We start from the raw sequence: 53,931 nt of genomic DNA, 5'->3' as shown, positions 1-53,931 counted from the left end.
AAGCTGACCAAGGCCGACAGTGGCGAGGGGGCTCACAAGGGCCATCACCACTATATTTCCCTGGCCCTGGTTGCCGAGGTCGATGGCAAGAAGGTGTGGCTGTCCGCGAATTCCGATGTCGCGGTGACGTTCGAGGAAGAAAAATCCGATCCGGTTTGATCGACGGCTTTAGCCAGCCTAGTGACGTGACGACCAGACGGGAAACAGGTCGTTGTCGGCTGGCGTCGCGGCAAACACGCCACGGCTGATGGCGCGCGCCATAGTGGCGCCGGCGGCGGCGTAGAGGTCGATTGCCGCGTCGGCGGTCAGTTCGACCCCGCTCTTGCCGGTGGCCAGCGCGAACACCAGGTCGCCGTCGGCCGGTGTATGGGTCGGCCAGATGGCGCGCACGAAGCCGTCATGCGCCGAAATTGCCAGGCGTTTGGCGGCGGCCTTGGTGAGAACCGCGTCCGTGGCAATGACCGCGATGGTCGTGTTGCCGCCGCTGTCCATCTGCCGTCCGTGATCCTTGTCCCGGTATTTCAGCAAAATCCGCTTCGCGTCCTCGGGCATGGGCGAGGGATAACCAAGCCCGCCGAATTCATCGCCGATTTCGAAGGGTGCCGCCCAGAAATGGCGGGTGCGGCCGACGGTCACCGAGCCGGTCGGGTTGACGGCGGCCAGCGCGCCGATGGTGATCCCATTGTCCAGCAGTGTCGAGGCGGAACCCAGGCCACCCTTCAGCCCCGACGTCAGTGCACCGGTTCCGGCGCCCGCCGTGCCAAATTGGAAATCGACAGCGGCAGTCTGCACCGACTCGTAGCCGAGGTCGCGATAGGGGGGATAGCGGCCCCAGTCCTTGTCGCCGCCATTGCGCAGGTCGAAGAGGATCGCCGCCGGCACGATCGGTACGCGGAAGCCGCCAACCTCGAAGCCGATGCCGCGTTCGCGCAGTGCGGCCTGCACGCCGGAGGCAGCATCGAGCCCGAAAGCAGAACCGCCCGACAGCACCACGGCATGGATCGTCTCCACCAAATTGTGCGGTTCCAGCAGATCCGTCTCGCGGGTGCCAGGCGCGCCGCCAAGAATCTGGACTCCCGCGACCGCCGGCTCGTCGCAAAGGACGGTCGTCACGCCGGACTTCAGCCTGGCGTCGGAAGCATTGCCAACGCGCAGGCCCATGACATCGGTGATGAGATTGCGTGGACCGGTGCGGAACATCAGTTGTTTTCCAAGGGCACGAAGCGGGTGCCGTCGAAGCGGAAGACACGGTAGAGGCTCTGGCTGAGGTCGCCCTTGTCGTCGAAGCGGACCGGTCCGATCGCCGTGGTGAAATCATGCCCGGTGAGTGCCTCGGCCAGCGGCCCGCCGGAGCCTGCTGCGTCCGACGATGCGGCCTTGGCGATCTCGACCGCAGCATAAGCCGGCAGGGCGTAGCCGTCCGGCACGATCTTGTGCGCGGAGAAGCTTTCCAGCACTTTGGGATCCGCGACATCGGCCCATTCGGGTGGCGCGATCATCAGCGTGCCGGTCGCGTAAGGCACGTCGCCGGGCGGCGTGCGCAGGTTTTCGCCGCCGGCAAGGACGATGCCCGTCTGGAGCTGGGCGGCATCGCGCCCCATAATGGCGATGTCGTCGCCGTCGCCGCCGGCAAAGACATGCGTGGCGCCGGCCTTTTTCAGCCGTCCCACCAGGCCGATCTGGTTGTCGAGCTGCGGCCGGAACGTGTCGACGAAGACCGGTTTCAGTGCCGCCTGCTCGGCAGCAGCACGAAATGTCTCCGCCATCTCACGGCCATAGATGGTGCCGTCGTCGATGATCGCGAACAGCTCGTTCTGCCATAGGCGGGTAAGGGTGGAGGCGACGGCATTGCGCTCGTCGTCGCCTCGCGGGCCGAGGCGATAAACCGGCCAGCCGGTCTTGGCGCGGCGGTCGGTCAGGCTTTCGGTTCGCACACCAACGGTGATGACAGGAATATTGGCGTCCTTAAGGACAGGCATCGCCGCCTCGATCGCCTCCGTGCAGAGGAAGCCGATCACGACATTGACCTTGGCTGCCACGAATTCCCTGGCCGCCGCGGCGCCGCCATCGCCGGTGCAGGCGTCATCAACAGTCTTGAGTTGGATGCCGTCCACCTCTGCCGCGAGCCCGGCGCCAGCCTCGATCTGCCTGCCGAGGATGGCCGATGGTCCCGACAGGGGTGCTGCGACACCAATCGTGAGCGTCTGTGCGCTGGCGGCGCCGGCCATGAACAGCCAGGCCAGCGCTGCGGTTATGGTTGCCCCGGATCGCATGCTGCCGAAGAATTCCTCCAAGCCCGCGACGTCGCGCAGGCGTCAAATTCCCGCCAAGACCTAAAGGCTGCCCGGCCTTGGTGCAACACGCGAATTCGGGATATGGGCCAAGCACTTCGCTTGTGGCATGTGATGTCTGGCCATATATGTCAGGTGAACAATGGCCATGGAATCTTCCAGTGCTGAAGAAGAACGATATTGGACCGCAGGCCTATCGCGACGCGATGAGTCATTTTGCCGGTCATGTCCATGTGGTGACCACCGACGGACCCGCCGGAAAGCGGGGGACGACGGTGATCGCGGCATGCTCTGTGTCGGATACGCCGCCGACCATCCTGGTCTGCCTCAATCGTGAAAATGCCAAGAATGAGCTGTTCGTGAAGAACGGCAAATTTGCCCTGAACACGCTGGCTTCGCACCAGGAGCCGCTGTCGATTGGATTTTCCGGCATGACTGGCCTGCCGGTCGAAGAGCGCTTCGCGCTCGGCGAATGGGATGTGATTTCCACCGGCGCGCCGACGCTGAAGGGCGCGCTCGCCGTGTTCGACTGTGAACTGATCGACACCAAGGACCTGGCCACCCATCGTGTGCTTTTTGGCAAGGTGACAGGCCTGCGTATGGGCGATAATTTGCGGCCGCTGATCTATCACGCCCGCGGCTACCACGTCCTGGAAAGTGGGGCCGCCGCACCCACGGAGAAGGAATGAGCGACTTGAACCCGCGCCCCGTGCCGCGGACGATCGACGAAACGCTCGATCTCCTGACCGGCGCGGACTACGTCGCGGACCGGTCGCTGGCAACGGTGCTTTTCCTGTCTCTGCGCATGAGACGGCCGCTTTTCCTCGAAGGCGAGGCCGGCGTCGGCAAGACCGAGATCGCCAAGGTTTTGGCCGAGGCGCTTGGCCGCCGGCTGATCCGTCTGCAGTGTTATGAGGGGCTCGACGTCTCCTCGGCCGTTTATGAGTGGAATTACGCCGCGCAGATGATCGAAATCCGCATGGAGGAGGCCGCCGGCAAGGTCGACCGCTCCGCCATGGAGCGTAACGTTTTCTCCGAAAAGTACCTGATCCGCCGGCCGGTGCTCGATGCGCTGACCGGCAAGACGGGCGCAGCCCCGGTTTTCCTGATCGACGAACTCGACCGCACCGATGAAGCCTTCGAAGCCTTCCTGCTCGAAATCCTCTCCGACTTCCAGGTGACTGTGCCTGAACTCGGCACGATCAAGGCGGAAGAGCCGCCGATCGTCATCATCACCACCAACCGCACCCGCGAAATCCACGATGCGCTGAAGCGGCGCTGCCTTTATCACTGGGTCGACTACCCCAGTGCCGAGCGCGAACTGGAGATCGTGCGCCGCAAGGTGCCTCGGGCCAACCAGCGGCTTTCGGCCGAAGTGGTGTCCTTCATCCAGAAGCTGCGCCAGATCGAGCTGTTCAAGGTGCCGGGCGTCGCCGAAACCATCGACTGGGCCGGCGCGCTGACCGAACTCGACAAGGTGGCGCTCGATCCGGAGACCGTGTCCGACACGATCGGGGTGCTGCTGAAATACCAGGACGACATCGCCCGCATCGGCGCGGGCGAGGGCCGGCGCATCCTCGACGAGGTCAAGGCCGAGCTCGCGGCGGCGGAGTAGGGTGGTGAAGGCGTCCCGACCCGACCCTGGAGAGGCGACGGCGGACGGCCGGATCGCAGACAACATCGTCTATTTCGCCCGCGCCTTGCGCAAGGCCGGCATGCGGGTCGGGCCCGCTTCGGTCAAGGACGCGATCGAGGCGGTGCTCGTCGCCGGCATCGGCTCGCGTGATGACTTTTACTGGACCCTGCACGCCGTTCTGGTCTCGCGGCATGAGGATCATGCCACCTTCGACGAAGCTTTCCGGCTGTTCTGGAAATCGCGCGAATTGATCGAGAAGCTGTTGGCGATGTTTTCACCGGTGGCGCCTGACGTCAGGCAGAAGCAGAAACCGCGCGCGGCTGAAAATCGCGTCAGCCAGGCGATGTTCGAGGGTCATCAGAAGAACCAGACGCCTCAGGAAATCCCTGAGATCGAGGTCGACGCCCGCTTCACCTTTTCCGGCAACGAGCTGTTGCGGGGCAAGGACTTCGCGCAGATGAACGCAGTCGAGATGGCTGACGCCAGGAAGGCGATCGCGGCGTTGCGGCTGCCTGTCGACATGGTGCGGACCAGACGCTTCAAGGCCGATGCGCATGGCCGCCGCATCGATCCACGCGCCATGATGCGCTCGGCGGCGCGTACCGGCGGTGAATTGATCCTGCCGAAATTCCGCTCGGTCCGCGAAGTTCATCCGCCCCTGGTGGTGCTGGCCGATATTTCCGGTTCGATGAGCCAATACACGCGCATCTTCCTGCATTTCCTGCATGCGCTGACGGAAAAGCGCCGGCGCGTGCACACTTTCGTCTTCGGCACGCGGCTGACCAACCTGACCCGGCAGATGCGCCACCGCGATCCCGATGCCGCCCTTGCCGATTGCTCGGCGGCGGTCAAGGACTGGTCGGGTGGCACGCGCATCGGCGATACGTTAGCCGAGTTCAACCTTGTATGGTCGCGACGTGTGCTGGGACAGGGCGCGGTGGTGCTTCTGATCACCGACGGGCTGGAGCGCGACGATATAGGGGGCTTGGCGGAAGAAATGGAGCGGCTGCACAAATCCTGCCGGCGGCTGATCTGGCTCAATCCGTTGTTGCGCTTCGATGGTTTTCAGGCGCGCGCCCGCGGCGTCAAGGCGATGCTGCCGCATGTCGACGAATTCCGCTCGGTGCACAATCTCGACGCGCTCGCCGATCTCTGCGCCTCGCTGGACAAGAAATCGGTTCTTTCCGTCGATCCACGGCGGTGGATGGATGCTGGCGCAAGGCGCGCCGCATAGCCATATATTTCCCGGCTTTTGGAAAAACAGACCCTGAGAGAAGCAACGATGAGTGACAGTCTTTATCTCGATGAGGCCCGCGACCCGCTGATCATCGCGGAAGCCTGGATGAAGGACGGCAAGGATGTCGCAGTCGCGACCGTGGTCGAGACCTGGGGTTCAGCGCCGCGCCCGGTCGGCAGCCACCTTGTCATCGATGCCCATGGCAATTTCCACGGCTCTGTTTCGGGCGGTTGCGTCGAGGGCGCTGTCGTGACCGAGGCGGTCGACGTCATCGGCTCCGGCAAAGCCAGGATGCTGGAGTTCGGTGTTGCCGATGAGACCGCCTGGCAAGTCGGCCTGTCCTGCGGCGGCCGCATCAAGGTTTATGTTGAGCGATTGGGCTGACCTCCGATGGATCCTTATGCGCTGAAGACGCTCAATGCCGAGCGGCGCGCCCGCCGCGCGGCGATCCTCGTCACCGATCTCGGTGATGGTCGCGATCGTATCGTGCGGGAGGGCGATCAGGTCGCCGGCGATCTCGGTGCGGCGATCGCCAAGGCGTTTCGATCCGGCAATTCGGGGTCCGTCGAGGCGGAAGGGCGGACCTTCTTCCTCAATGCGCATCTGCCGCGGCCGCGTCTGGTGGTGATCGGCGCCGTGCATATCAGTCAGGCGCTCGCGCCGATGGCACGGATCGCAGGCTATCCCTTGGAGATCATCGATCCGCGCACCGCCTTTGCCACATCGGACCGCTTTCCCGATGTCGCCTTGCATGCCGACTGGCCGCAGGACGTGCTGGAACGCCAGCCGCTCGACGCTTACACCGCGCTCGCCGCCGTTACCCATGACCCGAAGATCGACGATTTCGCGCTGAAGGCGGCACTCGACGCCAACTGTTTCTATGTCGGAGCGCTCGGCAGCCGAAAGACGCATGCCAGGCGCGTCGAGCGCCTGCTGGCGCTGGGCGCGAGTGCGGACCAGATCGCGCGTATCCACGCGCCGATCGGGCTGGACATCGGGGCGGCAAGCCCCGCCGAGATCGCCGTCGCCATTCTCGCGCAGACCATTCTTGCCTTCCGCTCACGCGGCCTCGATGCGAAGGGCGCGGCGGCGTGAAATTCGGTCCGATCCCGATCGACGCGGCCGAAGGGGCGGTGCTGGCGCATGCGACCGCGGCCGGCGAAAAGCGATTTCGCAAGGCGCACAGGCTGAGCGCCGAAGATGTCTCAACGCTCAAGAGGGCAGGTGTTTCGCAGGTCGTTGCGGCCGTGCTGGCGCCGGACGATCTCGGCGAGGACGCCGCGGCGCAAAAAATTGCCGAAAGCATGACCCTCGGCGGCATCGAGGCGAAGCCCGCCGCTACCGGCCGGGTCAATCTCCACGCCAAGGCGGCTGGCATCTTCACCGTCAATGCCGCTGTCATCGATGCGATCAATGCGGTCGATCCCGCTATCACCATCGCCACGCTTGGCCAGCACGCGCCGGTCGAAAAGGGCCAGATGGTCGCGACGGTGAAGATCATCCCCTTCGCGGTCTCTTCCTCGTTGGTGGCCGCCGTGACGGAAATCTGTGCCAGCGGCGAAATTTTTGCCGTCAACGCCTATCGGCCGATGCGTGTCGGCGTCGTCCAGACGGTGCTGCCGGGCACCAAACCAACCGTGCTCGACAAGACGCTACGCGTCACCGAAGCCCGGCTGGCGCGCTCCGGCGGCAGGCTGACGGCGGAGCGCCGTACGCCGCATGAGATCGCCCCTGTCGCCGAGGCTGCCATCGCGCTTGCGCGCGACAACGACATGGTGGTGATCTTCGGGGCTTCCGCCATGAGCGATTTCGCCGACGTCGTTCCGGCGGCGATCGAGAGGGCGGGCGGTACCGTCATCCGCGCGGGCATGCCGGTCGATCCCGGCAATCTGCTGGTGCTCGGCACACTCGGCGGCAAGCGCATCATCGGCGCGCCTGGCTGCGCCCGCAGCCCCAAGGAGAACGGCTTCGACTGGGTGCTCGACCGATTGATTGCCGGCCTGGACGTCACCGCGCGCGACATCGCCGGCATGGGCGTCGGCGGCCTGCTGATGGAGATACCGACGCGGCCGCAGCCGCGCGAGCCGCTGCCGGCCAAAAGTCGGCTCAAGGTCGGGATCGTGCTTCTGGCGGCGGGCCGGTCGAGCCGCATGGGCGGGCCGAACAAGCTGATGGCGCTGTTCGACGGCCAGCCGCTGGTGCGCCGCACCGCCGAACGCGCGCTCGCCTCGAAGGCTTCGGGCACGATCGTCGTCACCGGTCATCAGCGCGAGCGGGTGCGCGCGGCATTGTCGGGCCTCGACGTCACCTTCGCCGACAATCCCGATTTTGCCGATGGTCTGTCGACCTCGCTTAAGGCCGGCACTGCCTATCTGCCCGAAGACGCCGCTGGTGCGATGATCGTTCTGGGAGACATGCCGGGTGTCGCATCCGACGACCTCGACAGGCTTATCGATGCCTTCCGCAGGGCCGGCGGCAACTCGGTGGTCCGTGCCACGCACCAAGGCAAACGCGGCAACCCGGTGCTTTTGCCGCGCTCGTTATTCGCGGCAATCGCCCATCTCGAAGGCGACACCGGCGCTCGCCATCTGGTCGAGGCCGAAGGGCTCGATGTCATCGATGTCGAGATCGGGGAGGGCGCGTCCGTCGATGTCGACACCCGAGAGGCACTGGAAGGCGCGGGCGGCGTGCTGCAGGATTGACAAACGGAGGCGGCATTAGCATGCCTGCGGTATGGCTATTCGTACCGTCGCGTGCCGCGCTTTCGTCACGGCAATGCTTTTCTTGTTTTCCTCGGCCGCCAGTGCCGACACATTGTCCCTGAAACCCTTCAAGGACGATCTCTTCGCCTATCCGGCGACGCTGTCATCCGACAGCAACGGCGCCTACACGGTCCTCGACTACCGCGAGATGCGCGACATCAACCAGCGCGACGAGGTGCCGGAAAAACGCGTGCATGCCCAGTACACCGACACCGGCGTGCGCAAGGTGCAGCAGGATCTGATGCTGAAGACCGATGCGGGCGATGTCAGGCATGTCGCCGTCGGCAAGACGAAAGGAGCCGCCATCATCGTGCTTTACCTGCACGGGCAGGGCGGCAGCCGCAAGCAAGGCGTCGACGACTTCACCTTCGGCGGCAATTTCAACCGGCTCAAGAACCTGATGGCCGGCAATGGCGGGCTCTATATTTCTCCGGATTTTCCTGATTTCGGCGACAAGGGCGCAGCACTGGTCGCCGCCCTGATCGACCATTATGCCGAACAGTCTCCGGGCGCGAAAATCTTCGTCGCCTGCGGCTCGATGGGCGGCGCGCTGTGCTGGAAACTTGCCGCACGCAAGGATACTGGTGGCCGCGTGAATGGACTGCTGCTGCTCGGATCGCTGTGGGACGAGGGCTTTCTTGCAAGTCCCGCCTTCAAGCGTCGCGTGCCAGTGTTCTTCGGCCAGGGCAGCCACGATGTGGTCTTTCCCGTGGCCAACCAGGAAGCGTTCTTCCGCTCCATCCTTGCCAAATCAAAAAACTATCCGACCCGCTTCGTGCGCTTCGAGACCGGCACGCACGGCACGCCGATCCGCATGGTAGACTGGCGCGGCACGCTCGACTGGATGCTGTCGAAGGCACCATAAGCCTGATGCGCTAGAGGATCTAAGGCGCGGTGTTGTAGTCGACGATCGTCTGCGGGTTCTCCTCGCCGTCATAGGACGCGTCGACGTCATACTGGACCAGCGAGAAATCGCCGTTGCGGAACAGATATGTCCCGGCATCCGAAGCATCGCCGACGCCGCGCCATTTGTTGAAGGTGGTGATGGTGTGAGCGTTCTGGTCATAGTCGGAATTGACCGCCCACCCTGTGGTCCGGAAGCCGATCACCGTTACACTCAACAGCTTGCCGTCGCTGTCGTTGTTCTCGTAGCGTATATCGGTCTCCGGCTCGGCGAACTGCAATTGCCTGACACCGTCCACCTCGTCGGTCATGTAATAGACCGAGCTTTCATTGTAGGCGGCGGCCGAGCAGGAGAAGTGGAACAGCCGGGTCTCCTTGTCAGGATCGTTCGGCTGAGCATTCCTGTCCTTGTATTTGATCGAAAAGACCTCCGGCTCATTGGCCAGGCGGTCCTTGTCGCATTGGTCGCCATAGGTCGCCAGGAAGGCCTTCTTGGCCTGTTCCAGTGCGGTGTCCTTTTTCGGCGGCGGCGGGCCGTCGCCGCAGCTTGGCGGCAACGCCTCGTCGAAGTCGGCTGTGGAGGGCTTCAGCGCTCCCTTGTCGATGAAGATAGGCTGGAACGGCGGCGCCTGGATCTGGGCGTTGACCTGGCGCAGCGTATAGCAGCCGGCGAAAACCTTCGCCTCGCCCTTCTTGTCGGTTGCCTGGATGGCGACCGGGACGTTGTAATAGATGCTGCCCGCCGCGCCCTCGTCCGAAATCGGACCGGTCTTGACCTCCACCTTGTCGGTGCCGTCATAGCCTTTGACGAACGTGTCGAAATCCTTTGCCGGCTTTGTATCACCGAAGTAGCCCCAGGCGCGGGCGAATTCATGCCGGTTGATGGCGCTGTAGAGTGAGCGCACGACCGCATCCGCGCTCGACCGATCATCGACGTAAGGCGCTTCGGGCGTATCGGCTGCGGCCAATGCCGCGTGGCCTGTCGTGGCAAGGGAGAGAAGGGCAGTCGCTGCGAAAAGGGCGCGTGTCATCGGGGATCTCCGCTCGATAACGAAGATTCTACCACGGCGATTGCGGCGACGTGGTGACGCCATGCGCCCGCCGCTTGAAGAATCGCGCCTGAGAGCGCTACGTCCTCCCGCCGGCGTTCCTGCCGGACAGGAGATCCGACGTGACGATATCGATGTATGAGGCATCCGTGCCCGTGTTTTCAGCCAGGCTGAAAGCACTTTCCAGTGTGCTGGCTGCAGCCGAACAGAATGCGCTTGACCGCAAGATCGACCCGCAGGTGTTTTTGACGGCGCGGCTGGCGCCCGACATGTTCGCACTTGCCAGGCAGGTGCAGATCGCAACCGACCATGCCAAGGGCGCGCCTTCACGGCTGGCCGGCCGCGAAGTGCCTAAATATGAGGACAATGAAGCAAGCTTCGCCGATCTCGAAGCGAGGCTCGCCAAGACGGTCGCCTACCTGGCGACTTTTTCCGCAGCCGATATCGACGGGTCGGATGACCGGATGATCGAACTGAAGCTGGGGGGCCGGGAAACGACGCTAAGCGGCATGCAATATCTGCTGCATGTGGCCATGCCCAATTTCTATTTCCACCTGACCACCGCCTACGACATCCTGCGCCACAATGGCGTGCCGTTGGGCAAGGCGACATTCCTCGGATCGCGTTGAGAAATCGGACTTTGAGATGTCCCGGGTCGATCCGGGACATCTCGCACCTGCTTAGCGGATGGACATTTCGCGGGCGATGCGCGGGAAATCGGCGGGCTTGATGCCGATGTCGGCGCGCTCGGCATTGCTCATCGAATAAAGGAGCGCGAGCGCCGCGCGATATCTCAGATGTTCCTGCGGGCGCGGCCGGGCGAACATTTCCGTGAAGAAACCCATGATTCAGGCTCCTGGTTGGTCCTCCACATCAGGCAATATAGGTGAATCGTGAAGATTGTGCAGTGCAGCATACGCATGCCTGCCATGTCCGGATGGTTTTTGTAAAATTTTTTTGCAGCAAGGTGAAACTCTTGCGCCGCGCCCAACGTAGGCTTCGAAGCTGGTACATGGCCAGTTTTCCTCCCCACTCCTGGCGAATTTCCGGACTGCATGAACATGCAGTCCGGCTTTTGCCGGCGCCTCCGGCAACGATCCCCTGAAGGGAAATTAGTTAAGACCGGCGGCATTTATTTTTAACGAGCTGGTTCTATGGTCTGAAACTCGAACTGTCGGGCATGGGGGAGGCTGATATCGCTACTGGCGCCAAGCGGGATTTTGCGTCACTGCTCGACGACCTCTTCGTTGCCACCGACAAGGGCAACGGCGGTGAGGGCGTAGAGACCGGCGCGCGCCCATCCATCCCGTTCGACTATCTCTCGGTCGCCGATGAACTCCATTCCGGCCGCATCAAGGTATCCGCCGCGGAATATCGCGAGGCCGGCGCTGATCTGGCCAGCGAATTTGCCGCCGTGCTTGAACAGGCAAGGCTGGCGCTGGCTGGCGAAGAGCCGAAGCCGGAAGAAACATTGCCGCCAATCGATCCTGAATCGATTGCGGTCGAACTGGGTCTGGAGCAGTCCAAGAGCGCCGCCGACTTCGGCCGCATGCGCCGCAGCTTTGCTTTCGCCAACCATCCCGATCGCGTCGCCCCGCATTTGCGCCAGCGCGCCATGATCCGCATGCAGGTGGCCAACATGCTGATCGACGAGGCCAAGCGCCGCGCCGTGGCCGCCGCACGACGCTAACCCCGCTTTGCTCACGCAAAAGTCGGCCTGGCAAGGCTTGGAGAGCGCTTCCGCTTTTCCTATAAGATGCGAACTCCTCCCCGCGCAGCCGCGCATACATGCCCTCCGGAGCAGAATTCCATGCACAAACGCCGTCTCGGTCGGACCGATCTTCTTGTTACCCAGATCTGCCTTGGTTCGATGACCTGGGGCCAGCAGAACACCGAGGCCGAGGGCCATGCCCAGATGGACCTGGCCTTCTCGCGCGGCGTCAATTTCATCGACACCGCTGAACTCTATCCGATCCCGCCCAAGGCGGAGACGCAAGGACGGACCGAGAAGATCATCGGCAGTTGGATGAAGGCCAAGGGCAACCGCGACAAGGTGATCCTGGCCTCCAAGGTCGTCGGCCGCACGGCCAACAGCTGGTTTCGCGGAGACCGGCCCTCGCAATTGGTGCGGGCCGATATCTTAGATGCCATCGACAAGTCGTTGGCCAAGCTTGGCACTGATTATCTCGACCTTTATCAGATCCATTGGCCGGAACGGGACATCCCCTGGGGCGCCAACCCGACGCGCGTCGGCGCCGTGGCGCGGCGTGCCGATTCTGTCGGCGCACCGGTCGGTGAAACGCCGATCGCCGAGACGCTCGCGGTGTTCGATGACCTGGTGAAGGCAGGAAAAATCCGCCATTTCGGCCTGTCCAACGAGAGTTCCTGGGGCGTGATGCGCTTCCTTGCAGAGGCCGACAAAGGGATCGGTCCGCGCGTCGCCTCGATCCAGAACGCCTACAATCTCGTCAACCGTACTTTTGAGGTGAACCTCGCCGAGGTCTGCGAGCGCGAAGGGGTGTCGCTGCTTGCCTATTCGCCGCTGGCCCAGGGTTATCTGACCGGCAAATACGATCATGGCGCCCGCCCGCAGGGCTCGCGCTCGCAGCTGTTCAACCGCGGCCAGCGTTACGAGACGCCCAATGCCGCCGAAGCGCAGCTCGAATACAATGAGCTGGCACGCTCTTTCGGCCTGGAGCCGGCGCTGTTTGCCAATGCCTATGTCTCGAGCCGGCCCTTCGTGACCTCCAGCATCATCGGCGCGACAACCATTTCCCAACTGGAGATGGCGCTGTCTTCGGTGGATGTCGTCTGGACTGAAGAAATGCAGAAGGCGGTGGATGCCGTTCACCAGAGGGTCGGCAATCCCTGCCCGTGACCGAGCCCGGAATTGTCGTGTAGCAGCAAAGGGATGGAGACGATGGTGGATTTTTCGATCGAGGCCGTGCGTGGAAAGTTCCCCGCTCTCTCGCTGACCGACAAGGGCCGCCGGCGCATCTATCTCGACAATCCTGCCGGCACGCAGGTGCCGCAGGCCGTGGCCGACGCGGTGTCGCGCTGCCTGCTTACGACCAACGCCAATCTCGGCGGTTATTTTGAAACGACGATCGCGGCACAGCAGGTCGTTGACGAGGCGCATCTGGCGATGGCCGACTTCCTCGGCGCGGCGAGCCGGCACGAGATTGTCATCGGCGCCAACATGACGACGTTGACCTATCATATGTCACGCACGCTCGGCCGCACGATGAAATCAGGCGACGAGATCATCCTCACCCACATGGATCATGAGGGCAATGTGTCGCCCTGGCTGCAACTGGCCGAGGACCTCGGCCTCGTCGTGCGCTGGCTGCCGTTCGACGAAAAGACCTGGCAGATCGAGGAGGCGACACTCGCCGGCCTGCTGTCCGGGAAGACAAGGCTGGTGGCGTTGAACTACGCCAGCAATCTCACCGGCTCGATCAACCGGGTCAGGTCCTTGACCCAACTTGCAAAACGGGCCGGCGCGCTGGTTTATGTCGATGCGGTGCAATTCGCACCGCATGGGCTGATCGATGTGCAGGAGCTCGGCTGCGATTTCCTGATCTGCTCGGCCTATAAATTCTTCGGTCCGCATATGGGTATCTTGTGGGGCCGGCGCGACGTCATCGACGGTCTGCAAGCCTATAAGTGCCGTTGCTCCTCGAACGGCTTGCCCGAGCGGTTCGAACTCGGCACGCCGCAGATCGAACTGATGGCCGGCTTGACCGCCGCGGTCGACTATTTCGCCGAGCTCGGCGCGGCGGCAGGTGAGGGTGGTTCAAGAAGGCAGAAGATCGCCAAGGCGTTCCAGGTCTCCATTGCCCATGAAAACCCGCTGGCGCAAAGGCTGATCGATGGCTTGTCCGACATTTCCGGGCTGACGGTCCGAGGCATCACCGATCCGAAACGGCTCGGCGATCGTGTGCCGACTGTCTCCTTCACCGTCGATGGCATTGTCCCCGAAACGATCGTGCGGCAGATGAACGCCGAGAACATCTTCGTGTGGTCGGGCCACAACTATGCCTGGGAGATCGTCCATCAGCTCGGCATTCCGGCCGAGCAAGGCGTCGTGCGCATCGGCATCGCCCATTACAACACCGCGTCCGAAATCGACGAGACGCTGGAGAGCGTGCACCGGGTGATTGCCATGCTCAGGCAGCAACGCTCCTGACTTGGGTTTGAACTCTCACCGCGCCTTGCCGCCAAAGCCGGTGAGGAATGCGGTGAGATTGTCGCCGAGTTCGTCGCAGAGATAGCCGCCTTCCTGGACGATGACCGCCGGTAGGCCGAGCCCGGCGATGGCCTCGCCGATGCGCGAGAAGCCCGGCGTCGTCACCGAAAGCCCGCCGAACGGATCGCCCTCGAACGCGTCGAGGCCGAGCGCCACGACCAGCACATCGGGGGAGAAGGCGCGGATACGCTGGAACGCCACGCCGAGCGCTTCCAGAAACGCCGCATCCGCGGATTTGCGCGGCAGCGGCAGGTTGAAATTATAGCCAAGCCCGGGACCTTCGCCGCGCTCGTCGGCATGGCCCCAGAAGAACGGGTAGAACCGCACCGGATCGGCGTGCAGCGACACCGTCAGCACGTCAGGTCGCGCATAGAAAATGCCTTGCGTCCCGTTGCCGTGATGCAGGTCGACATCGAGGATCGCCACGCGGGCCGCCTGCCTGCGCAGCACTTGCGCCGCCACGGCTGAGTTGTTGATGAAGCAGAAGCCGCCGGCGACATCGGCGAAGGCGTGGTGGCCGGGCGGGCGGCACAGCGCATAGGCGGCCGACGCTCCGGCCATGACGGTTTCGGCGGCCTCGACCGCGCTCCAGGCGCTCCACAGCGCGCTCTGCCATGTCTCGCCCGAGATCGGGCAGGCGGTGTCGGCCATGTGGTAGCCGGCTTGGCCCACTGCTGAGGCCGGATAGGAGCCGTTGCGGGCGATCGGGTGGATGTTGGGAATGACCTCGGCCGACGCCCCTTCGATCCGCTGCCAGCGTTCGAAAATATGTTCGAGGAAGTCGAGATACTCGGGTGTGTGCACCGCCGAGATCGGACCGAGGCCGTGATCGCGCGGTCGCTCGATCGTGCAACCGGAGGATTTTGCGCCGGCTAACAATCTTTCGACGCGCTCCGGCTGTTCAGGGTTGGGCTGCGCCACGCCACTGGAAAGAAAGGCCTTGGGATCGTGGCGCTTCTGCTCCTGCGCATAGAAGGCCTTCATTGCTGCTCCCCATTTTCCGGCGCATCGGCGAAGGCGAAAAAGGCCTCACCGATGATTTTCTGCGTCTGCTCGTAGCTCGACCAGGCAATGCCCAGCCGTTCGTAAAAGGCCTTGGCACCCTCATTGTCGGTGTCGACCGACAGCCTCAGATACACGCCGCCCTCTTTGCGGCACTCGGCAGCCACGCGTCGCAGCAGGCGTTCGCCGATCTTGCGGCCGCGAAACCGGTCCTCGACATAGAGGTCCTGCACATAGACGCCAGGCCGTCCCATCCAAGTCGAGAAGATCGGGAAATGCAGGCACAGCCCGGCGAATTCGCCGTCGACTTCTGCGATGAGGGTCGAGAAGGCGGGTTTTTCGCCAAAGCCCCAGCTTCTGAGATCGTCCGCTGTCGAGATGATTTCCTCGGGCGCCCCGATATGAGTGCCAAGCTTCAGGATCGCCGCGTGAATGGTTTCGACGTCATCGATGGTGCCGGGGCGAAGGATGATCGCACGCGTGACAGGTACAGTGGCAGGATCGGGCGCTGTCATCTCGTCAAAAAGCCACCCTGTCGCCGCCCTTGAGCGCCAGCATGTCGCGCGCTTCGGCCGGCGTGGCGACCTCCAGCGACAGTCCATCGAGAATGCCACGGATGCGCCGCACCTGGTCGGCGTTGGACTTCGCCAGCTGGCGGCCATCATAGAGGCTGTCCTCCAGTCCGACCCGGACATTGCCGCCCATGGCTGCGGCGATCGAGATCAGCGGCATCTGGTTGCGGCCGGCGGCCAGCACCGAAAACTGGTAGCTGTCGCCGAACAATTTGTCGGCGATGCGCTTCATATGGATGAGATTGTCCGGGTCGGCGCCGATGCCGCCCAGGATGCCCAGCACGAACTGGATGAACAGCGGCCCCGAAACCAGCCCCCGGTCGCGGAAATGCGCCAGCGAATAGAGGTGGCCGACATCGTAGCACTCGAACTCGAAGCGGGTGCCGCAGCCCTTGCCCAGCCGCTCGATCACGCCTTCCATATCGGCGAAGGTGTTCTTGAAGATAGTGTCGCGGGTGGCCTCGAGCAGCTTCGGTTCCCACTCGTGCAGCCATTCCCTTGGCTTGTCGAGCATAGGGAACAGCGCGAAATTCATCGAGCCCATATTGAGTGAGCACATCTCGGGCTGAGCCCGAAGCGGCGCCGCCAGCCGCTGGTCCAGCGTCATCAGCGAGGAGCCGCCTGTCGTGATGTTGATCACCGCATCGGTCGCCTGCTTGATGCGCGGCAGGAACTCCATGAACACTTCGGGGTCGGCGGTCGGGCGGCCATCTTTGGGATCGCGGGCGTGCAGATGCAGGATCGAGGCGCCGGCCTCGGCCGCGGCGATAGCGTCCGCGGCGATCTGGTCCGGCGTCACCGGCAGATAGGGCGACATCGACGGCGTGTGTACCGAGCCTGTAACGGCGCAGGTGATGATGACTTTTCGCGGCGCCATTTTCCGCTACCCCCGGCCTTCGACCGGCAGGTCGAATTCGGCGGCCAGAACCTCAAGCGAGTCGCCGATAATGGAGATGATCTCGCCGACCTGCTCGCTGGTGACGATCATCGGCGGCGCGACCATGAAATTGTCGCCGTCGACGCCACCCTTGACCCTGCGGCCATAAATGATCAGCCCGCGCTCATAGGCGAGATCGAGCAGGCGCTGCGTGGCTTTTTTGCTCTGCTCGATCGGTTTCAGCGTATCGGGATCGGCGACCATTTCGGCGCCCGTAAGCAGCCCCTTGCCACGCACATCGGCAATGAACGGGAACCGCTTCGCAAGCGCCTTCAATCCGTCCATCAGCACGTCGCCCATGGCAGCCGCATTGGCAATCAGGTCGAGCCGGTCCATTTCGCCCAGCACTGCAAGCCCGGCGGCGCAGGCGAGCGGATTGCCGGCATAGGTGTGGCCATGCTGGAAGCCGCCGGAAGCGAGCAGCGGCTCGACCAGTCGCATCGGTGCGGCCAGCGCGCCGAGCGGCGCATAGCCCGAGCCGAGCCCCTTCGACAGCGCGACGATATCAGGCTTGCAGTTCCAGTGGTCGCCGCCGAGGAATTTGCCGGTGCGGCCGGCACCGCTCATCACCTCGTCGTGGATGAGCAGGATGCCGTGGCGATCGCAGACTTCGCGGATGCGCGCATAATAGCTGTCGGGTGCCACCAGGGCCGCGGTTGCAGCACCCCCGATCGGCTCCATGATGAAGGCGACGACGCTCTCGGGACCTTCGGCGAGGATCTTCTCCTCCAGCATGTCGGCGTAGCGGACGCCACGCTGCTCCATCGAGAGATTGTCGCGGTCGCGCCAGGCGGTCGGTGCCGGCACGGTCGGCATCACCCGCATCATCGGCGTAAAAGTTTCGGCCAACGCGTCGTCGCCGGTGATCGAAAGCGAACCGAGCGTGCCGCCGTGGTAGGAAGGAAACCGCGTGATCACCTTCCAGCGGCTGGCCTGGCCGGTGGCCACAGCCCATTGCCGCGCCAGCTTGATGCAGGATTCCGTCGCTTCCGAGCCGCCGGACACGAAAAAGATGCGGTCCATGCCTTCCGGCAACTTTCCAGCCAGTTCGCGCGCCAGTTCTTCCGCCGGCTCGTTCTCGAAATGCAGCCGGTAGGCGAAGGTGGCGCGGTCCATCTGCCGCTTCATCGCATCGAGCACATTGCGGTTGGAGTGGCCGATATTGGCGACCATCGGGCCGCTCGACCCGTCGATGAAACGGCGACCGTCCTGCGTCCACATGTAAATGCCTTCGGTGCGGTCGATCAGCGGCCGGCGCAGGCTGGAGAGGTAGAACAAATGCGATTGGCGCCGGGCATCAGTGTCTTGAACGGCGGTCTGGGCTGTCGACATGTCAGGACTTTCCGATATAGCGGTCGAGGACATTCTGGGTGACCCGTTCGACCATCGGGTCTTGTCTTAGCAGGCCGGCGACCCATTCGCAGCTTCCGGCATGGAACACCTCGCCCTTGCCGCGCGGGAAGTTGACGATCATGCCATTGCCGCGTTTGACCTTTTCGAGATTGGCGTCGCTTGCCTCGCCAAACAAGGTCTCGGCGGTGAAGCGGCCATCCTCGTCGGTGAGGAACTGGTCCTCGATCGGAATATCGGCGCTTTCCTCGACCTGGCTGGCCATGCCGACGGCCAGCACTTGCAGGCCGTCAGGCGCGCCGCTGTCCGGCGTGGGGTAGGGCAGTCCGCCGCGGATCTCGAAATCGAGCCCGTCGACCTCATAGCCATAGACATGGCTGTCGGCGCCCAGCAGGTCACCATAGTAGATGCCGGTGCCGGCAAAGGCCCAGTGCTCCGGCCGATAGACCGGAAAGCCGCGTACGCCACGTGGCGCGCAGCCACCCCAGCCGGCATAGACGCCCCGTGTCGCGTTGAGCCCGAAGGTTGCCGTACCCGGCCGGCCGATTTCCGGTGCTTCCCAGGAATTGGTGGCGCGGGTCACGTCGCCGCCGCGATAGGCCGGGTCCTCGGTGCGGGCGCGGTATTTGTAGCAGACCTGCCGGCGGCCCTCATCTTCGAGCCGCGTCTGCCACATGAAATTGCCGGCAAAGCGCGCCGCATGGCCGCCACGTTCGACATAGAAGTCGACCGCGTCGCGCATCTCCCAAGTCCAGTATTCGTCATGACCGACGAAGACCGCGCAGTCATAACCGTCGAGAATTTCCGGCGAGAAGTGAAGGTCATGCTGACTGGCGAGGTCGACGCCGTAGCCTGATCGTTCGGCGAAGCGAAAAAAATGACTGTCGTAGCTGGCCCAGCCGGACGAGGCATATTTCTTCGAATGGCCGGTGGCGAGCGCCCATTCCATGTGCGGATAACGCGGCACGGTCTTCGGCGGCACCGCCACCTCCAACGGCACGCGCGGTGCATCCCCGGGCAACACGACGAAGCCGCGGCACCAGGGGCGCTGCGTCGACACGATGGGCGAGTACTGGTCGCGGTCGGGCCCGGTGATGCCCTGATAATGGTTGGAGCCGCCCCAGGTGTTGTAGGCAAGCCAGGTGCCCGTCGTCGCCACCTGCAGCACACGGCCAGGTTTCTTGCCGGGCTGGGGAGAGACGATGAAAATGTGGTGACTTTGGATCGGCTTGCCGTCACGTCCGTCGGCGGTCAGCGTTATCAGGTAGCCGCCGGAGGGCCAGTCGCTCTCCACGCGAAATTCGAAGGAGGCTTCCCAGCCGCAGCCTTCGACCGAGCATTGCTCCGGACTCTCCTGCCAGCGCGCCGCAATGTCCGATTTCTCGAATACTCTCGTTTCGGTGCCGCCATCGCGGATGATCCTCATGCCGAAGGACGGAGCGGTCGAGCTGACATGCAGCGTAACTGTCTCGCCGGCGCGATAGGAAAACCGGTCGCTGTAGCACCAGATTTCGCCGCGCTCGCCATCCATGCCCGGCCACTCGTAATAGTGGCCGCGCACCGCGTGGCGGCGCTGCTCGGCTGTCAGCCCGAAATCGGGGAATTCGGTCCGCGGATTGATCATGAAGCCCTGGCCCATCTGAGGCGCCATTTCGGCGATCCGCCCGCCAGGCGTCAAATGGAAACGATCATGCCAGCATTCGTTAGCCGCACCCTTGGCCGCCTTCGCCAAACCGACTATCTCAGGACGACGGCGGCAGTTCCGCCATGGGGACAGGGCATGCTCAGGGTTCAACAGGTCAAGGTCGACGACATCTACGTGCCCACGGCGCGGAAGAAGACGCTGCACCCCGAGACCGTCCGGCATCTGGCCGAGGACATACTCGAGAACGGCATGAAGACGCCGATCCAGGTCCGCCACGATGGCAAGCGGCACATACTTGTCGAAGGCCTGCACCGGCTCGAAGCCGCCAAATGGCTGGGCGAGACCGTAATCGACGCCTACCTGGTGCAAGCCAAGCGGCACTGACACGCGCTCCGCTCACGGTTTTCAACCTGCGTTTCCAGAATTTTTCGCGGGCGATGTCGGTTTGCTTTGCGTCGGCTCGTCCTTGGGACGGAAGCCAGATCAAACCGAGGAGACCACCGTGGCCACCAAGCTCGACATCGCCCCCGCCGACGACCGCGAACTGGTTCTCGCCCGCATCATCGATGCACCGCGCGGGGACGTCTATCGCTGCTGGACCGAACCGAAATTGATCACGCAATGGTTCGCGCCAAAGCCGTGGACGACGCCGCGTGCCGAGATGGATGTGCGCACCGGTGGCAACAGCCTGGTCGTCATGGCAGGGCCCGACGGCAACGAGTTCCCCAACCCCGGCGTCTTCCTCGAGGTCGTTCCCGGCGAGAAGATCGTCTTGACCGATGCTTATACCCAGTCATGGGTGCCATCGGAAAAACCGTTCATGACAGTCGTACTGACCTTCGAGGACGAGGGCGAGGGCAAGACCCGCTACATCGCGCGCGTCCGGCACTGGAGCGTCGCCGACCGCGAGCAGCACGAGGCCATGGGCTTTCACGCCGGTTGGGGCCAGTGCACCGATCAGCTCGAAGATCTCGCCAGGACGCTCTGACAGAGCCACACCGGAGGAGTTCGATATGTCCAAAGTTCTGTTTTTTGCCATTTTTGCCTCGGCCGCTGCGTTTCTCGCTTGCCCGGGCACCATCAATGCAGAGGAGACAAAGCCTGCCATGACGACCGAAACGAAAACACTGCCGAAGCCACAAAAGTCCGGCCTGCTGCCGATCAATGGCGTGAATTACTATTACGCCGTCTATGGCAAGGGTGAGCCGCTGCTTCTGCTGCATGGCGGCCTCGGCTCCACCGACATGTTCGCGCCGATCCTGCCCAAGCTTGCCGAAAACCGCACCGTCATCGGCGTCGACCTGCAGGGGCATGGCCGCACCGCCCTTGGCGACCGGCCATTCAGCCTGCAGGCGATCGGCGACGACATGGCTGGTATCGTCAAGACACTCGGCTACGACAAGGTCGACGTCATGGGCTATTCGCTGGGCGGCGGGGTTGCCTTCCGCATGGCGGTCCAGCATCCCGAGGCCGTGCGCCGGCTGGTCCTTGTTTCGACCGGTTATGCCGCCGACGGCTTCTACGACGAGATGCGTCCGCAGCAGGCACAGGTGAGTGCCGCCGCCGCGACGTACATGAAAGACACGCCGATGTACAAATCCTACGTCGCCGTCGCCCCGCATCCGGAGGACTTCCCGAAACTGCTCGACGCGCTCGGCAATTTCATGCGCCAGAACTACGACTTCTCGGCCGACGTTCCCAAGCTGAAGATGCCCGTGATGCTCGCCTATGGCGACAGCGACATGTACAAGCCCGAGCACGAGATCAAGTTCTACCAGATGCTCGGCGGCGGCCTGAAGGATGCCGGCTGGATGCGCGAGAACCTGTCGCGGAACCGGCTGGCCATCCTGCCCAACCGCACCCACTACGATGTCTTCTTCGCTCCGGAACTGACGGCCGCCGCACTGCCGTTCCTCGATGGCGAGACCAGGGTGAAGAGCTGGGACGAGGTGGTCGGCGAAGCCGAATGACCCCTGCCATCTCCGCCGGCCGTCTCCAGCGAGACAGCCGGCGTGCTGTTCAGGAAGCCTTGGCCCGGCGCGGCTGCCTCAGATGCTTGATGCCGCTCATTTCGACGAAGTTCGTCGCTGACTCCCAGAGATAGTCGCCGTAAAGAAACGGCGCGAAGGGTTCGGTGCCGTCCAGCGGCAAAGGCGAGATTTCCGCGTCGACGCGTGGCTCGTGGAAGAACGGGATCGAGAACCGCACCGTTTTTGGCGCAATGACCCGGTGCCGTGTCGCCCGCACGCGGCCGCCGGTCCAGCGTTCCAGCAATTGGCCGAAATTGACCGCCAGCGTGCCATCGGCTGGAGGCACGTCGATCCATTCGCCGGCGAGGTTCTTCGCCTGCAAGCCCTCGACGCCGTCCTGCGCCAGCAAGGTGACGAAGCCTGAATCGGCATGTTCGCGGCCTATGATGGTGCGCGTCTCGCCTTTGTGGGTCACCGAAAACTCGGGCCCACTGGTATCGACGCCCGCACTGGCGTCGCGCAGCGGATAGCGGATCAGGCGCAGCGTCGAGATGCCACCGTCGAAATAGGCATCGAAGGTCATCTCGGGCAGACCAAGCCCGCGGGCGATCGACCGCATCAGCATGGTGCCGACCGTTCCCATCACGCGATAGTAGTCGGCTGCCGCAGCGCGCCAGCCGGGCAGGGCATTCTCGTCCGGCAACGGTGTGGGCTCGCACAAGGGATCGTCGGAAGCCGTGCCTCGCGCCGCATCGGCAAGGTCTGGCCCCATGTCGATGCCTTCCTTGTAGGAAACGGCTTGCGGCTGCAGCGGAAACCAGCCGCGGTAGAAATTTTTCTTGGTGTGATCGAAATTCCAGCGCAGCAATTCCTGTTTCTCGGCGTCAGGAAGCGCGAAGATGCGCAGCAATTGCGCGCGCTTGTCGGGCGTCAGCCAGTCATCGCCGGGAAAATCCCGGACCGCCAGGAAGCCGATGCCGGCCGCCGCGGCCATGATCCCGGCGTCGGCGCGGTCGCGCGCGGGCGAGGGCGACCCGAACAGGGCCGCGATGCCGATCGTTTCGATGTCGGGTGTCATGACAATCCTGCTGCATCACGATAATCGATGACCTTGTATCAAAGCTTTTCAATTGACCCAATCGACCTCGCCGTTACTTTTGCCGCCTGTTCACTCCACCAATGGATCCAGGCGATGGCAAAATACGAGGGCGGATGCCTGTGCAGGGCCGTGCGCTATCGCACCGATGCCGCCCCCATCAACGAGCGCATCTGCCATTGCCGGCTTTGCCAGAAGGCGATCGGCGCGGCGTTCAATGCGCGTGTTCTTTTCCGCATCGACGATGTGACGGTCGAGGGCCCGTTGGCCACGGTCAACACCTCGCCGGACCTCAAGCGCGGGTTTTGTCCGGCCTGCGGCACGACCCTGTTTTCGCGGCGCGATTCCGCCGGCATCATCGGCGTGACGACCGGTTCGCTTGACGACCCGTCGCTGTTCAGGCCCCAGATGCACATCTGGACCGTCTCGAAACAGCCCTGGGTGATGCTGGATGACGGCCTGCCGCAGTTTGAAGGCGCTCCGCCGGCCTAGCTTCCTTCTTCCCCGTGAAGGGAAAGGACGTGCCCCAGGATGACCAAAAATTAATCCAAAGAGACACGTGATAGCCGGCAAAGCGTCATTGGCGGGCCATCTTTGTCTCCCTATCTAAGCGTCGCGGGCCCGGCATTCGAGGAGACGACGGATGAACGACAGCATCAGCACCCTGGACGAGCTTTTGAGCGATCCTATGGTCCTGCTCGTGATGGAACGTGACCGTGTGCGCCCGGAACAGGTGCGCATGCTGCTCGAGCGGGCTCGCCGGCCCTCCACGGAGGAGCCTGTCGTGCCGCCCGCCCATGTTATTGCCAGGACCTGCCAGAAACTTTGGCTCTGCCCATAATCGTCTTGCCAACCTCCAGCCATGGGAGCATCGCCGGCCCTTCGGGCCGGTTTGAACCGTGCGCGTCCGACGCGGCGGTGCCAGCTTACAAATCCGTAAATTGATTATCCGCCGCATGACGGTATGCCTTGCCGGGCACCGATCTCCTCCGATGGTGCCTTCGCAATTCCGATCTCTCCCGGATGGAACCCGACATGGCTGATATCTGCACGCAAGGCGTCGACACGGGCTTTGTCGGCCTTGGATTTGCCAAGGTCGCATTCCTCGGCCTGGTGCAAGGCATCACCGAACTGCTGCCGATTTCCTCGACCGCCCATATGCGCATCGTGCCGGCGGTGCTTGGCTGGCAGGATCCGGGTTCCGCCTTCTCCGCCGCCATGCAGCTTGCCGCCCTTGCCGCCGTAGTCAGCTATTTCTGGGGCGATGTCAGGGATCTCCTGTTCGGTTCGATCGACGCTCTCACACGGCGCGATTTCGCCGATCGGCATTTCCAACTGGCTTCCTGGATCGTGCTGGCGACAATCCCGATTGTGATCGCCGGCGTGGTACTTTCGGGTGTTCTCAACACCTGCAATTCGCCGTTGCGCAGCTTGAGCGTGATTGGCTGGGCCTGCATAGGCATGGCGATCCTGCTGGCCCTGGCCGAGATTTTCGCCCGCCACAAGCGCACCATCGGCGAAGCGTCGCTCGCCGACGCGCTTCTTGTCGGTGTCGCCCAGGTCGGCGCGCTGATCCCGGGCGTCTCTCGCTCCGGTTCGACGCTGACGGCGGCACTGGGGCTCGGCTTCAAGCGGGCCGAGGCGGCACGCTTCTCGTTCCTGCTCGGGCTGCCGGCCATCGCGCTCGCCGGCCTCAAGGAATTATGGGAACTGCACGAGGTGCATCTCGATGCCCATGGGTGGTCGGTTCTTGGCCTGGGGCTGCTCGTCGCCTCGATTTCGGCCTTCTTCGCCATTTGGGGCCTGATGCGTGTGCTGGAACGCTTCTCCGCCTGGCCCTTTGTCATCTACCGTGGCCTGCTTGGCGTCGTCCTGCTGCTGGGTGTGGCGATGGGATGGCTCGTCTAGCTCCCTAGCCCGAACCTCGGTGTTGCGCTGCTGCAACCCTCGAAGGGGCATGCGGCGTCCCTCCAAGATGTGATCGGCCGGTTTGGTTGACTTCGGGATACAACCGCCCTTAACGTTCTGTTAACAAAACAGATGGGCGGGGCCGGATGGCATCCTCGATGGGTTGGCGCCGGAAGGCGAAGGGGCTGGGGCTTGCGATTGCCCTGATTGCTTTCTGTTCGGCGGCGAATTCCGCTTACACGGCTCCCGTTTCCATGGCTATCGGCGGCTCGACGTCCCAGCCGATTGGCCACTATGATTTTTGCAAGATTCATGCCGCCGAGTGCTCGATCCGTTCATCCGACAGCGAGCCGGAACAGATGACTGGCAAGCTGTTGCGGGAGATCAGCGCCGTAAACCTCTCGGTCAACGCGCGCGTCAAGCCGATGAGCGACATGGACAATTACGGCAAGGAGGAATGGTGGGCCTATCCGGACAATGGCTTCGGCGATTGCGAGGATTACGCGCTGGAAAAGCGGCGTGAGCTCAACAGCCTGGGCATCGCCATAGCCAATCTCCTGATGACGGTGGTTCGCAAGCCGGACGGCGAAGGCCATGCCGTGCTGACGGTGCGCACCGACAAGGGCGACTTCATCCTCGACAATCTCGTCGACAAGGTTCGCCTCTGGAACCAGACCCCGTATCGCTATCTCAAAAGACAGGCGAGCGACAATGCCGGGCGCTGGGTCTCTATTCTTGCCGGCGAGGAGAAGCTGGTCAGCGCCGTCAAATAGTCGCTGCCGACGTCCGGGCGATAACCATACTTCTTTCAGCAAATCCTTCATCGTGCCGGCAAGCGGTGCTATCCACGACAGTTCGTTGGAATGGCAATCCGGAACGCGCATGGATTTTTTGACCGTCCTGTATTCGGCGCCCTTGCTGCTGAGCTTGTTCAAGGCCGCGTTGCCGTACGCGGTCGCCACGACAGCGGCATTCGGCCAGTGGTTCGCTTCGGTGCCGCCGTGCCGCGACGTCTCCTTCGAGGCTACGAGCTTCCTCGTCTGCGAGGTCGATCCGAAGCTCTATTCGATCGAACTGTTCTGGAAAGACCCGGCAGGCAAGCCTTTTCAGTCGCTGCACAATCTCGACAACGCCCAGCGCATGGCGGGCCGGACCATGCTGTTTGCCATCAATGCCGGCATGTACCACCCCGATCTCAGGCCGGTCGGCCTTTACGTCGAACGCGGCCAGGAAATGGCCGGTGTGAAAACGGGATCGGGAAGCGGCAATTTTTCGCTGCAGCCGAATGGCATTTTCTATATCAGCCGCGGCAAGGCCGTGGTGCGGGCGACCAAGGACTTCGTCAGGCAGCGGCCAGCCACCGACTATGCGACACAATCAGGGCCAATGCTGGTAATCGACGGCCAGCTTCACCCGAAATTCCAGGCCGACGGCACCTCGCGCAAGAGCCGCGACGGCGTCGGAGTGCGAAAGGACGGTGTTGCCGTCTTTGCCATCTCGAACGGCACGGTGACGTTCCATGCCTTCGCTCGCCTGTTTCGCGACGCGCTCGGCTGCGACAACGCGCTCTTTCTCGACGGCACGATATCGAGCCTGCTCGCTCCGGCCATCGGCCGCAACGACGACTACTGGAATCTGGGGCCGATGATCGGCGTCTTCAGGAAGCGCGGCTGATGCACGGCGCCCTCAATCGCGAGACGCGCTAAATCCGTGCATCATGCCTGCCGCGCAGTCTGACGACCAGCACGGCGACGATGATCGCTACCACCATGGCCGCGATCACCGCCAGGCCGAACAGGCTGGTCGCGTCGAGTTCGGGCAGATTGTCGGCTCCTTTCGCCACCAGCCATCCAGGCGACAGCACGACCGGCGCCCAGATGATCGCTGACAGGATGTTGGCGACCTGGAAGCGCCGCCTGTTCATGCCCATCATGCCGGCGACCAGCGGCACGGTGGCACGCACCGGACCGAAGAAGCGGCCGACGAAAACGGCGGCGACACCGTAGCGATGGAAGAACAGGCGCGCCCTGGCGATCTCGCGGCGATAGCGGTTGAGCGGCCATTTGTGGACGACGCCACGCCCCAGCCATTTGCCGAGAAAATAGGAAATGGTGTCGCCAAGCGCCGCGCCGAGCATCGCGGCGAGGAGAACGGGCAGGGGCTGGACGATACCGGCGCCCACCAGCCCGCCGACGATGATCAGCACCGTGGTGCCAGGCAACAGGATGCCGACCAGCACCAGCGACTCGCCGAAGGCCAGCAATCCGACCACGAGACCCGCCCAGGCCTGATGGTTCTCGATGAAACATACGCTCTGGTCGATGAACGACTGCACGCAAGCTCCGTGTTGAAAGTGTTCCTCAGCTGCCCTGTCGAGCAAGATCCTGAGTTCGTCGAGCTTGCCGTCGACGAGCCAGCCGTAATAATTCTCGACCGGCAGCTTGCGGCCCTTGGCGCGGGCAGGGCCGCCGCGCCGCACCCCGTTCTCAACAGCCACATCATGGCCCTGTCAAGGCTTGGCCGGGCCGCTGCCGACGACTGTCAGAACGCGGCCACAGCTATGGTAAAAAACTTGATTCAAACTTTATTGGTAATTTCTCGTTCATAACTCGTCTGGTTGTCCGTCGGCCGTCGCCTTCGGTCTGTTGTGTTCGAGTACAGGTCCAGATGCGGTTACCAGGCGTCGTGAGTTTCGTGATCGCATCGCTCTGCCTTGCCGGCTGTTCGTCGACATCGGGCATGGATGCGCTCGACATGCAGAAGCCGTCCAATGAAGTCACCAGTTCGGTGGTGCGTCCAAGCGCGCCGATCGCGTCCGTTCCGGTGGCCAGGGCAAACGCGGCGCGCAAGCGGATTGAGGCTGCGGCAGAGGATACCACCGCTCGGCCTTATGGCCTTGCCGAGGAAGAGACGGTGGCGTTTCCCGCACCCGAACTGCCCGACAGCGTCGAGCCGCCGATCGAGGAGGCAGCCCTGGTGTCGCCGCCGAAGCTGTTGTCGCGGGCGGCACCGTCCATGCTGGCCGGCCCGGTCACGCGTTATGGCTTCCGCGATGCCAAGCCGATCAATTTCGGCCGCTCGTCGCCCCGTCACCTTGCCGTGCACGGGGTGGACGTGTCGCGCTGGCAAGGCAACGTCAACTGGGAGAAGCTGCGCGCCCAAGGCGCCAACTTCGCCTACATCAAGGCGACCGACGGCGGCGACCACTTCGACCCCCTGTTTATGAAGAACTGGCGTGATGCCGACGCGGCGGGCCTGAAGCGCGGTGCCTATCATTTCTTCTACTGGTGCCGCACCGCCGGCGAGCAGGCCGACTGGTTCATCCGCAACGTGCCGAAGGTCGACGGCGCGCTGCCGCCGGTGATCGACGTCGAGTGGAACGGCGACTCCAGCTGCCAGCGGCGCCCGTCGCGCGAAAAGGTCCTGGAGAAGATGCAGGTGTTCATGGACAAGCTGGAGCGCCATTACGGCCAGCGGCCGATCATCTACACGGCGCCCGATTTCTATCGCGACAACCTTCAGGGCGCATTCCCGGATTACCCGTTCTGGCTGCGCGCCGTGGCCCGGCATCCGTCAAAGGTCTATCCCGATCGCAAATGGCTGTTCTGGCAGTATTCCGGCTCTGGCCTGTCGCATGGCGTAACCGGCCGCATCGATCTCAACGTCTTCCATGGCGATGAGCGGCAATGGCGCGCCTGGGCCGGCGGCGGAGGTCGGGCCATGATGGCCGACGCGGATTAGAACCGATGCTTTCGCGTCGGCGCTCGTCCCGTCCACCTATTGGAACTGGTTGCTCCCGCCGTTCTTTTCCTCGCTCAACCGCAGCCGCGCCCTCAAGCCCATGATCTCGGCGATCGCGGCATCGATCATGGCGAGAAGGGTCAACGTGTCGTGCTGGGTCGGATCGGCCCTGACATAGGCGAGCTGGTTCAGTATATCGGTGTCATCTTCGGTTTGTTCGCTCATGCGCATCGTCCCGGCTGTTGTCTCCTGGATCTTCGTCCGATCGGATCGATCGTCCTTTTATCACGTCATCGTGCGGATGGCCCGCCGTATTGGCCACCAGTTCCTGGCGCGGTCCCCACCGTGCTTCGGATACGTCCTCGGAGGCAAGATGGAGAACATCGGTGTGAGGCTTCGGCTCGGTGGGGCACTGGTCTGCTTGCTGACATTGCTGTTGCCCGCGAGCCCGATGGCCGCGGGTCTGAAAGACCCCACCGCCGATACGCTCGACCGCTGCCTGAATAAGCCAGCCAATGGCTCTACAGCAGGCCAAACCGACTGCGAGGCCACGGCATCAAGCGACTACGATCGCCGCATGAATGCCGCCTATGCGACACTCCTGCGCACCTGCGCAAATTACCGCGCCAGGCAGCGCAAAATCTTCGCCTGTCACAACGCGCCTGGCTGGCCTTCCGCGACAGCGAGGCGAAGACCCGGGGCGCTCTCTATGAAACAAGGCAAGGCACGATGTACGTGCCCATGCAGGCAGCCGACGCCACCAACATCATCCGGGATCGCGCCCTTCAGCTGGAGGGCTATGTTCGTGTCATGGCAATAGAGGATGCCGAATAGCGGCTGGTCGCCGCTCCCATGGCCACGCGACAGCATTGAACCTTGCCGGCGGTCATTTCCTGATCTAGCGAATAGACGAGACATTGCCCTCGCCATGCTGTCTATATGCGTGCTGCTGTACTCTAGTCGTCGGGGGGACGAGTTGGAGCTCAAGTTTCTGTTGGTCGGCTTTGCCTGCGCGGTCGCTGGCATGCTGTCGATCGTCACCTTCCTGAAATGGCTCGAGGTCAAGGCGGCCAGCCGCTGGTTGCCGACGCCTGGAAAGATCGTCTCGTCGCGCGTCGAGGCGCGCGAGGTGACAAGCTCGGGTACCGGCTCGGAGAGCAGCACCTCGACCGAAATCCGCAACTTTCCGGCCATCACCTATGAGTACAAGGTGGGCGGCAAGACATTTCAAAGTTCGCACTACAGCGTGCAGGAGAACCTCGGAAATTTCGAAGTCGCGGAAACCCTTGCGCGGTTTCCGCGTGGCGCGGCGGTAACCGTGTTCTATGACCCGTCCAGCCCGGGCAAGGCCGTGATCGAGCGCACCATGCCGGACGGCGCCTTCAAGTTCATGGTCCAGCTTTCGGCGGGGCTCGTGGTTGGTGCGCTGGTGTTGGTGTTTTCGGTCGGTGGCGTGCTGGAGGCTATCGGGCCGCATCTGCCCAAGCCGCGGAACCTCGGTGCGGCGGCATTCCTGCTGTTCATGGGGCTTTTTGTGCTGCGCATGGGCTTTGCCCAAAGATCGATGGCCGGACAAGCGGCAACATGGCCGACCGCTGCCGGCCGTATCGATGCGTCCGGCCTGCAGGCAATCAAGACCCGCGACCGGTTTGAGGGCGGTGGGTACCGGCCCTGGCGCACGGTGTTCAAATCCCGCATCGTCTACAGCTATGGTGTCGCCGGACAGCGCTACAGCGCCGATCGCGTCGCTTTCGGCGCCAGCGTGACGGCCTCGCTGCCCGGCCTCGTCGGCGGTCAGGCGCGGCGCTATGTCGAGGGCAGCAAGGTCAACGTTCGCTATGACCCCGCCAACCCCGCCTCGGCGGTGCTCGAATGCCGGGTGCGTGGGCTATGGCTGCTGTGGGTCTGCTCGGCAGGCTTTCTCGGCGGCGCGGCCTTGCTGGTCGGGTTGGTCTGAGTGTCACCGCCTTGAGCAGCGCACGAGAGGTCCGCTGTCGAATCCGCGCCAGCTCAACCGCACCGTCGCGCCGTCGATTTTGATATGGATGGTGCGAGAAAATGGCTCGTCGAGCGATGGGTCCGCGCCGTAGCACTGGCTGGCACGAACCACCCAGCCGATGGCGGTTTTGCGAAAGATCGCGTGCTCGCAGCCGAGGTTGGGAAACGACAGGGCCGACTGATCCACAGTGAAGACAGTCTGGCGCTGGACGTCGGCGGTCGCATGGCAGTTCAACCTATCGCTGGACCACGTCCCGACATAGGGCGCTGCCGCTACGGCCGGCACAATCGCAGTTGCGGAGGTCGCTATGATCAGTGCCAAACGCTGCATCTTTTGTCTCCTGGGCCGCTGCGTTCGATCATACAGATTGCGGGTTTGTGTGGCGCAAGTTTTCGATCGAGGCACGATAAACGCAGCGGTTCCGGATTTCGCTTATGGTTTTGTACGGATGATGCGACTGTGCGGCCCGGCACGCAGCCGGCCTTGCTTCACAACAGATTGCCCGAGATTTCGATGATCATTCGCAAACTGGCCTTCGTTGCCCTGGGTTCGCTCGGGCTCATGCAAGCGGCGGGCGCCAAGGAATGCCTCCTGAGCCACGCCACCTACCAGGAGCCACGCTCGGGCGCGGTCATGCAATTCCGGCCGCTGGGCAACGAACCGGCGGCACTGACGACGCAGGTGTTCTCGCTGGCCGTGCCTCATACCGGCATAAGCCTGCCGGCCGATATTACCTGGACCAACGGCAAGAACTCGTTTCCGCTCGGTACCATCCGCCACCCCTGCACCGACGACGACCGCGAAGCGGGTCTGCAAGACGACAGCGGGCTTTGCCGGATATGGGACGGGCAGGTCTATGCCTTGACCGGAGGCGGCGCCGAGCAGCTGAACTCGCGCGAAGCGACACCGGCGCCGAAAGGGCTATTGCTGCCGCAGTTCGGTGCGATGTTCAGCGAATGGCCCGACTTCGCCAATGCCAACCCCGCCGGCTCAGCCTGGGATGCCTTCACTTTGACGGGATGCAGCGATGAATAGCGCTATGGGATCGATCGTCTGGACCTGCGCCCTGTTCGGGTTCGTGACGGTATCTGCCGGGGCGCGCGCGGAGGAGCCGGCACCGTCGCGGCCGCCGATCGACAAATGCGTCTGGGAAAAACTGACGGACAAGACGATCGGCCTGGGAGCATGGGCGCAGCGCTGCAATTTCGGCTTTCGCCAGATCCATTTCGAGTTTGTCGGCAATGCGCTCGCCATCAAATACAGCGATGGCGGTGCGCCAGATCCGCTTGTCGAGGTGCTCGACATCCAGCCCGGCGAAACCGCGGAGGCTGCCATGCGGCGCCTGTTCCTGGAAAAGACCGACAAGGCCGTCAACGCCCGCTGCGAGCTCGCGCCTTACACGGAGGGCACCGTGCCCGCCGGCGTCAAACGCTACGCATTCAGCCCCGACGCCGCTTATGCGAAAGAGCTGAAGGCGCGGACCGACCCTGACGAGGTCCCCGACCCGCCCTGCGGCGACTGGGGCGAAATGCCTGATGGCATCCAGTATTTCGAGGTGCCGGCAGGTGAGGGACACAAGCTGCTGTTCGTCCGCGTGGGCCAGGATGAGCCGTTGTTTGATGAGCAGACGCTGCGGGTGTTGCCCTAGGGTGAGGAGCCGCGGTCAAGCCAGATCCTAGCCACACAGATCGTGGCTGCAACTGGCAGGCTATATTCGCGGAAGATTAGTGATGATCTGCCTCTAGGCAGTGAGTTCATAAACGCCGAACGGCCCAAGATGAAATTGAAAGCAGACGATGAGCTTGCTATTCTCCAAACATGAAGCATGACCGCCTTTGCGCAATCGCTCACAACTTCGCTGACTCAATGGCAAGTGGGCTGGGTTTTGTTGTCGGCTTCTGCCAAACCGAGGTGTTCGAAGAGGCTGCGATCAGCCCAGGTGGAGTAATCGAGATCGACTTCCTGCGTGGACGTGTTGTTAGAGGTCGCGCTTCGCAACGGTTGGAAAGCGCCGCGATCACATTCGGGCAAGCCTTCCCCGACTTCTGCAAGAAAAACGGCGCCGAAGCGACTGATTTTCAGAGCTTCCTAGCCGCGTTTGATGCCAGAGGAGAATGGCGCCGTGCGATGCTGACCGTTGTAGACAGCAAGGGCCGCCGTTCACTTACAGAGTATGGCGGCGTCCCGTTGAAGCGGTTGAGAGTTCTGGACACTCTGGGCCGTATACGTCGAAAAACAAGGCAGATCGAAAAGGCGGGCCAATAGCAAACGTCGTAAACGGGATCGATTTCCCGATTGGGGCTTTCAAGTTGTCCCGTATGCCGCTTTCAACGACGCCGAAATCCAGAGTTGTCGGCGTCGTTGCATTTACGACCTTTGGGCTCGAACAAACCCCTCAGCTGCACCCGCTCGTGGCACCGCAAGTATCGCACTTCTCGCAAGTCCCGTTCCTTACCATCGTAAAGTTCTGGCATTCGGAGCAGGAATTGCCGGTGTAGCCCTGCAGCAGCGACTTGGCGCGGCGGTCGGCGGCGAGTTTCTTCGCTTCGGCCGCTTCATGGGCCGCCGTATCGGTGAACAGCGCCGCAGTGGTATCGGTCGAGGCATCGGAGGCCGCTTCCTCGAAGGCGATGTCTTCCGCCAATTCCCTAGCCCGCTCCTCATAGTCGCGCTTGTAGGCGACCGCCTCGTCGGTTGCGGGCTTCAGCGCCAGCACGTTGGAGCCGGAGAAAGCTGTCGGCGCCGAGCGGGCAGGGGTGCCGGAGCCGGCAAAGCCCTTCGGCTCGCCTGCCCTCGAGACCAGCTTCACCGGCGAACCGCGGGTCAGACCCTTGGAGACGGCGTCGGTCTTGCCTTCGCTGATGCCACGGCCGAGTGCGGTGTTGGAGAAATCCGACTGGTCGACATGGGCGAGATCGTTGCGGCCGAGATACGAAATGGCCAGCTCACGGAACACATAGTCGAGGATCGACGTCGCGCTCTTGATGGCATCGTTGCCGATGACCATGCCGGCCGGCTCGAACTTGGTGAAGGTGAAGGCGTGCACATATTCGTCGAGCGGCACGCCATACTGCAGGCCAAGCGAGATCGCGATGGCGAAGTTGTTGAGAAGGCCACGCAGGGTGGCACCCTCCTTGTTCATGTCGATGAAGATCTCGCCGAGACGCCCATCGTCATATTCGCCGGTGCGCAGGAAGATGGTGTTGCCGCCGATCTTGGCCTTCTGCGTATAACCCTTGCGGCGGCCGGGCAGCTTTTCCTGCTCGCGCGACACGCGTTCGATGATGCGTTCGACGATGCGCTCGGTGATCTGCGCCGCGCGCGCCGCAGCCGGTGCCTGGATCAGCTGTTCGATCGCCTCGTCCTCGTCTTCCTCGCCATCGGCGAGCAGCGAGGCATTGAGCGGCTGCGACAGCTTCGAGCCGTCGCGGTAGAGCGCGTTGGCCTTCAGCGCGAGCTTCCACGACAGCATGTAGGCGCTCTTGGCATCCTCCACCGTCGCGTCGTTCGGCATGTTGATGGTCTTGGAGATGGCGCCGGAAATGAAGGGCTGTGCCGCCGCCATCATCTGGATGTGGCTGTTGATCGACAGCGAGCGCTTGCCGATCTTGCCGCAGGGGCTGGCGCAGTCGAACACGGGGAGGTGTTCGGCCTTGAGGAAGGGCGCGCCCTCCAGCGTCATCGCACCGCAGACATGGATGTTGGCGGCCTCGATGTCCTTCCTGGAGAACCCCAGCGCCGGCAGCATTTCGAACGAGAAGTCGTTGAGCTGCTCGTCGGTGAAACCGAAGGTCTCCTTCACCCAGTCGGCGCCGAGCGTCCACTGGTTGAAGACGAACTTGATGTCGAAGGCCGACTTCAGCGCCGCGTTGAGCGCCGCGATCTTGTCGTCGGTGAAGCCCTTGGCCTTGAGCGAGCCGGGGTTGACGGCCGGCGCCTGGTTGAGATTGCCGTGGCCGACGGCATAGGCCTCGATCTCGGCGATCTGGCTCTCGGAATAGCCCAGCGTGCGAAGCGCTTCCGGCACGGCGCGGTTGATGATCTTGAAATAGCCGCCGCCGGCGAGCTTCTTGAACTTCACCAGGGCGAAGTCGGGCTCGATACCGGTGGTGTCGCAATCCATGACCAGGCCTATCGTGCCGGTCGGCGCGATCACGGTTGCCTGTGCGTTGCGGTAGCCATGCTCCTCGCCGAGTTCGATGGCGCGGTCCCAGGCGGCCTTGGCATGGATGGCCAGATCCTGCTGCTTCAGGTCCGATGCAACGAGAGGCACAGGATTGACGGCCAGCTTCTCGTAGCCGTCCTTGTCGCCATAGGCGGCGCGGCGATGATTGCGCATGACGCGCAGCATGTTCTGGGCGTTGCGGTCATAGTCCGGGAAGGCGCCGAGCTCGGAGGCCATCTCGGCCGAGGTGGAGTAGGCGACGCCGGTCATGATGGCGGTCAGCGCGGCACAGATGGCGCGGCCCTCGTCGGAATCGTAGGGAATGCCCGAGGTCATCAGCAGGCCGCCAATATTGGCGTAGCCGAGGCCCAGCGTGCGGTAGTCGTAGGAGAGCTTGGCGATCTCCTTCGACGGGAACTGCGCCATCATGACGGAGATTTCCAGCACCATGGTCCACAGCCGCACGGTGTGCTCGTAGGCTGCGATATCGATGGTGCCGTCGGTGTTGCGGTAGGGCAGCAGGTTGATCGAGGCGAGATTGCAGGCCGTGTCGTCGAGGAACATGTATTCCGAGCACGGGTTGGAGGCCCGGATCGCACCGGCCGAAGCGCAGGTGTGCCAGTCGTTCATCGTGGTGTTGAAGTGCAGGCCGGGATCAGCCGACGCCCAGGCGGCGTAGCCGATCTTTTCCCAGAGGTCCCGCGCCTTCAGTGTCTTCAAGACCTTGCCGTCCTTGCGGGCGGTCAGGTGCCAGTCTGCGTCCTCTTCAACGGCGCGCAGGAAATTGTCCTTCAGCGACACCGAATTGTTGGAGTTCTGGCCCGAAACGGTGAGATAAGCGTCAGAATCCCAGTCGGTGTCGTAGGTCTTGAACGACATCGAGGTGTAGCCCTGCTTGGCGAACTGGATGACGCGGTAGATGTAGTTTTCCGGCACAGCCGATTTCTTGGCCAACTTGATTTCGCGCTTCAGCGCCGTGTTGATGGCCGGATCGAAGCAGTCGTTGTCATGGCCTTCGCAGTTCACGCAGGCCTTCATGATCGCTTCGAGATGCTTCTTGACGATCTTGGAGCCGGTCACCAGCGAGGCGACCTTCTGCTCTTCATTGACCTTCCAGTCGATAAATTCCTCGATATCGGGGTGGTCGGCGTCGACGATGACCATTTTCGCCGCTCGGCGCGTCGTGCCGCCCGACTTGATGGCGCCAGCGGCGCGGTCGCCGATCTTGAGGAAGCTCATCAGGCCGGACGAGCGGCCGCCGCCGGACAGCTTTTCGCCTTCGCCGCGCAGCAGCGAGAAGTTCGAGCCGGTGCCGGAGCCATATTTGAACAGGCGCGCCTCGCGCACCCACAGATCCATGATGCCGCCCTCGTTGACGAGGTCGTCCTGCACGCCCTGGATGAAGCAGGCATGCGGCTGCGGATGCTCGTAGGAGGATTTCGACTTGGTCAGCTTGCCGGTGAACGGGTCGACATAGAAGTGACCCTGGCTCGGACCGTCTATGCCATAGGCCCAGTGCAGGCCGGTGTTGAACCATTGCGGCGAGTTCGGCGCGACGCGCTGGGTCGCCAGCATATAGGCAAGCTCGTCACGGAAGGCGCGCGCGTCTTCCTCTGACGCCTTGAAGTAGCCGCCCTTCCAGCCCCAATAGGTCCAGGTGCCGGCCAGCCGGTCGAAGACCTGGCGGGCGTCGATCTCGGAGCCGTAGCGCTCGGCCTCGGGAAGCTTGGCGAGTTCGGCTTCGTCGGCGACGGAACGCCACAGGAAAGAGGGGACGTCGTTCTCCTCGACCTTCTTCAGGCGCGCGGGAACGCCGGCCTTGCGGAAATATTTCTGAGCCAGGATGTCGGCGGCGACCTGGGAAAACTGCGCAGGCACATCGATGTTGTCCAGGCGGAACACCACCGAGCCATCCGGATTCTTGATCTCGGAAAGCGCCTTGCGGAATTCGATCTCCGCATAAGCGGCCCCTTCTTGGCCTGCATGTCCTGGCTTGGTGAAACGACGCTCGATGCGCATTGGTCCGGTCCCTTTTGTCTACATATAGCGCTTTCATCAGGGGATTTCTGCCCCAAAAGACGAAACGCGCAGTCCGCCGTTTGCCGGCATTGCGAACAATGCCGGCATCTCCTCTTCGCAGACTCGGCCACGCTCACGACAATACGCCTTGCCAGGCATCTGCCGAGGCTGCCAACCGGCCCGCGGGCCCCTCAAAACTGAATTTTTCGATTCCCTCACTCGAGGGAATTTCACACTATCTAGCGTCGAACTTAGCTGCAAACACTAAATATAGTATTAACAGACAATTTATTCCAGTCCGACAATTCTCCCTTTCGTCGCCCACCCAACCCACGATCCCAACGCTTCCGCCGGCCTCGTAAACAGGCGGAAATGCGGGCAAAACGCACATAATCCGGGAAAAAGACCGGGCTCAGAACTTTCCGGTCGCGCTCTCAACAGGAGCGCATGGCCTATAAAAGGCGACTCGTTTCGAGCCGTCAAGGATTCGTTTGCGTAGCTTTTGTGACCCCAACATCTTGTGTGTCACACATGTGGATAACGGGGATAGAGTCGACCCGCCGTCGGCCATCTGCCCGGCGGTAAGCCGGTGCGATCGTTGGCCAGTGGCACGGGCGCTGCGAAACATTTGCTGGGATGCCGCAAAAAAGCCAGCCAAGCCGGTGAGCCGGGCCTCAGCCGTAGTGTAGCTTCGGCTTGGGTTCGGTCCCGTTGAACTGTACGCCGATCCGGTCGCTGCGGCGCCAGCGGACCTCGCAGCGATAGGCGACGCCGTCGAGCGGTATGTAGAGAAGGAAATGATCGGGAACCCTGGCTTCGGCCGGTAACTTCAGTTCGGCGCCGCCCGCATGCTGGTTGCGCACCGTACAGGCGACTTCGGAATTCTGGATCCCCGTGATGACTGTTCCACCTTTGAGCACGCGCGGACGATGCTCGCGCTGCGGCTCGCCGGGGTCGTGCTGAAGTGGGTCTGCGGGATTCGCCATCGATCAAACGCCAGGAACGATCGATCCTAACCACCAAAAATTAGCAAACCCTTGCGGCACAAGGTTGTGCGTCTGCCGCGAAAGGCGCCGATCAGGAGAACCTGCGTGGGTCGGCACAGAAATAGGCGATGATCTGGCAAAGGTCGGGTTCATTGACCATGCGCACGGCTTCGCTGGAACTGACCCATTTGCGGGTGCGGGAGTGCTTTTCCTTCCAGCGGTCCGCGATCTTGTCGACGTGCAGTGGGAACACCAGAACCTCGCAAGGCACTTCTTCGCCCGAAGCCAGCACCTTGGCATAGAAATAGCGGCCGGCTTCGAGATGAGAGATGTTTCCGCGCAAACCGGCTTCCTCGGCGGCCTCGCGGGCGGCCGCTTCGCAGAGCGGCTCCCTGGCTTCCGGCCAGCCTTTTGGAAGCACCCAGCGGCCAGTATCACGGCTGGTGATCAACATGACCTCGACGCCGTTCCCGACATCGCGCCAGGGCAGGGCGGCAACCTGCAGACGGCACGGCGCCGTGCCGAAGAGTCGCCTGACCCTTTCAGCAAGGTGGTTGTGCGTCGTTGGCCGTGTCAACATCGGAGAAGCTAGCCCCAGCCTCCAGAATCGTTTGCCGTCTCATGAATCTTACGGCTAATTGTGACCAATAAAAGTAAAAACTTCGGTCACGCTGGCTGATTTCCACCAACAAGGGTCGATTTCACAGGATATCTTGGCGGCGGGTGCCTCCGCGCAAGCAAATATTGGCCGTCGGCGCTGGCTTGATTGGAAAAAAGCAGCTTGCCGCGAATCAGCCGGCGTGATCGTCGGCGATTGGCTTCTGATAGGTGAAACCCATGTCCCAAGGGAAATAGATCCAGGTGTCCTGGCTGACCTCGGTGACGAACGTATCGACCAGCGGCCGGCCTTTCGGCTTGGCGTAGACGGTCGCGAAATGGGCCTTCGGCATCATTGCCCGCACGATGCCGGCGGTCTTGCCGGTGTCGGTCAGGTCGTCGACGATCAGCACGCCGGCGCCATCGTCGGCCAGCAAGGCCGGTGTGATCTCCTTCAGCACCTGCAACTGCCCTTGGCTGGTGTAGTCGTGATAAGAGGCGACACAGACCGTCTCGATCACGCGGATGCCGAGTTCGCGCGAAATGATCGCCGCCGGGACCAGGCCGCCACGCGTGATGCAGACGATAGCCTTCCACTGACCTTTGCTGGTGCCGGCAAGCCGCCAGGCAAGTGCGCGCGCGTCGCGATGGAACTGGTCCCAGGAGACCGGGAAGGCTTTTTCGGGAAGGGACATGTCTCGCGCACTCCACGGCACGCGGCGGCCGCGTGCAAGAAACAGGGGAATGCGCGCGGAATTAACTGGAAACCCCCGGACTTGGCAAGGGTGGCCGGCAGCAATCGCTGTGGACTTATCGCGACAGGAAGGCCGCGACCTGTGCCGAGCGCAGCACCGTGCGTGTTACCCCGCCGAACAGCAGCTGGCGCAGCCAGGAGTGGCTGTAGGCGCCAAGCACCAGCAGATCGGCGCCGGTCTCGGTGATCCTGTTCTGGATTATGTCGTCGACCGAGGTGCCGCCCGATTTCTGCACCGAGACGCTAACGGTGGCGCCGTGGCGCGACAGGGCCGACGCGATTTCGGCGCCCGCGGCCTCCGGGCGCTCGTCGAGCGTATCGGGCGGATCGATGACCAGTATGTCGGTTTTCTCAGCCTCGATGATGAAAGGCAAGGCATCGAAGGCGGCGCGCGCGGCCTCCTTGCTGCCGTTCCAGGCAAGCAGCACGCGTTTGAAGGTGGTGACCAGCGGACCCCCACTCGGCACCACCAGCACCGGCCGGCCGGCGTCGTAGACAAGCGTATCGACGTCGGCGCTCGGATCGCCGCCGGTCTCACGTTGGGCGGCGATGATGAGATCGGCGGCGCGCACGCTTGAGATGCCGGTCAGTGCGCTGTCGCCGGAGAAGCTCTCCAGGCTGCGCCATTCGAAGGAAAGGCCGGAATCCTCGATCCGCTTCAGGAAGACAGCCTGGAGTTTGTCGGCCCGCTCCCGGTTCATGTCGGCGGAAACCTGCAGGAACTCCGTATCGGGAAAGCCCGTCGCCGACGTGTAGGGCACCGGGAGCGCCTCGGCATGGATGCCGATCAGATGGCTCTCGAAGCGGCTGGCAAGCGGAATGGCGCAGTCGAGCACCCGCTCGGCGTCCTGCTCGTTCTGCAGAATGGCAACGATGGTCTTGAAACGCATGATGACCCCTCGATCGTGCGAGCGACGAGCCTCGCGCCATGGAAACGCTGGAGCGTCGTTCTTGGTTCCGGTTTGCAGCGGATCAGCTCGCCTCAGCCGCGAAGCCTGCCACCATGGCCTCGACGTCGGCGCGCGCGGCTTCAAGCGCCTCCGCGCTGCGGGCACGAACGACCAGTTCGGTCCAGAACTTGCCGTCGCCATACTTGGGGTAGGAGCCGATGATCGTATCCGGATGGGCTTTCTGGATCTCGCCCAATGGCCCGCCGACAAGGCCCTCGCCGAACGGACAGTGCACCGTGGCCGACAGCATTTTGGTGCCGGCTCTCAAGGTCGGCACGACATTGTCGAGCATGGCCTGGAAGATCGAGGGCACGCCGGCCATGACATGGACGTTGCCAATGCGGAATCCGGGCGCCACGGAGACGGGGTTGTCGATATGGTCGGCGCCGCGCGGCATCCGCGCCATGCGCTTGCGTGCCTCCGTGTATTCGATGCCGCGCGCGGCATAGCTCGCCTCCAGCAGGGCATAGGCCTTGGCATCGTATTCGCAAGGCACGCCGAACGCCTTGGCGATCGAATCGGCTGTGATGTCGTCATGCGTCGGGCCGATGCCGCCGGTGGTGAAGACATAGGTATAGCGCGCGCGCACGGCATTCACCGCCGCGACGATCTCGTCTTCCTCGTCGGGAACAATGCGTACCTCCTTCAGGTCGATGCCGATCGCCGTCATGATATCGGCGAGATGGCCGATGTTCTTGTCCTTGGTGCGGCCGGACAGAATCTCATCGCCGATGACGAGCATGGCGGCAGTGACGATTTCAGGCATGGAACGCTCCGGCAGGACGGGTCGCCTGAAATAGCGCGGCGGATGGGCGGCGGCAATGCCGTCCAAAGGCGAACGATCCGACACGTCCACCACACCTGCATTGCAGTACCAAGCGCGGCTTGACCAGGATGGGAACAAGCCCTTCCGGATTGTCCTCGGTCGCGGAGGGCGACCAAGGCCGAGGTGGTGCCGCAATCCGTCGCGCCCGAACAGGTCACAGCCTTCGAGCGCATGGCGGCACGCGCTTTTGTCACCCGACATCACCGCCACTTCACGAGAATTTCAGGGAACCATTCGGCTGACGGTCAGGTTTACCCCGTGTCGCATCCCAAGGCGGCCAAGATCAAGATACGGAGTAAAATCAATGTACAGGAAACTTTTCGCAGCATCCGTCCTGACGATCGGTCTCGCCACATCGGCGATGGCCCAATCGTCGGACGCTACCTATTCCAACCATCACAATTGGTGGCTGTTCGGCAATGAGGATTCGTCGGCCATCGACCAGAGCACCACTGGCAGCATCAACGCCGACGGCTCTGGATTGAGCACCCTTGGCAACCCCGGCCCGACCGGGCCTTGTGCCTCAAGCACGCCAGGCCCCGATGCGAACGCTCAGGGCAACGTCAACGATCAGTATTGCGGCAAGTAAATAGGCAGCCGCGTATTGCCTGCCGCGGGACGCCGTCTCTCCTGGCGTCCGCGGCTGGCGCAGGGCTGGATCAATCCGAGATTTCAGTCTGGGGCCGATCGCGGCCGTCGGCCAGTTCCTCGTGCCATTTGCCCTCGGCGTCCTCATACTGGATACCATCGGTGGAACCCGCCACCTGCTGTTCGGCCGAAGCGATCTCGGCGGCGCGCAATGCATCCTGATGGGTGGGAAATGTCTCCGAGAAGGTCGCACCGACCTTGTAGGCCCAGCCACCGTCATGCTCGACGATCTTGTAAGTCAGCTTCGCCATCAAAACCTCCAGTTAAAAGGTCCGCCTGCTCAATGCAGCCGGTCGTCGGGCAGCTTGTCGTCGGGCACCAGCACTTCCGATTCCCTGGCCGCCTCGATCAGTGCCCGGCGCGCTTCCGCTGTCGAACGATAACCTTCCAGCACTTTGAGGCAAGTGTCGAGGGCATCACGATGACGAGGCCCGCGATTGAGCGGCCACACCGTCATCAAGCACTCGGCCGCCTCCTGGGTCGAGCGGATATGGCGATATTTGCCGACATGGCCAAGCTCGACCACGACCGGCGTTTCAAAGGGTTTGTTGTCCATCATCATGGCCGCAACGCAAAGCAGCCAATTTGGTTGCAAAAGTGGCCTTCGGCCTGCGCCCAAAGGTCGCGACGCCGTTGCGCAAGCGCGCCGGCGTCGGGAGAAATGGCGATCAGCCGGCGGCCTTCATCCAATGTTCCATCGTCGTCACCGAGCGGGCGAGCTGCGGCGCCGGATGAATCTTTTCGCTGAACGTGGCGGCCGCACGCCATCCCCAGCGCGGATCGGCGAGGAAGGCTCGCGCCAGCGCCACCATGTCGGCGCGACCCTCGGCGATAACAGCCTCGGCCTGTTTCGGGTCGTCGATCAGGCCGACCGCCCGGGTCGGGATGCCCGCGCCCTTGCGCACGGCTTCGGCCAGATGCACCTGATAGCCGGGGCCGGTGGGTAATTTCTGCAATGGCGAATTGCCGCCGCTCGAGCAGCAGAGATAGGCGATGCCTTCGGCCTTCAGCGCTTTCGCCACCTCGACCGCGTCCGCGACGTCAAAGCCGCCATCGACCCAGTCCTTCACCGACAGCCGTGCGCCGAGCATCAGTTTCGGCGCGGCTTTCTTCACCGCCCTGGCGATCTCGACGACGAGACGCATCCGGTTTTCCAGCGAGCCACCCCAGCGATCCGTGCGCTGGTTGGACAGCGGCGACAGGAACTGGAAGATGAGGTAGCCATGCGCCGCATGCAGTTCGATGAAGTCGAAACCGGCACGGTCGGCCCGCCTTGCGGCGTCCGCGAACCGCTCGACGAGCTGCAGGATTTCCTCGTCGTCCAGGGCGCGCGGCACGTTCCAGCCGGCGTCGTAGGCGAGGGCCGAGGCCGAGACGGTCTGCCAGGGATCCTCGTTTGGCTGCAACGGGCCGCCGCCTTCCCAAGGCTTGCGGTTCGAGGCCTTGCGGCCGGCATGCGCCAGCTGCGTGCCGAACTTAGTGCCGGGTGCGGCCACGCGCTTGGCCGCATCCAGCGCGCGCCTCGCGGCGGCTTCATTGTCTTCGGAATAGAGGCCGAGACAGCCATGGCTGATGCGCCCGCGCCGCTCGACGTCGGTCATCTCCACCGTGACCATGCCGGCACCGGACATGGCAAGGTTCATCCAGTGGTAAAGATGCCAGTCGCTGGCCGAGCCGTCCTCGGCGGAATACTGGCACATCGGCGCCACGGCGATGCGGTTGGGGAAGGTGAGCCCATCGAGGGTGATCGGCTGGAAAAGCGATGTCGTCATGCAAAAACTCCGGGAAGGGGAATGCGCTATCTAGGCGACGGCACCCGTCCATACCACACACGAGACGGTGAAGCGCGCGCTGGACCAATCGCCGGATTGCGCCTGTTCCGCTTCGCGGCTACGCCTGCGTCCGCCAGCCAGCATCGAGGTGTCATATGGAAGACCGCGTTCGTATCCGCTCGGAAGAGGTTCTCTCCGACGACTGGGCGGTCCTGAAAAAGACCGTGCTCGACTATCGCCGGCGTGACGGTCAATGGGAGACGCAGGTCCGCCAGACCTATGATCGCGGCGACGGCGCGGTGATCCTGCCCTATGACCCCCAGCGTTCGACTGTGCTTCTGGTGCGCCAGTTCCGTTATCCCGCCTATGTCACCGGCCACCGCGAGCCGCTGATCGAGGCCTGCGCCGGCTTGCTGGACGAAAACGATCCGGAAACCGCCATCCGCAAGGAAGCCGAGGAAGAACTGGGTTACCGGTTGAAGGACATCGAGCGGCTGTTTTCGCCTTATATGAGCCCGGGCAGCGTCACCGAGCGGCTCTGGTTCTTCGTCGCGCGCTACTCGCCCGCCGACCGCATCTCGGCCGGCGGCGGCGCTCCGGAGGAGGGCGAGGACATCGAGGTCCTGGAAATGCCGCTCGACGAAGCGCTGGCCGGCATCGCCGATGGCCGCATTGTCGATGCCAAGACCATCATCCTGATCCAGCACCTGAAGCTGAATCCGGTGACGGCTTGATCAGAGACCGAGCGATCTCAATTCAGCCCGCGTGACCCAACAGTCGGGTGGTGGCCGCGTCACGATGATGTTCGGAATTAACGCGATCGACGCCTTCGACGGTTATGGCGAACGTACCGTTTTCCGTCCTGGCTATCCAGCCCTTCGCTTTCAGATACCAGAGGTGAAACTCGAGGTGCTCTTGCGGACAGCCTGACATTCGTTCGAGTTCTTCGTCGCCTATCCCGGGATGATTGACGTCCTGCCGGCGTTTTACATACAGCAGTGACAGCACTTTGGCTTGAATGACGGAATCTCGATCGAAGCCCTTTGTGTTGCTCGCCTCGTCGGTCAGCTCGGCCCGGTGGTTCAAATGCGCCTTGTACTGAATGTCGTACTGCGCACGCTTGACCGGATCCTTGAGCGTGTTGTGAGCCTCAAGAATATCGCTGAAGCGTGACTCGTTCCCAGTGACTTGGTTGTCGGGGTGGTAGCGCATGGCAAAATGCCGAAAAATGCGTTCTATCGTTTCCGAATTGGCATTCGGACTGATTTCCAGCATTTCGTAGAAGTCGATGAACATACCTGGCTTCCCCCATGCCATTTTCGCCGTTTGTGTCTCACCGTCAGGTGACAATTTTGGCGACGACCATAGAGTATATATTTCACGATCTACTAATGTGCCGAGCGTACAAAGGGTCAGATACACGAATTAAGCGAAAACGTCAGACCTTTGCGTCCTGAGCTGCAGACCTTGGTCTGGTAGCATTTCGCTCGTCGGAGGCGGCTTGCCATGACCGATAAACCTTCTGAACCTCCAGTAGAGCGTCGAACGCACTTACGCGAGGTGGTTTTGAAGGAGGCGTTCATAATCACGCAGGATGGCGAAATAGGCTGCGCCGTCAGAAACCAGCATGAGCATGGCGCCGAGTTGCGTGTCGCTGTGGGGGTTGAAGTGCCAAATACCTTCCGGCTGCGCGTGCCGTTGGACGGTGCGACTTATCGAGCGGAAGTGCGCTGGAGAAAGGGCGAGCGACTGGGCATCCAGATCCACGGCAATTTCTCGCTGAAGGTCACCTAAAGGCGGTAAGTCGGTTGATACGAGGGCACCCAGCACTGCGTTGCCGGTGGCTTTCGTCGTCTCGCATCCCGCCGCCATCTCATCAATCCTGACGTTGTCGCCGATCGCTTGCTATATATTAGAGCAAGCGCATATTATGCCTTGGGGACTAGGGCGGGGAATTGAGAATGTGCTACACCTGTGATGGCAAAGCGGTCGACCGGAGGGATTTCCTCAAAGTCGGCGCGGGGCTCGTTGCGTTCGGCGTTGGTGGGGCCACATGGTCGGCGCGTGCGGCCCAGGGTGCGGTGACCGCGCTGAGCCTCGATGACGCGCTCGCCGCACTGAAATCCGGCAACGAACGCTACGTCGGTCACCCGGAACTCTGCTCGATAGACCTTGCCGCGCAGCGGAATGCTGTTGCCGCACACCAGGCGCCCTGGGCCACGATCATCAGTTGCGCCGACAGTCGCGTTCCGCCTGAACTGATTTTCGGCGGTCACGGCGTTGGAGAACTGTTCGTCGCCCGGAATGCTGGCAACCTCGTCGACACCGCCACACTCGGTACGGTCGAATACGGGGCAGCGGTGCTCGGCTCACCCTTGATCGTCGTTCTCGCGCACACAAACTGCGGCGCCGTCAAGGCGGCGTGCGACGTAGTGGCCAAGAACGCGACCTATCCTGGCGCGATCGGTCCGATGATCGAACCGATCCTGCCCGCGGCGATAGCAGCGCGGAGCGAAGCGGGTGATTTCGTCGACAACACCGCCAAGGAAAGCGCACGGAGGACCGCGAGGCGACTGGCCGCCTCGAGCAAGGTGCTGGCCGGCCTCATCAAGGCGGGGAAGCTGAAGATAGTCGCGGCAATCTATGACTTGCAAACGGGTGCGGTGACTTACATCGAATGACACACCCGTCATCGAGATCGAAGGCTCTGGGGGCCTCGATGCGTCGGGGTCTGGCTTCGCTTGCCTTCCGGGGCGGTGACGGCCGCAATATCGGCCACAAGGGCCGCAGCAGGCGTTCGGCAGGGCGCAAGGACGCGCCGGAGTAGTGATGGCGGTCATCAACTGACGCCTTGCCATTGCCAATCGGAATGAGCGGCATGCGCGAAGCTTTCATCGCAATGGTAATCTTCCTATGCCTGACGGTGGCCGCGCTCGCCAGCACGGCGATATGGCCAAAATTGCCGGCCAAACATCGTGACGACGACACGAACACCGTGGTTCGGCACGCCGCGAACCTGTTCGGGGTCATGACCTCGCTGATGCTCGGCCTGATGATCAACTCGGCCAGGAACACCTTCGAATCGATCGACCGCAACGTGCACGCCTATGCGACCGAATTGATCCTTCTCGACAGGACCTTGCGCCAATATGGCCCGCAAACCGACACGGTACGCCAGCCGCTGGTCGTCTATGTGCAGCGTGTGGCGGGTGATTCTTCGCCCACCAGCGAGACGCTGGTCGCCGCCAACCGGCTCTCTGAGCAGTTGCTGGCGGAAATCGGCACCCGGCTGAGTGCGCTGGCGCCGACCGACGATGCGCATGGCTTCATTGTGCAGGACGCCCGCCAGCATTTGCAGAAAGTGCTGGAGTTGCGCTGGGTGCTGATCGAGCAGTCGGAGGGCACGATTCCGGTGCCTCTGATCACGCTCCTGGTCACCTGGCTGGTGCTGATTTTCGCCAGCTTCGGCTTCAGGGCGCCACGCAATACGATCACCGTTTCGACCTACGCGGCATCGGCGGCTTTGGTTGCCGGGGCGATCTACCTGATCTTCGACATGGACGTGGCTTTTTCCGGCCCGATCCAGATTTCAATGGCCCCGATGGAGAGGGCGCTGTCCGAGTTACAGCAGTGATCCGCAGCAGTGGCACGCGGCTAAATGATGCTGCGGCGGTTCAACAGAGAAAATCAAAACAAATCTGAAGACTTTTTCTGGTGCGGACGACGGGAATCGAACCCGTACGATCAGAGATCGAGGGATTTTAAGTCCCTTGCGTCTACCAATTCCGCCACGTCCGCAGGCACGTCCTTTTCAGATGCCAGACACAGCCCGTCAAGTCGTGTTCTGCGGTGGCCGAACGCGCACCCAGAGGAGGTGGCATAACGATACTGGCGCGATCGCGGAATTATCCGCGCCGCGGGCATCGGTAAATATCTGCGTGGCGGATCTGATCCGCCTAGGCCGGCGCCTCTCAGGCCAACCCATCCCCCCGCCCACTTGGGGGCGCCGGCCGCCTCCTTTCCAGCAAGTAGCCGCCGCCGTTGTAAACCTAGGCCGTAAACGGCACCCGTGGAACTGCGTTCAGAATTTGTAGCTGAGATTGATGCCGACCGTGTTCAGTTTCACGCTCTGATCGCGGTCGTTGAAGGGGGCTGGTGCCTCGTGGTTCTCTGAGCCGAAGTCGTAGTAGCGATATTGCGCGCCGACGACGAACTTGTCTGTCAGCGCGTAGTCGACGCCTGCGCCCACGGTCCAGCCGACATTTGTGCCCGTGTTGTCGAACCCTGGCCCCAAGGTCTGCGACGTCTCGATGCCGGCAAAGGCAATGCCGCCGATGCCATAGACCAGCAGGCGGTCCATGGCGAAGCCGGCCTTGGCGTTGACCGACCCGAACCATTTGATGTCGGCGCCAAATGTATCTCCCAGGCCCGATTGCGCCGTGCCGTCGACCGAGGAATAGTTGAGGTCCGCCTCGGCGCCCAGCACTGCCTGATCAAACTGCCAGAGGCCGGCGACATGGCCGCCGACGAACCCGCCACCGACGTCCGGCGTGATGGAAAACGGCGCGCCTTCCGTCGTGGTGATCTCGGAGCGGCCCCAGCCATATCCTGCCTGCAGGCCCGCATAGTAGCCGGTCCAGTCGAAGCCAGGCGCGGTCATCGGCACATCGACTGTCGCGTCGGCAGCAAATGCCGGCAAGGACAGGGCAAGAAGACCGGCACTTGCGACCATCAGGCGATGCATCGAACTCCCCGAGAAGAGTCATAGATCCCAGGTCGGAGCCTAACCTGATTTGCGGCAGAACGGAATCGGATTTCTGCAAACGCGGTTAGCGTCCTCGCGGGTCTCAAGGAGTTGGCGGGTAGCGTCCTGCCGCGATTGCGGTGGCGCGCGCCTCGTGCGAAACACCGCCATCGTGAGAGGATCCTTCATGCGCATCTTGTTCCGCTTGGTCGCGGCCGTCGCGGCGGTGGTGCTGGTCGGTCAGGCCGCCGTGGCCGAACCGCTGACGCTTATCACTGCCAAGGCCGTGGCCGTTCCCGATTCTGTTTCGGGGCAGGCCATGCTCAGCCTGAAGCTCACTCCCGACAGCGGCAAAGCCTTTGCCAGGTTTACGGGGGCAAATGTCGGCAAGATTGTCGATCTCAGCATCGACGGCGCCGTGGTGATGTCGCCGCGCATCGTGGAGCCGATACGCGGCGGCGAAATCATGGTCAGCGGCACGTTCAAGGGCGGCGAGGTCGAGCGTATCGCCGAGCGGATTTCAGCCGGCGACGCCAAGGTCGAAGTCGACGTGAAACCCGGGTAATCCGGCAATCTCCAGGCAAATCCATTCTTCCTCGCTGGCCAAAACGCCGTCGGCTTGGCACAGTCGGACAAACAGGAGTCTTTGATGATCAGGAAGCCGCCCGTCCGCGCGACAAAACCCAAACCGTGGACCGAAATGGCGACCGATCTGGTCGATGTCGCGATGGGCCGCAAACCCGCCGATCTGGTCATCCGCAACGGGCGCTGGGTGAACGTCCATTCGGGCGAGATCATCGCCGGCACCGACATCGCCATATCAGGCGGCCGCTTCGCCTATTGCGGGCCGAATGCCAGCCACACGATCGGGCAGGGCACCAAGGTGGCCGACGCCGGCGGCCGCTACCTCGTGCCCGGCCTTTGTGATGCCCACATGCATGTCGAGAGCGGCATGGTGACGGTCACCGAATTCTGCCGCGCCGTCATCCCGCACGGCACCACCTCGATGTTCATCGATCCGCATGAGATCGCCAATGTGCTGGGCCTGCCAGGCGTGCGGCTGATGCATGACGAGGCGGTGGCGATGCCCATCAACGTGCATGTGCAGATGCCGTCCTGCGTGCCGTCGGCACCGGGGCTGGAGCATGCCGGCGCCGAGCTGACGGTCGCCGATGTCGCGGAAGCAATGACCTGGGAAAACATCATCGGGCTCGGCGAAGTGATGAATTTCCCCGGCGTCGCCGCCAACGATCCCGTCATGTCGGGCGAGATCGCCGCCACGGTTCAGGCTGGCAAGACGGTTGGCGGCCACTATGCCTCGCGTGACCTTGGCTTGCCGTTCCATGGCTACGTCGCCGGCGGCCCAGAGGACGACCACGAAGGCACGCGGGCCGAGGATGCCATCGCGCGCGTGCGCCAGGGCATGAAGGCGATGCTGCGGCTGGGCTCGGCATGGTACGACGTTGCCTCTCAGATCAAGGCGGTGACGGAGAGCGGCATTGATCCGCGCAATTTCATCCTCTGCACCGACGACAGCCACTCCGGCACTCTTGTCCAGGACGGCCACATGGACCGGGTGGTGCGCCACGCCATCCAGCAGGGGCTGAAGCCGGTGACCGCGATCCAGATGGCAACGCTCAACACCGCTCAGCATTTCAAACTGGAACGCGAGATCGGTTCGATCGCGCCGGGGCGGTTGGCCGACCTGCTGGTCGTCTCCGATCTCGCCGCAATGAGCATCGACGAGGTCTATGCGCGCGGCGTCAGGCTGGCCAAGGGCGGCAAGCTGGACATCGATATCCCGGCCTATGATTATCCGAAGACGGCGAAGAACACCGTCAAGTTGGGCAAGAAACTGAAGGCCGGCGATTTCGATATCGCGGCACCCAAGGGCGCCAACGAGGTGCGGGTGCGGGTGATCGGCGTCATCGAGAACCAGGCACCGACGCGGGCCCTGGAGGCCGATCTGCCGGTCGAGGACGGGCTGGTCGCGATGGACCGCCGCAACGACGTCTGTCAGATCGCGTTGGTCGAACGGCACAGGGCCACGGGTGGCGTCACCAATGCCTTCGTCTCCGGTTTCGGTTACATGGCCGACTGCGCCATGGCCTCCAGCGTCGCCCATGACGCCCATCACATCATCTGCGTTGGCACCAACAAGCAGGACATGGCGCTGGCCGTGAACCGACTGGGCGAAGTCGGCGGCGGGGTCGTGCTGTTCTCCAGGGGCAAGGAACTGGCGCTGGTCGAAATGCCGATCGCCGGACTGATGTCGGACGAGCGGGCCGAGATCGTCGCCGCCAAGGCCGAGAAACTGACCGAGGCGATGCGCAAGATGGGTTGTTCCCTGAACAATGCCTACATGCAGCACTCGCTGCTGGCGCTGGTGGTCATTCCCGAGCTCAGGATTTCCGACGTCGGCCTGATCGACGTGACGACGTTCCAGAAGGTCGATCTGTTCGTCTGAGACCAGCCGTCCGCTCGTGGCTGCTCACCCGCCGGTGGCGATGGTCAGCACCTTGAACGGCGTCGTGATGATGACTTCTGCGGCGGAGCCGACGACCTTTCCCAGGCCCTGACCGATATTGGCGAGCTGTGCCGGGTTCTCGTCCGCGGCGAGCCCGGCCGGCGTGCGCAGCCGGTCGCCCAGCAATTGCAGCAGGAACGGGTTGTCGGCGAATTTCGCGTGGTTGAGGCCGCCGTCACCGCCTTTCGTTTTGGTCAGATCGACCACCGACACGCCATAGGAGGCGAGATCGGCGGCATCGCCATAGTCGCCGACGCGCGGTTTGTCGCCGGAGATGAACGAGGACAATTTGAGCGCCCGGTCGTCGCCCGAAAGCAGCACGGCGAACGGCTTGTTGGGTTTGCCATAACGGATCATCTGCTTCTTGAACACGTCGACATCGATGTCCGGTGAGGCAAGGATGACATAACCCAGTTTGCCGCCGAGATCGCGGTCGCCGGTGATGGCAAGTTGGCGCAGCGCCTCCATCGTCAGCCAGGTTCCCATCGAATGGGCGATGATGTCGATGCTCTTGACGCGCGTCTTGCCGAGCATCCTGAGCGTTGCCTCGAGATCGTCCCGGGCGGCGGTGGAACTGTCCTTGTCGTAGATGTATCCCGTCGTCTTGGCGCTCGACGCCCATGAGAACAGCACCGGAGTGCCCGGATATTTGGTGTCGTGGGCGATCTGCGTCAGCCGGTAGATGCCGTCGTCGAAACCATTGTTGAAGCCATGCACGAAAACCAGCGCCCGGTCGCCGCGCATGGCGATGTCGGCGCCGACCGCCTTGGCGAATTGCGGCGCGCCTTCGTAGAAGGTGACGTCCGTGGCCGCAAAATCCTTGGCCGGATTGCTGTTGGCGGAACCCTTGGCGCGCTCGATGTTGCCGACCTGATGGCTCTTCGGAACCGTGACATCGACCCGCGCGAAACTGGTGGTCAGGGAACGGTCGCCGTCGAAGACCTGTCGCGGGTCCTTCACCGCTTTCTGGCGGGTGGTGGCGACAAATATCTCATGGGTGGCCGCAATATCGGATGCCGGTACGGTGACCGTCGTCTTGTTGAGCAGATCATGCGTATTTCCGGCGCAGCCAGCGACCAGCAGCGCGAACGCGACGACACCGAAACTCTTCAAGCCCAAGGCCACGCGTCGGCTCCCGCATAGGGGGACGTCAAACGCATGACGTCGCTCGATACTCGATAAGGCCAGAGGCGGGCGCGGTCCAGTTCAAAGTGAGCCGATCGTTCGGCGATGCTGAACAGGCACGGCGAAATCCGCTGCGCCGCATCTACTGCCCAAGCAGGCTGATGCGGTCGGTCACGTCCCGGTCGCTGGCGAAACCATCGTCCTCGCGCAGCCGCTGGCCGATCATCTTCACCAGTGCCGGATTGTCGGCGAATTTCGTGTGGTTGAAGCTGTCGCTGCCCTTGACCTTGGAGAGATCGACGACCGTCACGCCATAGGAGGCAAGGTCCGCGGCATCCTTGTAGTCGCCGACGCGTGGGCGCGAGCCGGCGATCAGGCCGGACAATCTCAGCGCGCGATCGTCATCAGACAACAGCAGGATGAACGGCTTGTCGGGCTTGCCATAGCGGCGCATCTGGCTCTTGAACACATCGACGTCGATGTCGGGAGAGGCGAGCACCACGTCGCCGAGCTTGCCGCCGAGGTCGCGGTCACCGGTGATGGCGAGCTGGCGCAGTGTCTCCATCGTCACCCAGGTTCCCATCGAATGGGCGACGATGTCGATGCGCCGCGCGCCGCTCTGCGCCAGCATGCGCAACGTCACTTCGAGCTGGTCGCGGGCGGCACTGGCACTTTCCTTGTCATAGACATAGTCGGTGGTCTTGGCTCCCGAGGCCCACGAGAACAGCACCGGCGTTCCCGGATAACCGGAATCGTGGACGATCTGGGTCAAGCGGTAGACGGCGTCGTCGAAGCCGGTGTTGTAGCCGTGGACGAAGACCATGACGCGGCCGCCGCGTGCCGCTATGTCGGCGCTGAGCGCGCTGGCGAATTTCGGCTGCGTGTCGTAGCCGACGACTTCGGAAGCCATGAAATACTTGGCCGGATCGTTCGATTTGCCGCGTGAGCGCCGCTCGATCTGCCCGGTCTGGTGGAGACCGGGAACGGTGACGTTGACGCGGGCGTAGTTCAGCGTCGCCGAGCGTTCGCCGTCGAAAACCTTGTTTGGATCGTCGGAGGCCTTACGGGTCGTGGCAATGAAGATCGAGTGGTTGCCCGCGATTTCCGTTACCGGCGCGGACATGACCGCGCTGCCGAGCAGTTCCTCGGTTTTGCGGCCGCCGCAGCCCGCCACCAGCAGCGCAAGCGCAAGAATGCAAATCGTCTTCAAATGCACGTCAAAAATCCACTCGAGCCCAAAAAGGGCCAATCCACCCTCCGCGATATCTCCCCAGCAGGCGAAGTGCGGCGGAAGTAAGTCGTGTCCAGCCAAAATGCGGTCGGCGCCTCGCGACCGCGGGCGCAGTGTTGCGCGAAAGCCAAAGCGGGTGGCAAGGCCGCAACGTCGCACAAGTCAGGCACCTGCAACTGGCCGGATGTCGAACTTCCGCGTCCACCAATGCGCGGCTCAGCGCGACGAAGAGGCATGAACAAACGTCCCCAAGTGCTTGCTAGCATTTCGGGAAGGCGCCGTTGCGGGCACGGGCTCGACCGGGCAATGGTCTTGCGGGGCCAGATGTGTAATAGGGTTCTCCTCTAACTCGCCCGCGGGCGATCCCGGGATGATCTTGCCATGACCAGCTTTTCCTCGCGCGTCGCCACCGCCGCCTCCGCGATCCGCCAGATCTTCCCGGAAACGCCGCTGCAGGAAAATGACTATCTGTCGAAGAAGACCGGCGCGCGGGTGCTGCTGAAGCGCGAGGATTTGAGCCCCGTGCGCTCCTACAAGATCCGTGGCGCCTTCAACTTCTTCCGCAAGGCGCTTGGCGAAGGCAACCAGGCCGAGCTGTTTGTCTGTGCGTCCGCCGGCAACCACGCGCAGGGCTTCGCCTTCGTCTGCCGCCATTTCGGCAAGAAGGGCGTGGTGTTCATGCCGGTGACGACGCCGCAGCAAAAGATCGACAAGACCAGGCTGTTTGGCGGCGATTTCGTCGAGATCAGGCTGGTCGGCGATTTCTTCGACGACTGCTACCGCGCCGCCTTCGAATTCACCGAAAGATCCGGTGCCCACATGGTGCCGCCCTTCGATCACAAGGATATCATCGAGGGTCAGGCGACGGTCGCCTACGAGATCGCGGACCAGATGCCGGGCGGGCGCATGCCCGACATCGTCATGCTGCCGGTGGGTGGCGGCGGGCTCGCCGCCGGGGTGACGCACTATTTCGCCGATCAGGGCCGCGAGGCGCGTTTCGTCTTCTGCGAGCCGGCCGGCGCGCCGAGCCTGCGCGAGAGCCTCGCCGCGGGAAAACGGCTGAAGCTCGCCAAGGTCGACAACTTCGTCGACGGCGCGGCGGTCGCCGAGATCGGCCGCGAACCCTTGCGCTATCTCAAGGAGTTTGCCGCCGACAGCGTGCGGCTCATCCCGGAAAACCGGCTCTGCGCGACCATGATCGAGATGCTCAACATCGAAGGCGTGGTCCTGGAGCCCGCCG

General features: G+C 62.9%; 60 protein-coding genes and 1 tRNA gene (2 of these 61 cut by a window edge). 34 read left to right on the top strand and 27 right to left on the bottom strand.

Annotated features, from left to right (window positions below; all coding sequences use genetic code 11):
- A protein-coding gene (locus LB524_RS26095) for a DUF2171 domain-containing protein (RefSeq protein ID WP_023773164.1) crosses the window boundary here: on the top strand, nt 1-159 show its 3' portion. 96 nt of this gene lie to the left of the window's left edge; only the last 159 of its 255 coding nucleotides appear in the window; its start codon lies beyond the left edge, outside the window; the stop codon is at nt 157-159.
- Between the two features lie 18 nt (nt 160-177).
- Here LB524_RS26095 and LB524_RS26090 read toward each other — a convergent pair whose 3' ends face one another.
- On the bottom strand, nt 178-1,200 hold the full coding sequence (locus LB524_RS26090; protein WP_224531153.1) for a P1 family peptidase: 1,023 nt from the start codon (nt 1,198-1,200) through the stop codon (nt 178-180).
- A complete protein-coding gene (locus LB524_RS26085; RefSeq protein WP_224531152.1) occupies nt 1,200-2,273 on the bottom strand; it encodes a branched-chain amino acid ABC transporter substrate-binding protein in 1,074 nt (357 codons plus the stop codon). Before LB524_RS26085 ends, LB524_RS26090 begins: the two co-directional genes overlap by 1 nt.
- 179 nt (nt 2,274-2,452) lie before the next feature.
- Between LB524_RS26085 and LB524_RS26080 the strand changes: the two genes are divergently transcribed.
- The 7 genes from LB524_RS26080 to LB524_RS26050 all read left to right on the top strand — a co-directional run bounded on the left by LB524_RS26080 (nt 2,453) and on the right by LB524_RS26050 (nt 8,791).
- Entirely contained in the window at nt 2,453-2,980 is a 528-nt protein-coding gene (locus LB524_RS26080) for a flavin reductase (protein ID WP_140662039.1), read from the top strand.
- Nucleotides 2,977-3,906: an AAA family ATPase gene (locus tag LB524_RS26075; protein ID WP_224531151.1), complete on the top strand. Its 930-nt coding sequence runs from the start codon at nt 2,977-2,979 to the stop codon at nt 3,904-3,906. The genes LB524_RS26080 and LB524_RS26075 overlap by 4 nt, the downstream gene beginning before the upstream one ends.
- A gap of 4 nt (nt 3,907-3,910) precedes the next feature.
- Nucleotides 3,911-5,161 (top strand): vWA domain-containing protein, encoded by a 1,251-nt coding sequence (locus tag LB524_RS26070; RefSeq protein WP_140823612.1) that lies wholly within the window; start codon nt 3,911-3,913, stop codon nt 5,159-5,161.
- A gap of 48 nt (nt 5,162-5,209) precedes the next feature.
- Nucleotides 5,210-5,548: an XdhC family protein gene (locus LB524_RS26065; RefSeq protein WP_140823611.1), complete on the top strand. Its 339-nt coding sequence runs from the start codon at nt 5,210-5,212 to the stop codon at nt 5,546-5,548.
- 6 nt (nt 5,549-5,554) lie between these two features.
- Nucleotides 5,555-6,259: an XdhC family protein gene (locus tag LB524_RS26060; RefSeq protein ID WP_140717416.1), complete on the top strand. Its 705-nt coding sequence runs from the start codon at nt 5,555-5,557 to the stop codon at nt 6,257-6,259.
- A complete protein-coding gene (locus LB524_RS26055; protein WP_224531150.1) occupies nt 6,256-7,866 on the top strand; it encodes an NTP transferase domain-containing protein in 1,611 nt (536 codons plus the stop codon). Before LB524_RS26060 ends, LB524_RS26055 begins: the two co-directional genes overlap by 4 nt.
- A 73-nt stretch (nt 7,867-7,939) precedes the next feature.
- Nucleotides 7,940-8,791: an alpha/beta hydrolase gene (locus LB524_RS26050; protein ID WP_140617249.1), complete on the top strand. Its 852-nt coding sequence runs from the start codon at nt 7,940-7,942 to the stop codon at nt 8,789-8,791.
- A 19-nt stretch (nt 8,792-8,810) separates the two neighbouring features.
- On the opposite strand, the gene LB524_RS26045 is transcribed toward LB524_RS26050, so the two are convergent.
- Nucleotides 8,811-9,860 carry a DUF1176 domain-containing protein gene (locus tag LB524_RS26045; protein WP_140874085.1) on the bottom strand — a complete coding sequence of 350 codons (1,050 nt, stop codon included), beginning with the start codon at nt 9,858-9,860 and terminating at the stop codon, nt 8,811-8,813.
- 140 nt (nt 9,861-10,000) lie between these two features.
- Between LB524_RS26045 and LB524_RS26040 the strand changes: the two genes are divergently transcribed.
- On the top strand, nt 10,001-10,507 hold the full coding sequence (locus LB524_RS26040) for a DUF1993 family protein (protein WP_015318115.1): 507 nt from the start codon (nt 10,001-10,003) through the stop codon (nt 10,505-10,507).
- A gap of 51 nt (nt 10,508-10,558) precedes the next feature.
- On the opposite strand, the gene LB524_RS26035 is transcribed toward LB524_RS26040, so the two are convergent.
- Nucleotides 10,559-10,723 carry a hypothetical protein gene (locus LB524_RS26035; RefSeq protein WP_015318114.1) on the bottom strand — a complete coding sequence of 55 codons (165 nt, stop codon included), beginning with the start codon at nt 10,721-10,723 and terminating at the stop codon, nt 10,559-10,561.
- Nucleotides 10,724-11,058: 335 nt separating this feature from the next.
- Between LB524_RS26035 and LB524_RS26030 the strand changes: the two genes are divergently transcribed.
- The 3 genes from LB524_RS26030 to LB524_RS26020 all read left to right on the top strand — a co-directional run bounded on the left by LB524_RS26030 (nt 11,059) and on the right by LB524_RS26020 (nt 14,067).
- Nucleotides 11,059-11,568 carry a hypothetical protein gene (locus LB524_RS26030; RefSeq protein ID WP_015318113.1) on the top strand — a complete coding sequence of 170 codons (510 nt, stop codon included), beginning with the start codon at nt 11,059-11,061 and terminating at the stop codon, nt 11,566-11,568.
- A gap of 120 nt (nt 11,569-11,688) precedes the next feature.
- Nucleotides 11,689-12,756, top strand: a complete 1,068-nt coding sequence (locus LB524_RS26025; RefSeq protein ID WP_224531148.1) for an aldo/keto reductase — start codon at nt 11,689-11,691, stop codon at nt 12,754-12,756.
- 42 nt (nt 12,757-12,798) lie between these two features.
- Nucleotides 12,799-14,067 carry a cysteine desulfurase-like protein gene (locus LB524_RS26020; RefSeq protein ID WP_224531146.1) on the top strand — a complete coding sequence of 423 codons (1,269 nt, stop codon included), beginning with the start codon at nt 12,799-12,801 and terminating at the stop codon, nt 14,065-14,067.
- A gap of 15 nt (nt 14,068-14,082) precedes the next feature.
- On the opposite strand, the gene LB524_RS26015 is transcribed toward LB524_RS26020, so the two are convergent.
- Genes LB524_RS26015 through LB524_RS25995 form a run of 5 tightly spaced genes read right to left on the bottom strand, consistent with a single transcriptional unit; the run spans nt 14,083 to nt 19,612 of the window.
- Nucleotides 14,083-15,111 carry a histone deacetylase family protein gene (locus tag LB524_RS26015; protein WP_224531143.1) on the bottom strand — a complete coding sequence of 343 codons (1,029 nt, stop codon included), beginning with the start codon at nt 15,109-15,111 and terminating at the stop codon, nt 14,083-14,085.
- Nucleotides 15,108-15,644, bottom strand: coding sequence for a GNAT family N-acetyltransferase (locus LB524_RS26010; RefSeq protein WP_224531140.1), 537 nt, complete (start codon nt 15,642-15,644; stop codon nt 15,108-15,110). The genes LB524_RS26015 and LB524_RS26010 overlap by 4 nt, the downstream gene beginning before the upstream one ends.
- Nucleotides 15,645-15,648: 4 nt before the next feature.
- Nucleotides 15,649-16,578 (bottom strand): 3-keto-5-aminohexanoate cleavage protein, encoded by a 930-nt coding sequence (locus tag LB524_RS26005; RefSeq protein ID WP_224531137.1) that lies wholly within the window; start codon nt 16,576-16,578, stop codon nt 15,649-15,651.
- Nucleotides 16,579-16,584: 6 nt separating this feature from the next.
- Complete coding sequence (locus LB524_RS26000; RefSeq protein WP_224531134.1) at nt 16,585-17,970, bottom strand: aspartate aminotransferase family protein; 1,386 nt, start codon at nt 17,968-17,970, stop codon at nt 16,585-16,587.
- Nucleotide 17,971: 1 nt separating this feature from the next.
- Complete coding sequence (locus LB524_RS25995; protein WP_318012240.1) at nt 17,972-19,612, bottom strand: N,N-dimethylformamidase beta subunit family domain-containing protein; 1,641 nt, start codon at nt 19,610-19,612, stop codon at nt 17,972-17,974.
- A gap of 156 nt (nt 19,613-19,768) precedes the next feature.
- On the opposite strand from LB524_RS25995, the gene LB524_RS25990 reads away from it, so the two are divergent.
- The 3 genes from LB524_RS25990 (at nt 19,769) to LB524_RS25980 (ending at nt 21,603) form a co-directional block, all read left to right on the top strand.
- Nucleotides 19,769-20,017, top strand: coding sequence for a ParB N-terminal domain-containing protein (locus LB524_RS25990; protein ID WP_140617245.1), 249 nt, complete (start codon nt 19,769-19,771; stop codon nt 20,015-20,017).
- A 118-nt stretch (nt 20,018-20,135) separates the two neighbouring features.
- A complete protein-coding gene (locus LB524_RS25985; protein ID WP_140823603.1) occupies nt 20,136-20,621 on the top strand; it encodes an SRPBCC family protein in 486 nt (161 codons plus the stop codon).
- 25 nt (nt 20,622-20,646) lie between these two features.
- Complete coding sequence (locus LB524_RS25980) at nt 20,647-21,603, top strand: alpha/beta fold hydrolase (protein ID WP_015318103.1); 957 nt, start codon at nt 20,647-20,649, stop codon at nt 21,601-21,603.
- Between the two features lie 49 nt (nt 21,604-21,652).
- Here the strand turns inward: LB524_RS25980 and LB524_RS25975 are convergent, their stop codons facing one another.
- On the bottom strand, nt 21,653-22,681 hold the full coding sequence (locus LB524_RS25975) for an isopenicillin N synthase family dioxygenase (protein WP_224531124.1): 1,029 nt from the start codon (nt 22,679-22,681) through the stop codon (nt 21,653-21,655).
- A 114-nt stretch (nt 22,682-22,795) separates the two neighbouring features.
- Between LB524_RS25975 and LB524_RS25970 the strand changes: the two genes are divergently transcribed.
- The 5 genes from LB524_RS25970 to LB524_RS25950 all read left to right on the top strand — a co-directional run bounded on the left by LB524_RS25970 (nt 22,796) and on the right by LB524_RS25950 (nt 26,281).
- Complete coding sequence (locus LB524_RS25970) at nt 22,796-23,191, top strand: GFA family protein (protein WP_224531122.1); 396 nt, start codon at nt 22,796-22,798, stop codon at nt 23,189-23,191.
- Nucleotides 23,192-23,342: 151 nt separating this feature from the next.
- Complete coding sequence (locus tag LB524_RS25965) at nt 23,343-23,540, top strand: hypothetical protein (RefSeq protein WP_140616965.1); 198 nt, start codon at nt 23,343-23,345, stop codon at nt 23,538-23,540.
- Nucleotides 23,541-23,734: 194 nt separating this feature from the next.
- Complete coding sequence (locus LB524_RS25960; protein WP_224531119.1) at nt 23,735-24,607, top strand: undecaprenyl-diphosphate phosphatase; 873 nt, start codon at nt 23,735-23,737, stop codon at nt 24,605-24,607.
- A 146-nt stretch (nt 24,608-24,753) separates the two neighbouring features.
- Nucleotides 24,754-25,380 carry a transglutaminase-like cysteine peptidase gene (locus tag LB524_RS25955; protein ID WP_140616963.1) on the top strand — a complete coding sequence of 209 codons (627 nt, stop codon included), beginning with the start codon at nt 24,754-24,756 and terminating at the stop codon, nt 25,378-25,380.
- Between the two features lie 109 nt (nt 25,381-25,489).
- Nucleotides 25,490-26,281 carry a phosphodiester glycosidase family protein gene (locus LB524_RS25950; RefSeq protein ID WP_140616962.1) on the top strand — a complete coding sequence of 264 codons (792 nt, stop codon included), beginning with the start codon at nt 25,490-25,492 and terminating at the stop codon, nt 26,279-26,281.
- A 28-nt stretch (nt 26,282-26,309) separates the two neighbouring features.
- Here LB524_RS25950 and LB524_RS25945 read toward each other — a convergent pair whose 3' ends face one another.
- Nucleotides 26,310-26,942: a DedA family protein gene (locus LB524_RS25945; protein WP_318012239.1), complete on the bottom strand. Its 633-nt coding sequence runs from the start codon at nt 26,940-26,942 to the stop codon at nt 26,310-26,312.
- Nucleotides 26,943-27,274: 332 nt separating this feature from the next.
- Between LB524_RS25945 and LB524_RS25940 the strand changes: the two genes are divergently transcribed.
- Nucleotides 27,275-28,348 carry a GH25 family lysozyme gene (locus LB524_RS25940; RefSeq protein ID WP_224531117.1) on the top strand — a complete coding sequence of 358 codons (1,074 nt, stop codon included), beginning with the start codon at nt 27,275-27,277 and terminating at the stop codon, nt 28,346-28,348.
- 36 nt (nt 28,349-28,384) lie between these two features.
- Here LB524_RS25940 and LB524_RS25935 read toward each other — a convergent pair whose 3' ends face one another.
- Nucleotides 28,385-28,573 carry a hypothetical protein gene (locus LB524_RS25935; protein WP_140662059.1) on the bottom strand — a complete coding sequence of 63 codons (189 nt, stop codon included), beginning with the start codon at nt 28,571-28,573 and terminating at the stop codon, nt 28,385-28,387.
- A 315-nt stretch (nt 28,574-28,888) separates the two neighbouring features.
- Here LB524_RS25935 and LB524_RS29035 point away from each other — a divergent pair, with 315 nt between their 5' ends.
- Both LB524_RS29035 and LB524_RS25925 read left to right on the top strand, forming a co-directional pair.
- Entirely contained in the window at nt 28,889-29,182 is a 294-nt protein-coding gene (locus LB524_RS29035; RefSeq protein ID WP_318012238.1) for a lysozyme inhibitor LprI family protein, read from the top strand.
- A 142-nt stretch (nt 29,183-29,324) separates the two neighbouring features.
- A complete protein-coding gene (locus LB524_RS25925; RefSeq protein ID WP_224531116.1) occupies nt 29,325-30,305 on the top strand; it encodes a DUF3592 domain-containing protein in 981 nt (326 codons plus the stop codon).
- 3 nt (nt 30,306-30,308) lie between these two features.
- Here LB524_RS25925 and LB524_RS25920 read toward each other — a convergent pair whose 3' ends face one another.
- Entirely contained in the window at nt 30,309-30,677 is a 369-nt protein-coding gene (locus LB524_RS25920; protein WP_224531115.1) for a hypothetical protein, read from the bottom strand.
- 183 nt (nt 30,678-30,860) lie between these two features.
- On the opposite strand from LB524_RS25920, the gene LB524_RS25915 reads away from it, so the two are divergent.
- The 3 genes from LB524_RS25915 (at nt 30,861) to LB524_RS25905 (ending at nt 32,612) form a co-directional block, all read left to right on the top strand.
- Nucleotides 30,861-31,382, top strand: coding sequence for a hypothetical protein (locus LB524_RS25915; protein WP_224531114.1), 522 nt, complete (start codon nt 30,861-30,863; stop codon nt 31,380-31,382).
- 4 nt (nt 31,383-31,386) lie between these two features.
- Nucleotides 31,387-31,995, top strand: a complete 609-nt coding sequence (locus tag LB524_RS25910) for a hypothetical protein (RefSeq protein WP_224531113.1) — start codon at nt 31,387-31,389, stop codon at nt 31,993-31,995.
- Between the two features lie 170 nt (nt 31,996-32,165).
- Nucleotides 32,166-32,612 carry a hypothetical protein gene (locus LB524_RS25905; RefSeq protein WP_224531112.1) on the top strand — a complete coding sequence of 149 codons (447 nt, stop codon included), beginning with the start codon at nt 32,166-32,168 and terminating at the stop codon, nt 32,610-32,612.
- A 130-nt stretch (nt 32,613-32,742) separates the two neighbouring features.
- Here LB524_RS25905 and LB524_RS25900 read toward each other — a convergent pair whose 3' ends face one another.
- The 6 genes from LB524_RS25900 to LB524_RS25875 form a co-directional block, all read right to left on the bottom strand.
- A complete protein-coding gene (locus LB524_RS25900; RefSeq protein ID WP_224531111.1) occupies nt 32,743-36,531 on the bottom strand; it encodes a vitamin B12-dependent ribonucleotide reductase in 3,789 nt (1,262 codons plus the stop codon).
- 674 nt (nt 36,532-37,205) lie between these two features.
- Nucleotides 37,206-37,517 carry a PilZ domain-containing protein gene (locus LB524_RS25895; RefSeq protein WP_015318086.1) on the bottom strand — a complete coding sequence of 104 codons (312 nt, stop codon included), beginning with the start codon at nt 37,515-37,517 and terminating at the stop codon, nt 37,206-37,208.
- 91 nt (nt 37,518-37,608) lie between these two features.
- Nucleotides 37,609-38,097: an NUDIX hydrolase gene (locus LB524_RS25890; RefSeq protein ID WP_015318085.1), complete on the bottom strand. Its 489-nt coding sequence runs from the start codon at nt 38,095-38,097 to the stop codon at nt 37,609-37,611.
- Nucleotides 38,098-38,308: 211 nt separating this feature from the next.
- A complete protein-coding gene (gene gpt / locus LB524_RS25885) occupies nt 38,309-38,809 on the bottom strand; it encodes a xanthine phosphoribosyltransferase (protein WP_015318084.1) in 501 nt (166 codons plus the stop codon).
- A 115-nt stretch (nt 38,810-38,924) separates the two neighbouring features.
- Nucleotides 38,925-39,758 (bottom strand): universal stress protein, encoded by an 834-nt coding sequence (locus LB524_RS25880; protein WP_140616951.1) that lies wholly within the window; start codon nt 39,756-39,758, stop codon nt 38,925-38,927.
- A gap of 82 nt (nt 39,759-39,840) precedes the next feature.
- Nucleotides 39,841-40,584 carry a competence/damage-inducible protein A gene (locus tag LB524_RS25875; protein WP_140823593.1) on the bottom strand — a complete coding sequence of 248 codons (744 nt, stop codon included), beginning with the start codon at nt 40,582-40,584 and terminating at the stop codon, nt 39,841-39,843.
- A gap of 364 nt (nt 40,585-40,948) precedes the next feature.
- On the opposite strand from LB524_RS25875, the gene LB524_RS25870 reads away from it, so the two are divergent.
- Nucleotides 40,949-41,233, top strand: coding sequence for a hypothetical protein (locus tag LB524_RS25870; protein WP_224531109.1), 285 nt, complete (start codon nt 40,949-40,951; stop codon nt 41,231-41,233).
- Between the two features lie 70 nt (nt 41,234-41,303).
- On the opposite strand, the gene LB524_RS25865 is transcribed toward LB524_RS25870, so the two are convergent.
- From LB524_RS25865 to LB524_RS25855, 3 genes are all read right to left on the bottom strand, one after another.
- Entirely contained in the window at nt 41,304-41,543 is a 240-nt protein-coding gene (locus tag LB524_RS25865; protein ID WP_015318080.1) for a DUF2188 domain-containing protein, read from the bottom strand.
- Between the two features lie 29 nt (nt 41,544-41,572).
- Nucleotides 41,573-41,851: a DUF982 domain-containing protein gene (locus tag LB524_RS25860; protein ID WP_032935880.1), complete on the bottom strand. Its 279-nt coding sequence runs from the start codon at nt 41,849-41,851 to the stop codon at nt 41,573-41,575.
- A 109-nt stretch (nt 41,852-41,960) separates the two neighbouring features.
- Nucleotides 41,961-43,064, bottom strand: a complete 1,104-nt coding sequence (locus LB524_RS25855) for an NADH:flavin oxidoreductase/NADH oxidase (protein ID WP_224531107.1) — start codon at nt 43,062-43,064, stop codon at nt 41,961-41,963.
- A gap of 155 nt (nt 43,065-43,219) precedes the next feature.
- Here LB524_RS25855 and LB524_RS25850 point away from each other — a divergent pair, with 155 nt between their 5' ends.
- The gene (locus LB524_RS25850) at nt 43,220-43,798 is read left to right on the top strand and encodes an NUDIX domain-containing protein (protein ID WP_023773121.1); all 579 of its coding nucleotides are present in this window, start codon (nt 43,220-43,222) and stop codon (nt 43,796-43,798) included.
- 22 nt (nt 43,799-43,820) lie between these two features.
- Here the strand turns inward: LB524_RS25850 and LB524_RS25845 are convergent, their stop codons facing one another.
- Complete coding sequence (locus LB524_RS25845) at nt 43,821-44,360, bottom strand: J domain-containing protein (RefSeq protein WP_015318076.1); 540 nt, start codon at nt 44,358-44,360, stop codon at nt 43,821-43,823.
- Nucleotides 44,361-44,570: 210 nt separating this feature from the next.
- Between LB524_RS25845 and LB524_RS25840 the strand changes: the two genes are divergently transcribed.
- The 3 genes from LB524_RS25840 to LB524_RS25830 all read left to right on the top strand — a co-directional run bounded on the left by LB524_RS25840 (nt 44,571) and on the right by LB524_RS25830 (nt 46,698).
- Nucleotides 44,571-44,858: a PilZ domain-containing protein gene (locus LB524_RS25840; protein ID WP_140720594.1), complete on the top strand. Its 288-nt coding sequence runs from the start codon at nt 44,571-44,573 to the stop codon at nt 44,856-44,858.
- A 167-nt stretch (nt 44,859-45,025) separates the two neighbouring features.
- Nucleotides 45,026-45,745: a carbonic anhydrase gene (locus LB524_RS25835; RefSeq protein ID WP_224531106.1), complete on the top strand. Its 720-nt coding sequence runs from the start codon at nt 45,026-45,028 to the stop codon at nt 45,743-45,745.
- A gap of 197 nt (nt 45,746-45,942) precedes the next feature.
- Entirely contained in the window at nt 45,943-46,698 is a 756-nt protein-coding gene (locus LB524_RS25830; protein ID WP_015318073.1) for a DUF4239 domain-containing protein, read from the top strand.
- 78 nt (nt 46,699-46,776) lie between these two features.
- Here LB524_RS25830 and LB524_RS25825 read toward each other — a convergent pair.
- Nucleotides 46,777-46,862 (bottom strand) — tRNA-Leu (locus LB524_RS25825).
- A gap of 283 nt (nt 46,863-47,145) precedes the next feature.
- On the bottom strand, nt 47,146-47,808 hold the full coding sequence (locus LB524_RS25820; RefSeq protein ID WP_140665560.1) for an outer membrane protein: 663 nt from the start codon (nt 47,806-47,808) through the stop codon (nt 47,146-47,148).
- 187 nt (nt 47,809-47,995) lie between these two features.
- Between LB524_RS25820 and LB524_RS25815 the strand changes: the two genes are divergently transcribed.
- Both LB524_RS25815 and ade read left to right on the top strand, forming a co-directional pair.
- Nucleotides 47,996-48,373 (top strand): SecDF P1 head subdomain-containing protein, encoded by a 378-nt coding sequence (locus LB524_RS25815; RefSeq protein WP_140665558.1) that lies wholly within the window; start codon nt 47,996-47,998, stop codon nt 48,371-48,373.
- Between the two features lie 84 nt (nt 48,374-48,457).
- Nucleotides 48,458-50,275, top strand: a complete 1,818-nt coding sequence (gene ade, locus LB524_RS25810; RefSeq protein ID WP_224531105.1) for an adenine deaminase — start codon at nt 48,458-48,460, stop codon at nt 50,273-50,275.
- Nucleotides 50,276-50,299: 24 nt separating this feature from the next.
- Here the strand turns inward: ade and LB524_RS25805 are convergent, their stop codons facing one another.
- Nucleotides 50,300-51,460, bottom strand: coding sequence for an alpha/beta hydrolase (locus LB524_RS25805; RefSeq protein ID WP_224531103.1), 1,161 nt, complete (start codon nt 51,458-51,460; stop codon nt 50,300-50,302).
- Nucleotides 51,461-51,602: 142 nt separating this feature from the next.
- On the bottom strand, nt 51,603-52,676 hold the full coding sequence (locus LB524_RS25800) for an alpha/beta hydrolase (protein WP_083883249.1): 1,074 nt from the start codon (nt 52,674-52,676) through the stop codon (nt 51,603-51,605).
- Nucleotides 52,677-53,072: 396 nt separating this feature from the next.
- Here LB524_RS25800 and ilvA point away from each other — a divergent pair, with 396 nt between their 5' ends.
- Nucleotides 53,073-53,931, top strand: partial view of a threonine ammonia-lyase IlvA gene (gene ilvA, locus LB524_RS25795; protein WP_140665554.1) — the 5' portion only. Its footprint extends 398 nt past the window's final position; 859 of the gene's 1,257 nt are visible here — the first part of the coding sequence; it begins with the start codon at nt 53,073-53,075; its stop codon lies beyond the right edge, outside the window.

It is taken from the genome of Mesorhizobium sp. ESP6-5 (genome assembly GCF_020164695.1).
In the GTDB taxonomy this organism is placed as follows: domain Bacteria; phylum Pseudomonadota; class Alphaproteobacteria; order Rhizobiales; family Rhizobiaceae; genus Mesorhizobium; species Mesorhizobium australicum.
Note: the sequence above shows the minus strand (reverse complement) of the source record. Positions and strands in the feature narration are given on the sequence as shown.

What these genes read in the sequence shown, in the direction of transcription:
- LB524_RS26020 (WP_224531146.1), top strand. Translation starts at nt 12,799, where the DNA reads ATGGTGGATTTTTCGATCGAGGCCGTGCGTGGAAAGTTCCCCGCTCTC.
- LB524_RS26085 (WP_224531152.1), bottom strand. Translation starts at nt 2,273, where the DNA reads ATGCGATCCGGGGCAACCATAACCGCAGCGCTGGCCTGGCTGTTCATG.
- ade (WP_224531105.1), top strand. Translation starts at nt 48,458, where the DNA reads ATGATCAGGAAGCCGCCCGTCCGCGCGACAAAACCCAAACCGTGGACC.
- LB524_RS26065 (WP_140823611.1), top strand. Translation starts at nt 5,210, where the DNA reads ATGAGTGACAGTCTTTATCTCGATGAGGCCCGCGACCCGCTGATCATC.
- LB524_RS25880 (WP_140616951.1), bottom strand. Translation starts at nt 39,758, where the DNA reads ATGCGTTTCAAGACCATCGTTGCCATTCTGCAGAACGAGCAGGACGCC.
- LB524_RS25875 (WP_140823593.1), bottom strand. Translation starts at nt 40,584, where the DNA reads ATGCCTGAAATCGTCACTGCCGCCATGCTCGTCATCGGCGATGAGATT.
- LB524_RS26035 (WP_015318114.1), bottom strand. Translation starts at nt 10,723, where the DNA reads ATGGGTTTCTTCACGGAAATGTTCGCCCGGCCGCGCCCGCAGGAACAT.
- LB524_RS25815 (WP_140665558.1), top strand. Translation starts at nt 47,996, where the DNA reads ATGCGCATCTTGTTCCGCTTGGTCGCGGCCGTCGCGGCGGTGGTGCTG.
- LB524_RS25855 (WP_224531107.1), bottom strand. Translation starts at nt 43,064, where the DNA reads ATGACGACATCGCTTTTCCAGCCGATCACCCTCGATGGGCTCACCTTC.
- LB524_RS25970 (WP_224531122.1), top strand. Translation starts at nt 22,796, where the DNA reads ATGGCAAAATACGAGGGCGGATGCCTGTGCAGGGCCGTGCGCTATCGC.
- LB524_RS26030 (WP_015318113.1), top strand. Translation starts at nt 11,059, where the DNA reads ATGGGGGAGGCTGATATCGCTACTGGCGCCAAGCGGGATTTTGCGTCA.
- LB524_RS26050 (WP_140617249.1), top strand. Translation starts at nt 7,940, where the DNA reads ATGCTTTTCTTGTTTTCCTCGGCCGCCAGTGCCGACACATTGTCCCTG.
- LB524_RS25960 (WP_224531119.1), top strand. Translation starts at nt 23,735, where the DNA reads ATGGCTGATATCTGCACGCAAGGCGTCGACACGGGCTTTGTCGGCCTT.
- LB524_RS25980 (WP_015318103.1), top strand. Translation starts at nt 20,647, where the DNA reads ATGTCCAAAGTTCTGTTTTTTGCCATTTTTGCCTCGGCCGCTGCGTTT.
- LB524_RS26005 (WP_224531137.1), bottom strand. Translation starts at nt 16,578, where the DNA reads ATGGCGCCGCGAAAAGTCATCATCACCTGCGCCGTTACAGGCTCGGTA.
- LB524_RS26045 (WP_140874085.1), bottom strand. Translation starts at nt 9,860, where the DNA reads ATGACACGCGCCCTTTTCGCAGCGACTGCCCTTCTCTCCCTTGCCACG.
- LB524_RS25820 (WP_140665560.1), bottom strand. Translation starts at nt 47,808, where the DNA reads ATGCATCGCCTGATGGTCGCAAGTGCCGGTCTTCTTGCCCTGTCCTTG.
- LB524_RS25865 (WP_015318080.1), bottom strand. Translation starts at nt 41,543, where the DNA reads ATGGCGAAGCTGACTTACAAGATCGTCGAGCATGACGGTGGCTGGGCC.
- LB524_RS25900 (WP_224531111.1), bottom strand. Translation starts at nt 36,531, where the DNA reads ATGCGCATCGAGCGTCGTTTCACCAAGCCAGGACATGCAGGCCAAGAA.
- LB524_RS26025 (WP_224531148.1), top strand. Translation starts at nt 11,689, where the DNA reads ATGCACAAACGCCGTCTCGGTCGGACCGATCTTCTTGTTACCCAGATC.
- LB524_RS25965 (WP_140616965.1), top strand. Translation starts at nt 23,343, where the DNA reads ATGAACGACAGCATCAGCACCCTGGACGAGCTTTTGAGCGATCCTATG.
- LB524_RS25995 (WP_318012240.1), bottom strand. Translation starts at nt 19,612, where the DNA reads ATGATCAATCCGCGGACCGAATTCCCCGATTTCGGGCTGACAGCCGAG.
- gpt (WP_015318084.1), bottom strand. Translation starts at nt 38,809, where the DNA reads ATGTCCCTTCCCGAAAAAGCCTTCCCGGTCTCCTGGGACCAGTTCCAT.
- LB524_RS25870 (WP_224531109.1), top strand. Translation starts at nt 40,949, where the DNA reads ATGTACAGGAAACTTTTCGCAGCATCCGTCCTGACGATCGGTCTCGCC.
- LB524_RS26075 (WP_224531151.1), top strand. Translation starts at nt 2,977, where the DNA reads ATGAGCGACTTGAACCCGCGCCCCGTGCCGCGGACGATCGACGAAACG.
- LB524_RS26015 (WP_224531143.1), bottom strand. Translation starts at nt 15,111, where the DNA reads ATGAAGGCCTTCTATGCGCAGGAGCAGAAGCGCCACGATCCCAAGGCC.
- LB524_RS25850 (WP_023773121.1), top strand. Translation starts at nt 43,220, where the DNA reads ATGGAAGACCGCGTTCGTATCCGCTCGGAAGAGGTTCTCTCCGACGAC.
- LB524_RS25895 (WP_015318086.1), bottom strand. Translation starts at nt 37,517, where the DNA reads ATGGCGAATCCCGCAGACCCACTTCAGCACGACCCCGGCGAGCCGCAG.
- LB524_RS25910 (WP_224531113.1), top strand. Translation starts at nt 31,387, where the DNA reads ATGGGATCGATCGTCTGGACCTGCGCCCTGTTCGGGTTCGTGACGGTA.
- LB524_RS26010 (WP_224531140.1), bottom strand. Translation starts at nt 15,644, where the DNA reads ATGACAGCGCCCGATCCTGCCACTGTACCTGTCACGCGTGCGATCATC.
- LB524_RS25955 (WP_140616963.1), top strand. Translation starts at nt 24,754, where the DNA reads ATGGCATCCTCGATGGGTTGGCGCCGGAAGGCGAAGGGGCTGGGGCTT.
- LB524_RS25935 (WP_140662059.1), bottom strand. Translation starts at nt 28,573, where the DNA reads ATGAGCGAACAAACCGAAGATGACACCGATATACTGAACCAGCTCGCC.
- LB524_RS25830 (WP_015318073.1), top strand. Translation starts at nt 45,943, where the DNA reads ATGCGCGAAGCTTTCATCGCAATGGTAATCTTCCTATGCCTGACGGTG.
- LB524_RS25950 (WP_140616962.1), top strand. Translation starts at nt 25,490, where the DNA reads ATGGATTTTTTGACCGTCCTGTATTCGGCGCCCTTGCTGCTGAGCTTG.
- LB524_RS25975 (WP_224531124.1), bottom strand. Translation starts at nt 22,681, where the DNA reads ATGACACCCGACATCGAAACGATCGGCATCGCGGCCCTGTTCGGGTCG.
- LB524_RS25860 (WP_032935880.1), bottom strand. Translation starts at nt 41,851, where the DNA reads ATGATGGACAACAAACCCTTTGAAACGCCGGTCGTGGTCGAGCTTGGC.
- LB524_RS26090 (WP_224531153.1), bottom strand. Translation starts at nt 1,200, where the DNA reads ATGTTCCGCACCGGTCCACGCAATCTCATCACCGATGTCATGGGCCTG.
- LB524_RS26060 (WP_140717416.1), top strand. Translation starts at nt 5,555, where the DNA reads ATGGATCCTTATGCGCTGAAGACGCTCAATGCCGAGCGGCGCGCCCGC.
- LB524_RS25940 (WP_224531117.1), top strand. Translation starts at nt 27,275, where the DNA reads ATGCGGTTACCAGGCGTCGTGAGTTTCGTGATCGCATCGCTCTGCCTT.
- LB524_RS25890 (WP_015318085.1), bottom strand. Translation starts at nt 38,097, where the DNA reads ATGTTGACACGGCCAACGACGCACAACCACCTTGCTGAAAGGGTCAGG.
- LB524_RS25840 (WP_140720594.1), top strand. Translation starts at nt 44,571, where the DNA reads ATGACCGATAAACCTTCTGAACCTCCAGTAGAGCGTCGAACGCACTTA.
- LB524_RS25990 (WP_140617245.1), top strand. Translation starts at nt 19,769, where the DNA reads ATGCTCAGGGTTCAACAGGTCAAGGTCGACGACATCTACGTGCCCACG.
- LB524_RS26000 (WP_224531134.1), bottom strand. Translation starts at nt 17,970, where the DNA reads ATGTCGACAGCCCAGACCGCCGTTCAAGACACTGATGCCCGGCGCCAA.
- LB524_RS25915 (WP_224531114.1), top strand. Translation starts at nt 30,861, where the DNA reads ATGATCATTCGCAAACTGGCCTTCGTTGCCCTGGGTTCGCTCGGGCTC.
- LB524_RS25845 (WP_015318076.1), bottom strand. Translation starts at nt 44,360, where the DNA reads ATGTTCATCGACTTCTACGAAATGCTGGAAATCAGTCCGAATGCCAAT.
- LB524_RS25905 (WP_224531112.1), top strand. Translation starts at nt 32,166, where the DNA reads ATGAAGCATGACCGCCTTTGCGCAATCGCTCACAACTTCGCTGACTCA.
- LB524_RS25920 (WP_224531115.1), bottom strand. Translation starts at nt 30,677, where the DNA reads ATGCAGCGTTTGGCACTGATCATAGCGACCTCCGCAACTGCGATTGTG.
- LB524_RS25835 (WP_224531106.1), top strand. Translation starts at nt 45,026, where the DNA reads ATGTGCTACACCTGTGATGGCAAAGCGGTCGACCGGAGGGATTTCCTC.